Source organism: Kitasatospora sp. CB01950, assembly GCF_001905465.1.
Taxonomy (GTDB): domain Bacteria; phylum Actinomycetota; class Actinomycetes; order Streptomycetales; family Streptomycetaceae; genus Kitasatospora.
Window position 1 is genome coordinate 1 of sequence record NZ_LISX01000025.1, and the last position, 44065, is coordinate 44065.

41 protein-coding genes and 1 pseudogene are annotated in these 44065 nt (G+C 72.8%); 17 read left to right on the plus strand and 25 right to left on the minus strand.

Going from position 1 to position 44065, the window contains the following annotated elements; translation table 11 throughout:
• On the minus strand, positions 1-4632 hold a 4632-nt coding region (locus AMK19_RS33570), incomplete at its 3' end, for a DUF7507 domain-containing protein (protein WP_443135063.1).
• Between the two features lie 738 nt (positions 4633-5370).
• Here AMK19_RS33570 and AMK19_RS33575 point away from each other — a divergent pair.
• On the plus strand, positions 5371-5631 hold the full coding sequence (locus tag AMK19_RS33575) for a hypothetical protein (RefSeq protein WP_073819321.1): 261 nt from the start codon (positions 5371-5373) through the stop codon (positions 5629-5631).
• Between the two features lie 196 nt (positions 5632-5827).
• Here AMK19_RS33575 and AMK19_RS33580 read toward each other — a convergent pair whose 3' ends face one another.
• The 3 genes from AMK19_RS33580 to AMK19_RS33590 form a co-directional block, all read right to left on the minus strand.
• Positions 5828-7006 (minus strand): serine hydrolase domain-containing protein, encoded by a 1179-nt coding sequence (locus AMK19_RS33580; RefSeq protein ID WP_073819324.1) that lies wholly within the window; start codon positions 7004-7006, stop codon positions 5828-5830.
• Positions 7007-7136: 130 nt separating this feature from the next.
• The gene (locus AMK19_RS33585) at positions 7137-7466 is read right to left on the minus strand and encodes a hypothetical protein (protein ID WP_073819326.1); all 330 of its coding nucleotides are present in this window, start codon (positions 7464-7466) and stop codon (positions 7137-7139) included.
• Positions 7467-7584: 118 nt separating this feature from the next.
• Positions 7585-8160 (minus strand): TetR/AcrR family transcriptional regulator, encoded by a 576-nt coding sequence (locus AMK19_RS33590; protein WP_073819328.1) that lies wholly within the window; start codon positions 8158-8160, stop codon positions 7585-7587.
• Between the two features lie 117 nt (positions 8161-8277).
• On the opposite strand from AMK19_RS33590, the gene AMK19_RS33595 reads away from it, so the two are divergent.
• A complete protein-coding gene (locus AMK19_RS33595) occupies positions 8278-9684 on the plus strand; it encodes an amidase (RefSeq protein ID WP_073819330.1) in 1407 nt (468 codons plus the stop codon).
• 66 nt (positions 9685-9750) lie between these two features.
• On the opposite strand, the gene AMK19_RS33600 is transcribed toward AMK19_RS33595, so the two are convergent.
• The 4 genes from AMK19_RS33600 to AMK19_RS38390 all read right to left on the minus strand — a co-directional run bounded on the left by AMK19_RS33600 (position 9751) and on the right by AMK19_RS38390 (position 14129).
• The gene (locus tag AMK19_RS33600) at positions 9751-10164 is read right to left on the minus strand and encodes a hypothetical protein (RefSeq protein ID WP_073819332.1); all 414 of its coding nucleotides are present in this window, start codon (positions 10162-10164) and stop codon (positions 9751-9753) included.
• A gap of 98 nt (positions 10165-10262) precedes the next feature.
• Positions 10263-12224: a putative Ig domain-containing protein gene (locus tag AMK19_RS34855; RefSeq protein ID WP_083647581.1), complete on the minus strand. Its 1962-nt coding sequence runs from the start codon at positions 12222-12224 to the stop codon at positions 10263-10265.
• A 341-nt stretch (positions 12225-12565) separates the two neighbouring features.
• Positions 12566-13120 (minus strand): hypothetical protein, encoded by a 555-nt coding sequence (locus AMK19_RS33610; RefSeq protein ID WP_073819334.1) that lies wholly within the window; start codon positions 13118-13120, stop codon positions 12566-12568.
• Positions 13121-13259: 139 nt separating this feature from the next.
• Complete coding sequence (locus tag AMK19_RS38390; protein ID WP_143200555.1) at positions 13260-14129, minus strand: NUDIX domain-containing protein; 870 nt, start codon at positions 14127-14129, stop codon at positions 13260-13262.
• A 112-nt stretch (positions 14130-14241) separates the two neighbouring features.
• Here AMK19_RS38390 and AMK19_RS33620 point away from each other — a divergent pair, with 112 nt between their 5' ends.
• Positions 14242-15375: a helix-turn-helix transcriptional regulator gene (locus tag AMK19_RS33620; RefSeq protein WP_083647586.1), complete on the plus strand. Its 1134-nt coding sequence runs from the start codon at positions 14242-14244 to the stop codon at positions 15373-15375.
• Here AMK19_RS33620 and AMK19_RS33625 read toward each other — a convergent pair.
• Positions 15366-16340 (minus strand): SDR family oxidoreductase, encoded by a 975-nt coding sequence (locus tag AMK19_RS33625; RefSeq protein WP_073819336.1) that lies wholly within the window; start codon positions 16338-16340, stop codon positions 15366-15368. The genes AMK19_RS33620 and AMK19_RS33625 overlap by 10 nt on opposite strands.
• A gap of 265 nt (positions 16341-16605) precedes the next feature.
• Between AMK19_RS33625 and AMK19_RS33630 the strand changes: the two genes are divergently transcribed.
• Both AMK19_RS33630 and AMK19_RS33635 read left to right on the plus strand, forming a co-directional pair.
• Complete coding sequence (locus AMK19_RS33630; RefSeq protein WP_073819387.1) at positions 16606-18369, plus strand: oleate hydratase; 1764 nt, start codon at positions 16606-16608, stop codon at positions 18367-18369.
• Between the two features lie 199 nt (positions 18370-18568).
• Complete coding sequence (locus tag AMK19_RS33635; RefSeq protein WP_073819389.1) at positions 18569-19879, plus strand: MFS transporter; 1311 nt, start codon at positions 18569-18571, stop codon at positions 19877-19879.
• A gap of 232 nt (positions 19880-20111) precedes the next feature.
• On the opposite strand, the gene AMK19_RS33640 is transcribed toward AMK19_RS33635, so the two are convergent.
• Positions 20112-20909, minus strand: coding sequence for an MHYT domain-containing protein (locus tag AMK19_RS33640; protein ID WP_073819337.1), 798 nt, complete (start codon positions 20907-20909; stop codon positions 20112-20114).
• A gap of 179 nt (positions 20910-21088) precedes the next feature.
• Here AMK19_RS33640 and AMK19_RS33645 point away from each other — a divergent pair, with 179 nt between their 5' ends.
• Positions 21089-21481 (plus strand): NTP pyrophosphohydrolase, encoded by a 393-nt coding sequence (locus AMK19_RS33645; protein WP_073819391.1) that lies wholly within the window; start codon positions 21089-21091, stop codon positions 21479-21481.
• Positions 21482-21646: 165 nt separating this feature from the next.
• On the opposite strand, the gene AMK19_RS33650 is transcribed toward AMK19_RS33645, so the two are convergent.
• The 3 genes from AMK19_RS33650 to AMK19_RS33660 all read right to left on the minus strand — a co-directional run bounded on the left by AMK19_RS33650 (position 21647) and on the right by AMK19_RS33660 (position 22574).
• Positions 21647-21958, minus strand: a complete 312-nt coding sequence (locus AMK19_RS33650; RefSeq protein WP_073819339.1) for a hypothetical protein — start codon at positions 21956-21958, stop codon at positions 21647-21649.
• Positions 21955-22116, minus strand: coding sequence for a hypothetical protein (locus AMK19_RS36345; RefSeq protein ID WP_158071986.1), 162 nt, complete (start codon positions 22114-22116; stop codon positions 21955-21957). The genes AMK19_RS33650 and AMK19_RS36345 overlap by 4 nt, the downstream gene beginning before the upstream one ends.
• Before the next feature lie 164 nt (positions 22117-22280).
• Positions 22281-22574: a hypothetical protein gene (locus AMK19_RS33660; RefSeq protein ID WP_143200556.1), complete on the minus strand. Its 294-nt coding sequence runs from the start codon at positions 22572-22574 to the stop codon at positions 22281-22283.
• A gap of 478 nt (positions 22575-23052) precedes the next feature.
• On the opposite strand from AMK19_RS33660, the gene AMK19_RS33665 reads away from it, so the two are divergent.
• Positions 23053-25047 (plus strand): alkaline phosphatase family protein, encoded by a 1995-nt coding sequence (locus AMK19_RS33665; RefSeq protein ID WP_083647587.1) that lies wholly within the window; start codon positions 23053-23055, stop codon positions 25045-25047.
• A gap of 26 nt (positions 25048-25073) precedes the next feature.
• On the opposite strand, the gene AMK19_RS33670 is transcribed toward AMK19_RS33665, so the two are convergent.
• The 3 genes from AMK19_RS33670 to AMK19_RS37845 form a co-directional block, all read right to left on the minus strand.
• Positions 25074-25361, minus strand: coding sequence for a hypothetical protein (locus tag AMK19_RS33670; RefSeq protein ID WP_073819347.1), 288 nt, complete (start codon positions 25359-25361; stop codon positions 25074-25076).
• Between the two features lie 172 nt (positions 25362-25533).
• A complete protein-coding gene (locus AMK19_RS33675; protein ID WP_241844718.1) occupies positions 25534-26166 on the minus strand; it encodes a class I SAM-dependent methyltransferase in 633 nt (210 codons plus the stop codon).
• Positions 26167-26233: 67 nt separating this feature from the next.
• On the minus strand, positions 26234-27295 hold the full coding sequence (locus tag AMK19_RS37845; protein ID WP_241844719.1) for a glycoside hydrolase domain-containing protein: 1062 nt from the start codon (positions 27293-27295) through the stop codon (positions 26234-26236).
• 212 nt (positions 27296-27507) lie between these two features.
• Here AMK19_RS37845 and AMK19_RS33685 point away from each other — a divergent pair, with 212 nt between their 5' ends.
• Both AMK19_RS33685 and AMK19_RS33690 read left to right on the plus strand, forming a co-directional pair.
• Entirely contained in the window at positions 27508-27957 is a 450-nt protein-coding gene (locus AMK19_RS33685) for a BlaI/MecI/CopY family transcriptional regulator (protein ID WP_073819349.1), read from the plus strand.
• Positions 27958-27960: 3 nt separating this feature from the next.
• Positions 27961-28893 (plus strand): M56 family metallopeptidase, encoded by a 933-nt coding sequence (locus AMK19_RS33690; RefSeq protein WP_073819351.1) that lies wholly within the window; start codon positions 27961-27963, stop codon positions 28891-28893.
• A 162-nt stretch (positions 28894-29055) separates the two neighbouring features.
• Here the strand turns inward: AMK19_RS33690 and AMK19_RS33695 are convergent, their stop codons facing one another.
• The gene (locus tag AMK19_RS33695; RefSeq protein ID WP_073819353.1) at positions 29056-30618 is read right to left on the minus strand and encodes an LCP family protein; all 1563 of its coding nucleotides are present in this window, start codon (positions 30616-30618) and stop codon (positions 29056-29058) included.
• Positions 30611-30973 carry a DUF6542 domain-containing protein gene (locus AMK19_RS33700; protein ID WP_073819355.1) on the minus strand — a complete coding sequence of 121 codons (363 nt, stop codon included), beginning with the start codon at positions 30971-30973 and terminating at the stop codon, positions 30611-30613. The genes AMK19_RS33695 and AMK19_RS33700 overlap by 8 nt, the downstream gene beginning before the upstream one ends.
• Positions 30974-31544: 571 nt before the next feature.
• Here AMK19_RS33700 and AMK19_RS33705 point away from each other — a divergent pair.
• Complete coding sequence (locus tag AMK19_RS33705; RefSeq protein WP_073819357.1) at positions 31545-32216, plus strand: transglycosylase SLT domain-containing protein; 672 nt, start codon at positions 31545-31547, stop codon at positions 32214-32216.
• On the opposite strand, the gene AMK19_RS33710 is transcribed toward AMK19_RS33705, so the two are convergent.
• Together AMK19_RS33710 and AMK19_RS33715 are read right to left on the minus strand one after the other, a co-directional pair.
• Entirely contained in the window at positions 32206-33273 is a 1068-nt protein-coding gene (locus AMK19_RS33710; RefSeq protein ID WP_073819359.1) for a protein kinase, read from the minus strand. The genes AMK19_RS33705 and AMK19_RS33710 overlap by 11 nt on opposite strands.
• A gap of 60 nt (positions 33274-33333) precedes the next feature.
• On the minus strand, positions 33334-33792 hold the full coding sequence (locus AMK19_RS33715) for a MarR family winged helix-turn-helix transcriptional regulator (RefSeq protein WP_073819361.1): 459 nt from the start codon (positions 33790-33792) through the stop codon (positions 33334-33336).
• A gap of 161 nt (positions 33793-33953) precedes the next feature.
• On the opposite strand from AMK19_RS33715, the gene AMK19_RS33720 reads away from it, so the two are divergent.
• From AMK19_RS33720 to AMK19_RS33730, 3 genes are all read left to right on the plus strand, one after another.
• A complete protein-coding gene (locus AMK19_RS33720) occupies positions 33954-34532 on the plus strand; it encodes an EF-hand domain-containing protein (protein WP_073819363.1) in 579 nt (192 codons plus the stop codon).
• Between the two features lie 94 nt (positions 34533-34626).
• Positions 34627-35256: a Clp protease N-terminal domain-containing protein gene (locus tag AMK19_RS33725; RefSeq protein ID WP_083647585.1), complete on the plus strand. Its 630-nt coding sequence runs from the start codon at positions 34627-34629 to the stop codon at positions 35254-35256.
• A gap of 111 nt (positions 35257-35367) precedes the next feature.
• A complete protein-coding gene (locus AMK19_RS33730; protein ID WP_073819367.1) occupies positions 35368-36099 on the plus strand; it encodes a VIT1/CCC1 transporter family protein in 732 nt (243 codons plus the stop codon).
• Positions 36100-36221: 122 nt separating this feature from the next.
• Here the strand turns inward: AMK19_RS33730 and AMK19_RS33735 are convergent, their stop codons facing one another.
• Positions 36222-37319 carry a baeRF3 domain-containing protein gene (locus AMK19_RS33735; RefSeq protein ID WP_073819369.1) on the minus strand — a complete coding sequence of 366 codons (1098 nt, stop codon included), beginning with the start codon at positions 37317-37319 and terminating at the stop codon, positions 36222-36224.
• 136 nt (positions 37320-37455) lie between these two features.
• A complete protein-coding gene (locus tag AMK19_RS33740) occupies positions 37456-37965 on the minus strand; it encodes a ribosomal maturation YjgA family protein (protein WP_073819371.1) in 510 nt (169 codons plus the stop codon).
• Positions 37966-38060: 95 nt separating this feature from the next.
• On the opposite strand from AMK19_RS33740, the gene AMK19_RS33745 reads away from it, so the two are divergent.
• The gene (locus AMK19_RS33745; RefSeq protein ID WP_073819373.1) at positions 38061-38591 is read left to right on the plus strand and encodes a 2'-5' RNA ligase family protein; all 531 of its coding nucleotides are present in this window, start codon (positions 38061-38063) and stop codon (positions 38589-38591) included.
• 129 nt (positions 38592-38720) lie between these two features.
• The gene (locus AMK19_RS33750; RefSeq protein ID WP_073819376.1) at positions 38721-39497 is read left to right on the plus strand and encodes a methyltransferase domain-containing protein; all 777 of its coding nucleotides are present in this window, start codon (positions 38721-38723) and stop codon (positions 39495-39497) included.
• Between the two features lie 18 nt (positions 39498-39515).
• On the opposite strand, the gene AMK19_RS33755 is transcribed toward AMK19_RS33750, so the two are convergent.
• Positions 39516-39917 (minus strand): pyridoxamine 5'-phosphate oxidase family protein, encoded by a 402-nt coding sequence (locus tag AMK19_RS33755; RefSeq protein WP_073819377.1) that lies wholly within the window; start codon positions 39915-39917, stop codon positions 39516-39518.
• Between the two features lie 98 nt (positions 39918-40015).
• Here AMK19_RS33755 and AMK19_RS33760 point away from each other — a divergent pair, with 98 nt between their 5' ends.
• Positions 40016-41491, plus strand: coding sequence for a DUF2252 domain-containing protein (locus AMK19_RS33760; protein WP_443135064.1), 1476 nt, complete (start codon positions 40016-40018; stop codon positions 41489-41491).
• 4 nt (positions 41492-41495) lie between these two features.
• Here the strand turns inward: AMK19_RS33760 and AMK19_RS36350 are convergent, their stop codons facing one another.
• Entirely contained in the window at positions 41496-42383 is an 888-nt protein-coding gene (locus AMK19_RS36350) for a hypothetical protein (RefSeq protein ID WP_073819381.1), read from the minus strand.
• Between the two features lie 652 nt (positions 42384-43035).
• On the opposite strand from AMK19_RS36350, the pseudogene AMK19_RS33770 reads away from it, so the two are divergent.
• A pseudogene (locus AMK19_RS33770) lies at positions 43036-43647 on the plus strand (transposase); the annotation flags it as partial.
• Here the strand turns inward: AMK19_RS33770 and AMK19_RS33775 are convergent.
• Entirely contained in the window at positions 43648-43971 is a 324-nt protein-coding gene (locus tag AMK19_RS33775) for a hypothetical protein (protein ID WP_073819383.1), read from the minus strand.
• Between the last annotated feature and the right edge of the window lie 94 nt (positions 43972-44065).

The window sequence follows — 44065 nt, forward strand, 5'->3', positions numbered from 1 at the left end:
CACCACGTAACTGCCACGACACGTCGTGCTCGCACCCGGCTCCAGCGTCGTCGCCTCGCACGACACCTGCGCGACCCGGTCGTCACGGACGGACACGTCCGTCAGCACCGTCGAGCCGGTGTTCGTCACCGTGTAGATGTACGTCACCGTGTCACCAACGTGGAACGGACCCGCACCATCCACCGCCTTCTCAATGCTCAACGCGGCCTCACCGACAACCGGAACCGTCACCTCGCCGGGCGGGCTCTGAACGGGCCGACCTTCAGGATCCGTACCGCCCGCATGCGCGGTGTTCGTGACATGACCCGCCCGGACATCCGCGGCCGTCACCACATAACTGCCATGGCACACCGTGCTCGCACCCGGAGCCAGCGACGTCGAGTCACAGGCGACCGACGCGACGCGGTCGTCCACAACGGCCAAGTTGCTGATGACGGCCGTACCGGTGTTCGTGACGGTGTAGATGTAATCCACGGTGTCGCCCAGATGGAACGGACCCGCCCCGTCCGCCGCCTTCTCGACACTCAACGCGGCCTCACCGACAACAGGGACCGTGGCTTCGCCGGTCGGGCTCTGGACGGGCCGGCCCTCGGGGTCGGTGCCGTTCGCACGAGCGGTGTTCGTGACGTGACCCGCCTGCACATCGGCCGCAGTGACCACATAACTGCCGTGACACAAAGTGCTCTGACCAGGATTCAGCGTCGTCGCATCACAGACAACCGACGTGACGTGATCGTCCGCGACCGTCACGTTGTGAACGAGGGCAGTGCCCGTATTGGTGACGGTGTAGACGTAGTCGACGACCTCGCCCACCCGGAACGGACCCGCACCATTCGCAGCCTTCTCAATGCTCAACGCGGCCTCACCGACAACGGGGACCGTCACCTCGGCAGGCGGACTCTGCACCGATTGCCCCTGCGGATCAGTACCGCCCGCATGAGCCGTATTCGTCACATGACCCGCCTGCACATCGGCCGCAGTGACCACATAACTGCCGTGACACAAAGTGCTCTGACCGGGATTCAGCGTCGTCACGTCACACGTCACGGACGCGATGCGGTCGTCGCTCACCGTCAGGTCGTGCACCGCCGCCGTACCGGTGTTGATCACCGTGTACGTGTAGTTCACCGTGTCCCCCACCCGGAACGGGCCCGTGCTGTCCGCCACCTTCTCGATCGACAACGCAGCCTCGCCCAGCACCGGAACGGTCGCCTCACCAGGCGGACTGACGACCGTCTGGCCTTCCGGATCCGTGCCCTCGGCACGCGCCGTGTTGGTCACATGGCCCGCCTGCACATCCGCAGCCGTCACCACATAACTGCCGTGACACAAAGTGCTCTGCCCAGGATTCAGCGTCGTCGCCTCACACGTCACCGACACCACACGGTCGTCCGCGACCGCAAGGGCGTTGACCGCCGCCGTCCCCGTGTTCTTCACGGTGTACGTGTACGACACCCTGTCACCCACGTGGAACGGACCAGCCGCGTCCGCCGCCTTCGCGATGGTCAGCGCAGCCTCGCCCAGCACCGGCACAGTCGCCTCGCCGGGCGGACTCTGCACCGGCTGCCCCTCAGGGCCAGTAGCGTCCGCATGCGCCGTGTTCGTCACGTGCCCGGCCGTCACATCGGCAGCCGTGACGACGTAGCTGCCGCGGCAGAACGTGCTCTGCCCGGGGTTCAACGTCGTCACGTCGCACGTCACGGACGCGACACGGTCGTCCGCCACCGTCAGGTCGTGCACCGCCGCCGTCCCCGCATTGATCACGGTGTACGTGTAGGTGATGGTGTCGCCCAGGTGGAACGGGCCCGCGCTGTCGGCGACCTTCTCCAGGGTGAGCTGGGCATCCCCGGCGATCTCGATGGTGGCCTCGCCGGGCGGGCTCTGCACGGGATCGCCCTGCGGGTCGGTGCCGTTGGCGTGGGCGGTGTTGGTCACGTGCCCGGCCGCCACATCCGCCGCGGTGATGACGTAGCTGCCGTGGCAGAACGTGCTCTGCCCGGGGTTCAGCGCCGTCACGTCGCACGTCACGGACGCAATGCGGTCGTCGCTCACCGTCAGGTTGTGCACCGCCGCCGTACCGGTGTTGGTCACCGTGTACGTGTAGGGAACGGTGTCGCCGACGTGGAACGGGCCGGCACCGGCCGCGGCCTTCTGCAGGACCAGCCGGGCCTCGCCGACGACCGGGACGGTCGCTCCGCCGGGCGGGCTCTCGACCGTCTGGCCTTCGGGGTCCGTCCCTGCGGCGTGCGCCGTGTTGGTCACGTGCCCGGCCGTCACATCAGCGGCCGTGACGACGTAGCTGCCGTGGCAGGTCGTGCTCTGACCCGGATTCAGGGTGGTCGTGTCGCAGGTCACCGACGCGACATGGTCGTCCGACACGGTCAGGCTGTCGACCGCCGCCGTACCGGTGTTGGTCACCGTGTACGTGTATGAGACCACCTCACCCAGGTGGAACGGACCCGCACTGTCCGCCGCCTTCCCGATCGCCAACACCGCCTCGCCCACCACCGGCACGGTCACCGAGGCCGGCGGACTCTGCACCGGCTCGCCCTGCGGGTCGGTGCCGCTGGCGTGCGCCGTGTTGGTCACGTGACCGGCCGTCACATCAGCGGCCGTGATCACGTAACTGCCATGGCAGAGCATGCTCTGACCGGGGTCCAACGTGGTCCGGGAGCACGTGACCGACGCGACATGGTCGTCCGCCACCGTCAGGTCGTGCACCGCCGCCGTACCGGTGTTGGTCACCGTGTACGTGTACGACACGGCGTCCCCGACCCGGAACGGGCCCGCGCTGTCCGCGGCCTTCTGCAGGACCAACTGGGCCTCGCCGACGACGCGCAGGGACACTTCCTCCGGGGGGCTGACGACGCTCTCGCCCTCGGGGTTGGCGCCCACGGCTTCGGCGCGGTTGGTGAGGTGGCCGAGCGCCAGGTCGGCGTCGGTCACGACGTACGCGGCGTGGCAGACGGTGCTGTCACCGGGGTTGAGGACGGTGCTGTCGCAGGTGACGGCCGGTGAGTGGTCGTCGGCGACGAAGACGTCGTGGAGGACCGTCCCTCCCGTATTGGTCACCGTGTACGTGTAGTTGACGGTGTCACCGACACGGACGGGGCCCGCGGTGTCGGCCGCCTTGGAGAGCGCCACCGAGGACGGGCCCACCACCGGGACGGTGGCCTGGGTTTCGGGGGAGGTGACGGGTTGATCGTTGGAGACGCCGTGGGCGACGGCATGGTTGGTCACCTCACCGGCGTCGGCGTCGGCAGCGGTGACCACGTAGCTGCCGTGGCACCGGGTGCTGTCGCCGGGACTGCCCCGGGGGGCGAGGGTCGTGACGTCGCAGGTGATGCCGGCGACCTTGTCGTCGAGGACCCCGAGGTCGGTGATCTCGGTGCCGCCCGTGTTGCTCACGACATACGTGTAGGGGACGGTGTCGCCGACGTGGAACGGACCGGGGACGTCCACCTGCTTGACGACCTCAAGGCCCGGCGGCGTCACGAGGGGGACGGTCTCGGTCGACGGAGGCGACTCGACCGGGTCGCCGTCCGCCGTTCCGGCAGCCACCGCGGTGTTGACGACGCGGCCCGCCGCCACGTCCGCCGCGGTCACGGCGTAGGTGGCAGTGCAGGTGACGGTCTCACCGGGCTGCAGCACCGTCACCGGGCAGCTCACCGACCCGACCTTCGGATCGTTGACGCCCAGGTTGTCGACCGGGACGCTCCCGGAGTTCGTGACGACGAAGTCGTACGGGACCTGTGAGCCGACCGTCAGGTCCGCGGGCAGGGGCTGGTGGGCCTGCTTGACCAGGTTCAGTTCGGGCAGCGGCCGGTCGGTGCCGATCACCACGTTTCGGATCAGATGCACATCGGTGAACAGGCCCGTCGAGCCGGCGAAGCCGAACTTGTAGGTGGCAGGAACGGGCTGGGGCGCCGGGGCGCTGAGCACCTGGTGCGGACCCGTGCCGTCGTCGAAGTCGATGGTGACCGTCAGCACCGGCGCCGGCGCCGCCGTCAGGTGCACATGGACCCGGCGCCGGGACGGCTCCAGCAACGTCTGCGCCTCCGAAGGCGTCACACCGACCGGCAACGACGTCAGCGGACCCTGCAGCGTGCCCGGCAGGGTCGACGGCCAAGGGCCGGTGGTCGAGAAGTTGCCGGTAGTGGCGGTCAGAAAGCAGTAACCCTCGACGTCGTGCCCCGGGCCGCGGACGGTGACCATGTTGGGCCCCGGCGCCGGAATACGGAAGCCGGTCCCGGCCGGGGAACGGGTCGGACAGCCGTTCCCGCGGTGCTCCCAGTCGCCGAAATAGTTGCCGAGCACATCGAGACCGACACCGAGATAACCGCCGTCGACACCCGGCAGGATACTCAGACCGGGGTCGTCGTCGGGCAGCTTCTGCGCATAGCCCAGGCTGCCGCCGAACGCACCCGGGTGTTTCAACGAGACATCGCCGTTGACCAGGAAGAACGAGATGCCGTCGGCCGGCGTCACGGGCGTGGTGCTGCCGTACTGCCACTGGTCGAAGGTCACATCCAGACCGTTGCCCGCCGGCAGCGCCTGATCGAACAACACCGCCGCGTTCCGGTCGTTGCTGGAGTCGGTGAGCCGCAGGTAGCCGAACGGCGAGCTGTCCAACGGCGGCACCGGACCGACCTCCGGAACCGGACAACCCGTCAACCGACGCCCGTCCGGCGGGAGCGGAGTCGTGACAGGCCCCCCGGTGAGGCAGGCCGCGCCGACCGCGACGAACCTCGGATCCGCGGCCGCACCCGTGAAATCCTCCTGCAACAAGGGGGAACCAGCGGCCCTCACACGCTCCGGCACCACCGCCGCACGCTCGAAGGCAGGACCGGCAGCCTGGGCACCCAACGTGGCCGCCACACCCGCACCGACCACGCCGACAGCGGCTACGGCACTGATCAAGCGAGCCGCTCGGGATCTGAGCCGCAGCGGTCCACGGCGATGTCTCGTCATGCCCTTGACTATGCGCAGCCATCACCAAGCGCTATCAGTTTGTACTATCAACAGACCCACAGAACCGCCCGGACGCACGAACACGAGATGCCGCACCGGCCGCCGAACCCCTGACTTGGCGTCAGGCCCATCCACGGAGCCCTGATCTCCCATCAGGTCGAATGTCCGGCGGGACCCTGAGCAGGAACCGCCCGATCAGGAACCGCGAGCGGCCGACCACCCAAGGGGTGAACCTTCGGCCCAGCCTCCGCTGCCCCCCACAAGGGCACCTGACTCTCCGTGAGGACTATATGGCTGCATGGTCGCATTGCGGGCCTCGGTGGCACATGTCCTTCTGGTTGGTGGCAGGGCCGCCATCGTGCCCCGCCGCCACACCGAACTCCTCGAAGGGGATCATTCATGCGTGCTCTCAAGCGTGTCCTGGCCGTCGGCACCCTCACCGCCCCCCTCATGCTCGGCTGCGCCGGACTCGCCTCCGCAAACGAAGGCCCGGAAGCCCACTGGGGCAACACCTCGTTCGTCGCCGACGAGACCGGCGCCTGCTTCGCCCAGAGCTTCTCCGTCGTCAGCCCGAACGGGGTCGAGCACGGCAGCCACCTGATCTGTGCGGACAGCACCGGCGTCTCCGGCTTCTTCACCGACGCCGGAGCCAGCTGGTAGGAGCCCCGGCCCCGGGCGCCGGACGCCGGACCGACGCCCACCGTCCTCCGCTCAGCCCTCTGCCCCCCCACTCGTCGACCCGCGTGTCACGGCCGTTCCGGCCGGGCGACCGCGGGTCGATGCGCGTCCCGCCCGAGGCACGGATCGCCCCGGAGCAGGGAGCGCCCCGGGCAGGAAGGGCACCGGGCGGGGAACGTCAGCGGCACAGGGCCGCGTCGGCGGCGTCGGACGCCCGCTGCCGGACCTCCGGCGCCGAAGCCATGGTCACCGCGACGGTCGCCGCGCGGCCGTCCTCGGTGACGCCGCCCCGGGTGACGTAGCCGGGGACGGTGCCGCCGTGGCCCCAGGACAGGCCGCCGCAGGGCAGCGGGTGGCTCGCCAGGCCGAGGCCGTAGCGCGCGCCGGGGCCGAAGTGGTCGGCCGGGACGGTGGTCCGCATCTGGGCGAGCTGGGCCGGGGGCAGCAGCTGACCGCCGATCAGGGCGGCGAAGAAGCGGTTCAGGTCGCCGGTGGTGGAGATCATCGCGCCGGCGGCCCAGGCCCAGGACGGGTCCATCTCGGTGATGTCGAAGGGCTGCGCGCCGGGCTGCTCGGGCGGCAGGTAGCCGTGCGGGTGGCGCTCGCGGATGCCCGTGTCGCCCTGGGCGGGGAAGTAGGTGTGGCGCAGGCCGATCCGGTCGATCACGCGCTTGGTGATCTCCTCGCCGACGGGTCGTCCGGTGACCTTCTGGACGATCAGTCCGGCGATCAGGTAGCCGGTGCTGCTGTACTTCCAGCCCGCGCCGGGGGCGAAGTCCGGCGGGTGGGCGAGAGCGACGTCGAGCAGGTCGCGCGGTTCGACGTACTGATCGGTCCCGGAGAGGTCGAGGAAGGTGGTGTAGTCCGCCAACCCGCTGGTGTGCTGGAGGATTTGGCGGACGGTGATGTTCCGTCCGTCGATGCCGTCGCCGCGGATCAGGCCGGGCAGGTAGGTGTCGAGGGAGGCGTCCAGCTGCATCCGGCCTTCCGCCACCAGCTGGAGGACGACGACCGCGACGAAGGTCTTGGTGTTGCTGCCGATCCTGACCTGCCCGTCGGCGGGCACCTTCGCCCCGGTGGCCAGGTCGCCGACGCCCGCCGTGTAGCTGCGGGTCCGGCCGTCGCGTCCCTGGACGGCGGCCAGCACGCCGGGCAGGCCGTCGGCGGAGACCAGCGCGTCCAGGCGCTGCTGGACGACGTCCGTCGGCTTGGCCGCCCCGGCGACGTCCGCCGACTTGGCCTCGGCGGTGGCCGCCGGGGCGAGCCCGGCGAGCAGGAGGGCGCAGGCGGTGGCGAGCAGGGCACTGCGGCGGGCGCTGCGGCGGGCGCAACGGCGGTGCGGGGGTGGCGAGTTCATGCGGGCGTCTCCTCGGGCGGGGCCGGGTGGGCCGGGTGTTCCGGTCGGGCTCCAGAACACCACGGGCCGGTCGGGGCCGCCGTCGCCGTCGAGGAGGAGCGGTGGGCGTCCGGCTCGTCCTGACGATGTATCAGGAACCCTGATCCGTCTCCGAGTTCGGCAGGTCGATCTTGAACGGGGAGCCGTTGACGGTGGGGTTCCAGCCCCGGGCGAGGGCGGTCCGGATGCCGGTGGCGACCTCGCGCGGCAGGATCAGGTCGGCCGGGGTGGGGCGGGGGGAGAGCCGGGCGCGGCGGCCGGTCTCCACGACGAGGGTGGTGCCGGGGTGGGCGGCGTCCTCGGCGACCCAGCCGAGGGTGCCACCCTCGTAGTCACAGCAGAGGTGGCGTCGGGCGGCGTGCCAGCGGTACGCGGTGCCGTCGACGACGATGCGGCGGGCGCCTTTGCGGGCGAGGGTCATGCCGGTGTCCTTTCGCGGGGGTGCGGGTCCGGGGACAGTGTCCGGACGGCGGGTCCGGGGACAGTGTCCGGTCGGCGGCGCGCGGGTGTCACCGGTTTTTCCGGTGCGGCCGCGGCCCTCACTGCCAGAGGCGGGCGAGGTGGGCGTGCAGCAGGCGTTCGGCTTCTTCGGGGGCGCGGTGGCCGATCAGGACGTGCGCGGTGAGGCCGTCGGCGAGAGCGAGCAGGGTGCGGGCCTCGGCGGCGGGGTCGGGGAGGTCGCCGGCGTCGGCGATCAGCCGGGTGAGCAGGGTCTCCAGGTCGGTGTAGCTGCCCCGCAGGTCGTCGGCGAGGGCGGGGTTGACGGCGGCGGCGGCGAGGAAGGCGAGCCAGACCCGGGCCTGGGCGCGCTGGTGGGCCTGCAGCAGGGCGATCTCGTGGGCGAGGTGGCCGACGGTGCTGGCCGGGGACTGGGCGGGGGCGGCGAGCAGGCGGGTGCGGGCCCGTGCGGTGACCTGGTGGCCGACGTGGGCGAGAGCAAATCGGAGCATCTCGTCCTTGCTGCGGAAGCAGCGTTGGACGGCGCCCATGGAGACCTCGGCGCGGGCGGCGACGTCGCGGAGGCTGACGGCTTCCAGGCCCTGTTCGTCGATCAGGGCGCAGACGGCGTCGGCGATCCGGCGTCGGCGTTCCTCGTGGTCCACCTGCTTGGGCATCGGTTCGCGGCCTCCGGTGACGACTTTTATTCGATGCGAGTGTATCGGTTCCTGGGCTAGGGTGCGGTCCTGTTCCGATGCAGTCGCATCGGAAAAACGTTCAGGAGGACAGATCCCATGTGGAAGCTTTCCGCCGGCGCTCTCGCCGCCGCCGTCCGGGCCGGCGAGGTGTCCGCCGCCGAGTCGGTGGAGGCGCACCTCGACCGGATCGCCGCGGTGAACCCGCGGGTCAACGCCGTCACCCAGCTGTTCGCCGACCGGGCCCGCGCCGACGCCCGCCGGATCGATGCGCGGCGGGCCGCCGGTGAGGCGCTCGGCCCGCTGGCGGGTGTGCCGTTCACCGTCAAGGAGTGCATCCGGGTCGAGGGTTTCGCGACCACCTTCGGCACGCCGCGGTTCGCGGGCATGACGGCGCCGGCCGACGCGATCCCGGTGGCGCGGCTGCGCGCCGCGGGGGCGATCCCGATCGGCCACAGCAACATGCCGACGCTGATCCTGTCCGGGATGCACACCCGCAGCGAGCTGTACGGCGACACCCTCAACCCGTGGGACGCGGGGCTGACGCCCGGCGGCACCAGCGGCGGGGACGGGGTGGCGGTCGCGACCGGGATGGCCGCGCTCGGGCTGGGCGACGACTCGGGCGGCTCGGTCCGCATCCCGGCCGTGTTCTGCGGCGTCGCAGCGCTGAACCCGACCGCCGGCCGGTTCGCCGCCGACCAGCGCATGCTGGGCCCGGACGATCCCGGCCCGGCGTCCCAAGTCCTGGTCGCGGACGGCCCGTTGGCCCGCACGGTGGCGGATCTGCGGCTCGCGTACGAGTGCCTGGCGGGGCCCGATCCGCGCGATCCGCGGGCCGTGCCCGCACCGCTGTACGGCCGTCCGCTCGACGGCCCGCCGAAGGTCGCCGTGGTCGCCGACCCGGGCGGGCGCGGCGTTCACCCGACCGTCCGGGCTGCCGTGGAGCGGGCCGCGGGGGCGCTGGCCGAGGCGGGGTACGACGTCCGCGAGGTGGCCGACGTCCCGCGGTTCGACGAGGCGTACGACGCGTTCCACCGGCTGACCGTCGCCGAGTTCACGCCGTCCTGGCCGGTCGTACGGAAGATCCTCGGCGCGGGCGGCGAGCGTTTCATCGACTTCGCGATGCGCGCCACGCCGCAGGTGGACGCGGCCGGGCTGGTCAAGCTGATGGGCACCTGGATGAACATCCGCCGGGCCTGGGCGGAGTTCCTGGAGGAGTACCCGCTGCTGCTCGGCCCGGTGTTCACCGAACCGCCGGTGGAGCCGGGCCTGGAGTCGCGCGACCGGGCGGGCCGGGACCGGGTGACCTCCGCGATGCGGCTGTGCTCGGTGACGAGCTTCGTCGGCCTCCCGGCGGTGGCGGTGCCCACCGGGCCGGCGGCGGACGGCCTGCCGACCGGCGTCCAGATCGTGGGGCGGCCGTTCCGCGAGGACCTCTGCCTGGCCGCCGCCCAGCACCTGGAGGACCGGTTCGGCCTCCTCTCCCCCGTCGACCCGACGTTCTGACGTTCTGACGGGCTGACGGGCTGACGGGCTGACGGCCCGGGGCTCCACAGAAGAGGGCCCGGGCCGTCAGGGGGCGGCGATGTCCACCTCGACGGTGAAGTCCTGCTGCGCGGGCGGGCAGGGCCGGGCCTCGCCGCAGCTGGTGCGGTGGGCGGTCAGCCGGGCGGTTCCGGTGGTGCGGGCGGTGAAGGCGGTGGTGACGGTGCCGCAGCCGCCGCCGGGTCGGCAACTGGGGCCGGTGGTGGCGGTCGGCTGCCCGGTGGGGGCGAGCAGGACGGGGTCGGTGCTGGTGGCGGGCGACCAGTAGGTGCTGTGGAGTTCGGTGCGGACGGTGGTGCCGGGCGCGACGGTGATCCGGGTGCGGTCGGCGCTCTCGTTCAGCACCACGGACGCGGCGGTCGTGGTGGCGGCCGGGCCGCAGCCGCCGGCGAGCGCCGCGAGGGCGAGCAGGGCGGCGGCGAGGGCGTTCTTCGGTGGCATGGCGGGGCTCCGTCCCGTCGTCGGGGCAGCTGCGACGGCGCCGGGGCGGGCCCGTGGTGGGTCCGCCCCGGCGCCCCCGAGGGGGGTTTGGTGCCGCGTCAGGAGACGTTGAGCGCGGTGTCGTCGACGACGAAGCTGGTCTGCAGCGAGGCGTCCTCGGTGCCGGTGAACTTCAGGGTGACGCTCTGGCCCGCGTAGGCCGACAGGTCGAAGGACTTCTGGACGTACCCGGTGGCGGCGTTGGCGTTGGAGTAGGTCGCCAGGGTGGTCGAGTTGGCCTGGACGGTCAGCTTGTCGTAGGCGGTGGTGCCGGTCTCGGCGGTGTCGATGTGCAGCCAGAAGCTGAAGGTGGCCTTGCAGCCGGCCGGGATCGTGACGGTCTGGGAGACGGTGTCGGTGTGGGCGGAGCCGTAGCCGTCCATCCAGGCCTTCCAGGAGCCGCCGTGGGCGGCCTCGGAGGTGGAGTTGGAGACCACGCCGGCGCTGGCGGTCCAGGGCGCGGCGGTGCCGGTCTCGAAGCCGGCGTTGCCGAGCAGTTGGGCGGCGGTGCAGGTGCCGCCGCCGCTGCCGGCCTCGGTCCAGCCGAAGGAGGCGGTGCCGGCGGCGCCGGTGGTGTCGGTGGCGGTGACGGTGACCGAGGAGGTGCCGGCGGCGGTCGGGGTGCCGGAGATCAGGCCGGTGGAGGCGTTGATGCTCAGGCCGGCGGGCAGGCCGGTGGCCGCGTAGGTCAGAGTCTGGCCGGACGCCGAGTCGGTGGCCTTGATCTGCAGGCTCGCGGCGGTGCCGACGGTGCCGCTCTGGCTGCCGGGGTTGGTCACCGTGACGGTGTTGGTGGTGCCGCCGCCGTGGGTGAGGATGGCGTGCGTGATGGCGCAGGAGTTGGTGTCGTTGGACCAGCTGGCCTGCTCGGCGAAGGTGCCGTACGAGCCGAAGCCGACGTTGGCGGCGCCGCCGGCGGTGCCGGGCTGGAGCCAGGCGCACTCGTCGGAGTTCTCCTGGCCGTTGTACGAGCTGCCCGCGACCTGGTTGGTCCAGCCGCCGGCCGGGTTCTGGTCGGACATCATCTCGTGCCATTCGTGGCCCAGCGTCATGGTCCAACCGTCCAGCGTGCCGGGCGAGTTGACGAAGCCGACGCCGCAGGAGGAGCCCATGTCGATGTTGTACGGCTGGTTGGAGAACGCGATGTCTCCGTAGGAGGAGGTGACGGCGCCGCCGGTGAGGGTGGTGTCGCCGTTCCAGTCGTGCCAGGCGCAGTAACCCTGGGTCGGGCTCTGGTAGTTGTCCGGGTCGGTGCCCTTGGGGGACAGCACCACGTAGTAGGCGTCGCGGTTGGCGGCGGCGGTGGTGTTGCCGAAGTGGGCGGCCGCGTTGACGGCTTCGACGCCGAGCTGGTGGCCGGTGGCGGTGGACGGCTCGGCGCCCGCGTTGTCGTACCAGACGCCGGCGAGCACGCCGCCGCTCTGGTAGGGGACGAACGCGGCGTTCGACGGGCAACCGACCGCCCCGGAGGCGACGTTGGGGCCGTCGCACCACTGGGTGAGGTCGGCGGACCAGGTCTCGCCGTTGGTGCCGATGCCCTTGAACATGTTCTGCGCGGCCTGCGCGGCGCCCGCCGTGTCGTTGGAGAACGTCAGGTTGCCGTTGGCGTCGGTGCCCTGGGTGCCCCACTGGGTGCCGTAGAAGACCAGGTACACCTTGGAGTGGCCGCTCTGCACGCCGATGCCGTCGATGCCGCCGCCGTAGGACAGGGTCTGCTGGCCGGTGGCCGCGGCCTGCGGCTGGTGGGCGATGCGGTCCTGCTTCTGCTTGGCGTACTGCTTCATGCCCGGGAGGGTGCTGTTGGTGAGGGCCGGGCTGAACGGGTTGAACTCGTTGGAGATGCCGCCGGTTCCGGCGGGTCCGCGGTGGGCCTGGCCGGAGACCGCGGCGGCGGCCGGCTGGGGGGTGTCGGCGTGCGCGGGGGCCGCGGTGACGGCGAGTCCGGCGGCGGCGACCACGAGCGAGGCTGCGCCGGTGAGCGCCGCGAGCCTCGAACGTATGGCGGTGGGGGACATTCCCATGGGTGAGGGGCCTCTCTCCTCCGGCCGCCCGCACCTCGGTGGGGCGCGGCGCGGCCGATATTCCTGGGGCGGGCCAGAAGCAAAGCAGAGCGGCTGACGGGCAGTCAACGGATCGGGTTCAGGAGAAATTCAGGTTCCGATATCCGCGCAGGCCACAGTGGGTCTCCTGGCGGTCCGCCAACTCCTTAGGCCTTCAACAGTTTTCCATTTTCCATCCCTGTTCTTGGCAGTTCGGGTGGAATTCGGTACCGCCCCTTTGCGAGAGTTTGGAATTCGGGCGGAAAAGAGCCCGGCCGCCACTTCGGTGGCGGCCGGGCTCGTGTGCTGCGGGTGACGGGATGTCAGTTCTGCGGCGCCCGGGACTGGACCAGGGCGACGTAGCGGACGGTGAAGACCATCGGGACGACGAACCCGGCGATCTGCACCAGCAGGGAGGTGAGCGAGTGGCCGTGGCCGCCGTGGGCGAGCACGGCCAGGGCGGCGGCGGTGAGCGCGAAGGCGGCGGTCCACACGGTGGTGATGACGACGTTGACGCGGATGAACGGCTTGAGCGGCCAGATCTCGGGCGGGGTGCTGCGCTTGGCGATGCCGAGGGTGAAGGGCTTGCCGATCAGCAGCGAGGTGCCGGCGATCACGGCGAGGCAGGCGGAGGACAGCGTCGCGGACCAGTCGCGGACGCCGGAGTGCGGGTCGGAGAAGGCGATCGCGGCGAGCACGGCGAAGAACAGCGCGGAGCCGAGCTCGATGATCAGCGCGTCGTAGGCAGCTCCGGCCCTGCGTTGCTGGAGGATGACGGCCGCGGCGACGACCAGGCCGGCCAGGGCGGCCCACTGCCACTGGGCGGACGGGATCACCGCGAAGACGATCCAGGGCAGGAAGGTGCGCAGGTACGACATTTCGGTGTGGATTCCCCCTTGATGGATCGGCCCGTCGGGCCGGGCTGCCCGCAAGCCTATCCACGGAACGTCCTGCTCACACCAGCCTTCCACAGGCCGGATGGTGAAATCCGATCACCTGATGAACAGTCAGGGCCGGTCAGAGGTGCTCCAGGTAGTGCGCCAGGTAGGGCGGGGTCCGCAGGGCGGGTATCTCCGTGCGGGGCACCAGCCGGAGGGCCTGTCCCTCGCCGAGCACGAGGGCGCCGTCGGGTCCGTCGTAGACGGCGTGCAGCACGGCGGTGGTGTCGGCGAGCAGCGGGTGCCGCGGGGCGGTGAGCGGGCGCAGCGCGGTGACGCCGATGCCGGCCTCCTCGCGGATTTCGCGGGTGGCGCAGTCGTGGGCGCTCTCGTGGCCTTCGCGCCAGCCGCCGACGGGGGCCCAGTGGCCGGGCCAGGGGATGCCGGGGTGGTCGTCGCGGAGGTTGAGCAGCACCCGGTCGCGGGCGGGGGTGGTGACCAGGACGAGGACGCCTTCGAAGGCGTCGGGGCCGGTGTCGGGATGTTCGGCGTCCAGGGTGGTGCGGGCGCGGCGGGCGCGGTCGACGAGCATCAGGCGGCGGTGGTCGTGGGGGTGCATGCGGTGGCGCCAGCGCCAGAGGGTGTCGACGGCCCAGTCGGTGTGGGCGGCGGTGAGGCGGATGCGGTGCAGTTGTTCGTCGTCGAGGGTGCCGCCGTCGAAGATGTGGCCGGTGCGGGCGAGCGGGTGTTCGGGGGTGGGGGCGTGGTGGAGGACGGCCAACAGGCGGCGTCCGGTGGCGAGTTGTTCGGTGACGGGGTCGAGCCCGAGGTGGTGGCGGGTGGCGCGCAGGGCGGTCTGCCAGGGGGTTTCGCCGCGCTGGGTGGCAGCGGCGACGGGTTGCCAGCGGTCGGGACGGCGGGCGGAGCGCAGCTGGAAGGGGTGGCCGTGGCGGTCGGTGAAGTGGAGGGCGCCGTAGCTGGTGGTGAGGGCGATCGGGTGGCCGGTCATGGTGGTTCCCCCTGTCGGCGTGGGCCTGGTGCCGACCCTAGTGGCATGGCCGCGGAGGTTCATGGGGTTGTGCGAAGTGACCGCCGAGTCGCGGATCGGCGATGCTGGGCGCATGCGTGCCGCCCGTCTGATCCGCATGGCCCTGCTGCTGCAGTCGACCCCCGGCCTCACCGCCGCCGAACTGGCCGGGGAGTTGGGGGTGTCCGAACGGACCGTCATCCGCGACGTCCAGGCGCTCCAGGAGGCCGGTATCCCGGTCCGGTCGGAACGCGGCCGGGCCGGTGGCTACCGGCTCGCTCCGGGCCACCGCACCCGCCTCACCACGCTGCACCCGACCGAGGCCGAGACGCTCTACCTGTCCGGGCTGCCTTCCGCGCTGCGCGATCTCGGGCTCTCCGACGCGGCCGGCACCGCCCGGCTGAAGCTCTCCGCCACTCTGTTGCCCTCGCTGCGGGCGGCCGCCGAGTCCTCGGCCCGGCGTTTCCACCTGGACGCGCCTGCCTGGTTCCGCGAGCCGTCCACTCCCGAGCTGCTGCCGGAGCTGGCGCGCGCGCTCTGGGCGGACCGCGCGGTCGAGTTCGCCTACACGCGCCCCGGCCGCGAGCCCGGGGCGGCCCGCCGGGTGGAACCGTACGGGCTGGTCCTGAAGGCGGGCGTCTGGTACCTGGTGGGCCGGGTCCCGGGCGCTGCGGGCACGGCCTTCCGCACCTACCGTGCCGATCGGATCGCCGTACTGGACACGCCCGTTGACGGTGCGTTCACCCGTGACCCGTCCTTCGACCTGGCGGCGTACTGGCAGGAGCACAGCGCCCGGTTCGCCCTCTCGCTGCTGCGCGCCACCGTCACGGTGCGGCTCACCCCGGCGGGCGCGCGTCGCCTGCCGGAGGTCACCGACCGGGCCGCGGCCGGGCGGGCGCTGGCCGCCGCCTCGCTTCCGGATGCGGTCGGCCGGGTCACCCTCGAACTGGCCGTGGAGTCCGAGGAGATCGCGTTCGCCGAGCTGGCCTCGCTCGGCGCGGACGCCGAGGTGCTGGCCCCGCCCGCGCTCCGCGCCCGCCTCGCGCGGCATGCCCGGGCCTTCGCCGCGCTCTACAGCGAGGCGGGCCCGGACGACGAGGCAGGCCCGGACGGCGGGGCAGGCCCGGACGACGGGGCGCGGCCGGACGACGGGGCGCGGCCGGACGACGGGGCCGCCGGCGCTCCGGGCCGGCGTCCGGACGGCGGCCCCGCCGGGCGTCAGCGGTAGTCGTCCGCCGAGACCGGTTCGCCCTGTTCGCCGCGCTCGCCCATCGCGTCGAAGTACGCCCAGGCGTCCGGCGTGCTGCCGTCCACGTCCGTGACGCCGTAGACCCGGGCGAGTTCGGCGCTGGACGTCGACTTCCGGTTCCACCGTTCGGCCCGCAGCGGGTCCGCGGCCAGCGCGGCCACCCCGCGCGCGAGGTACTGCGGCGATTCCGCGATCGCGAAGGTCGGTTCGACGGAGACGACGTCCCGCCAGTTCTCCTCCGTCACGCCGAAGTGCGTCAGCATCTGCTCGGAGCGCAGGAAGCCCGGCGTCACGCACACCGCCGCGCCGCCGTACTCCGCCAGTTCCTCGCCCAGCCCGAAGGCCATCCGGATCGGGGCGTTCTTCGCCAGGTCGTAGTAGAGGTTCTCGCGGTACCGGCGGTTGGTCGCCGCGGTGCCGTCGGTGACTTCCACCAGCAACGGTGCGGCCGACCGCACCAGCAGTGGCAGGCCGAGCGCCGCCGTGATCACGTGCGAGCGCACGCCCAGTTCCAGCATCCGCAGGCCGTCGGCGAGCGGCGTCTCCCAGCTCTTCTTCCCGAAGATCGACTCGACCGTCAGGCGCTCGCCGCCCCACAGGTCGTTGACCAGGACGTCGAGATGCCCGTGTTCCTCCTCGATCCGTCCGAACAGCGCCCGCACCTGTCCCTCGTCCAGGTGGTCGGTGGGCACCGCGATCCCCACTCCGCCGGCCGCCGTCACGAGTTCCCCCGTCTCCTCGATCGTCTCGCTCGCCCGTCCCACCTCGCTCACCCGCTCGCGGGTCGTCCGTCCGGTCACGTAGACCGTCGCCCCGGCCCTGCCCAACTCCACCGCCAGCGCCCGTCCCGCGCCCCGGGTCGCGCCCGCGACCAGGGCGATCCGGCCCGACAGGGGGCGGGCGGGGAGGTTGTCGCGGGACGGGACATCGTTCGTGTTCTCCATGCCTTCAACGATCGCCGCCAAAGGTGACAGAACGCGTCACCATTTATCCCTTTACAACACGACCACGATTTCGACACCACCGGTTCGGGACACGGAGGGCCGAGATCCCCCTCCCCGGCCGACCGCGCTCGGGCCCATCAACGGGGCAATTCACCCGAACGTCGCAATGCGGGCACCCCGCCGTGCGTGCGGATGTAAGGACGGGTTGGGTGGAACCGAGGCCGACGATCTTGGTCGGTCCGTGCAACGGATGGGAGTGGCGTCGATGTACTACAGCAGCGGCAACTACGAGGCGTTCGCACGGCCCCGCAAGCCCGCAGGGGTGGACGACAAGCGGGCGTGGTTCGTGGGCTCGGGGCTGGCGTCGCTGGCGGGCGCGGCGTTCCTGGTCCGCGACGGGCAGCTGGCCGGCGAGCGGATCACGATCCTGGAGCAGCAGGGCATCCCGGGCGGTGCGCTGGACGGCCTCGAGGAGCCGGAGCGCGGGTTCGTGGTGCGCGGCGGCCGCGAGATGGAGAACCACTTCGAGTGCCTGTGGGACCTGTTCCGTTCGGTCCCGTCGATGGAGATCGAGGGGGCCAGCGTCCTCGACGAGTTCTACTGGCTGAACAAGGACGACCCGAACTTCTCCCTCCAGCGCGTCACCCACCGGCAGGGCCGGGACGCGGAGACCAACGGCCTGTTCGCGCTGAGCGACCGGGCGCAGCGCGACCTGATGAAGGTCTTCATGGCGACGCGCGAGGAGATGGAGGGCCGGCGGATCGACGAGGTGTTCGGCGAGGACTTCCTGGCGTCGAACTTCTGGCTGTACTGGCGCACCATGTTCGCCTTCGAGCAGTGGCACTCGGCGCTGGAGATGAAGCTCTACCTGCACCGTTTCGTCCACCACATCGGCGGGCTGCCGGACTTCTCGGCGCTGAAGTTCACCAAGTACAACCAGTACGAGTCGCTGGTGCTGCCGCTGGTGGCGTACCTGCGGGGGCAGGGCGTGGTGTTCCAGTACGGCACCACGGTCACCGACGTCGACTTCTCGCTGGAGGACGGCCGCAAGCAGGCGACGGCGCTGCACTGGGTCCGCGACGGGGAGCCGGGCGGGGTCCGGTTGACCGCGGACGACCTGCTGTTCACCACCATCGGCTCGCTGACCGAGAATTCCGACAACGGCGACCAGCACACCCCGGCGAAGCTGAACGAGGGCCCGGCGCCGGCCTGGGACCTGTGGCGGCGGATCGCCGCGAAGCACCCGGACTTCGGCCGCCCGGACGTGTTCGGCTCGCACGTCCCGCAGACCAAGTGGGAGTCGGCGACGGTGACCACGCTGGACCGCCGCATCCCGGAGTACATCCAGAAGGTGTGCAAGCGCGACCCGTTCTCGGGCGGCGTGGTGACGGGCGGCATCGTCACCGTCCGCGACTCGTCGTGGCTGCTGAGCTGGACGGTGAACCGGCAGCCGCACTTCAAGAAGCAGCCGAAGGACCAGATCGTGGTCTGGCTGTACTCGCTGTTCGTGGACGTGCCGGGCGACTACGTGAAGAAGCCGATGCAGGAGTGCACGGGCGAGGAGATCACCCGCGAGTGGCTGTACCACCTGGGCGTGCCGGTGGGGCAGATCGACGCCCTGGCGGCGGACGCGGCCAGGTGCGTGCCGGTGATGATGCCGTACGTGACGTCGTTCTTCATGCCGCGCACGGCCGGTGACCGCCCGGACGTGGTGCCGCCGGGGGCGGTGAACTTCGCCTTCATCGGGCAGTTCGCGGAGACCACCCGGGACTGCATCTTCACCACCGAGTACTCGGTGCGCACCGGCATGGAGGCGGTGTACCGGCTGCTGGGCGTGGAGCGCGGCGTGCCGGAGGTGTTCGCGTCGACGTACGACGTGCGGGCGCTGCTGAATGCGACGAGCCGGTTGCGCGACGGCAAGCCGGTGGCCCTGCCCGGCCCGCACGTGCTGCGCAAGCGGCTGAACGCGCGGCTGGAGACCTCGGAGATCGGCGAACTGCTGGGCGAGTACAACTTGCTTCCGGAGTAGGCCTGTTGGACGCCCCGGACCGCCTGCGGTCCGGGGCGTTCGCCTGCGGCGGGCCGGTCCCGGTCGGCCCCCTACCGTCCGGGGGGCGGTCGACGCCACCCATTTTCCTCTCGACATCAAGCATCTTGATATCGAGAGACTTCTGCGGCAGAGTGCTCCCGGCACGAATGACGGCTGACGGCGGGACGGGGTGGAGACGGTGGCGAGGGAGCGCGGGGCCGGGCTGTGGGGGCAGTTGCGGGAGCCTCCGGGCGGGGCGGCGGGGCGGACCATGCTGGTGGTGGTGTTCGCGGACCGGACGGGCTCGGGGGTGTGGGCGGCGGCCTGCGTGCTGTACTTCACCGAGGTGGGGCGGCTGACGGCCGGTCAGGTCGGGCTGCTGCTCGGCGTCGCCTCGGTGGCGGGGATCGCCGGCTCGCCGCTCGCGGGGCGGCTGGCCGCGTCGCTGGGGTGCCGGCCGGTGCTGATCGGGTGTCATCTGCTGCGGGCGGTGGCGCTGGCGGCGGTGCTCTGCTGTTCCTCGTTCGGCGCGCTGCTGGGGCTGGTGGCCGCGTCCGCGCTGGGCGACCGGGCGGCGCGGGCGATGGAGATGCTGTTCGCCACCGACGTGGCGGGCGACCGGCGTTCGGTGTACCGGGCGCTGTCGCGGACGGCGATGAACGCCGGGTACGCGGCGGGCGCGGGCCTGGCGGCGATCGGGCTGGCGGTCGGGACGCCGGCCGCGTTCCGGGCGCTGCTGCTCGCGGACGTGCTCTCCTTCCTGCTGGCGGCCGTCCTGGTGGCGGGCATCCGGGAGCCGGGCCACCAGGGCCGGGTGGTCGCCGGGTCCGGACGGCAGGCACCGGAGGCCGGCCCGGCGGAGCGGCCGAGTCCGTGGCGGGACGGCGGCTACCTGCGGTTCGTCGCACTGGACTGCGCGCTGACCGTCGACGACGCGATCCTGAACGTCGGCCTGCCGCTGTGGCTGATCCACGCCACCCGCGCGCCGCACGCCCTGGTCCCGGCGTTCCTGGCGATCAACACGGTGCTGGTGGTGGCCGCGCAGCTGCGCGTCTCGGCCCGGGTCCGCACGCCCCGCCAGGCGGTGCGCGCGGTGCCGATGTACGGCTTCGCGGTGCTGGGCTGCTGCGCGGCGGCGGCCGCGGCGCACGGGCCGGGGCCGGTGCTCGCCTCGGTGTTCCTGCTGGTGGCGGCGGTGCTGACGACCTTCGCCGAGCTGCTGCGTTCGGTGGTGTCCTGGGAGTTGTCGGTGGCGTTGGCGCCGGAGCGGGCCCGCCCGGAGTACCTCGGGGTGGCGGGGATGGCCCAGTCCACCGAGAAGGCGGCGGGCCCGCTGCTGCTGACGGGCGCGGTGCTGTCGACCGGCCCGCTGGGCTGGCTCGGCCTGGGCGTGGCGACCACCGTCGCGGCGTACGCGCAACGGCACTTCGCCGCGTCCCGGCTCGCCGCAGCGGCGGCCGCGACGCCCGCGAGCACCGGGCTGCCCGCCCCCGCGGCCACTTCGGGCTGAGCTCCACCGCGGTCGCCGCCACGGTCCCGAACAGCTCGCCGACGGTGGCGAGCGCGGCGGCGGACAGGTCGGTGTCGAGGTGGGCGGCGGTGGACCAGTGGGTGGTGGCGCTGCGTCCGTCGAGCAGTTGTCCGCGATGGCGGTCTTCCGGCGGATCCTGACATCCGCGCGGGGCCGGAAACGCCGAACGCCGCCCGGGGAGGGCGGCGTTCGGGGGTGGTGCGTGGGGCGGTCAGCGGCGTTCCTGGCCGAACAGGTCGACGCGGATCGGTTCGACGGCCGGGCCGGTGCCAGGTTCGGGGTCCTGCGGGGAGAAGGCGATCGCCAGGCCGGCCACGGCGAGCACCACGACGATGCCGACGGCGATCGGCAGGGCGAACTGCGAGGCGGGGACGCCGGTGCCGCCGGCCCGGCCGTCCAGGGCGACGCTGACGGCGGCCATGCCGGTGTAGTGCATGGCGACCACGGCGACGCCGGCGATCAGCGCGGCGCCGAGCGCGGCCGTCAGGCCCTTGATGTGCAGCGTCATCCAGAGCGCGGCGGTGGCGGCGGCGATCGCGATCGCCACGGAGGCGACGACCAGCAGGGTGTCGTAGGAGACCTCGCCCTGGACCTGCATGGCGGCCATGCCGAGGTAGTGCATCACCGCGACGCCGCAGCCGGTCACCACGCCGCTGGTCAGCAGGGTGGCGTTGCTGCGGCCCCGGTAGCCGACCCAGCCGATGCCGAGGCCGACCACGACGACGGCGACCAGCAGGCTCAGCAGCGTCAGCGGAATGTCGTACACCAGGGTGGAGGCATCCACCATGAATCCGAGCATCGCGATGAAGTGCATCGACCAGATTCCGCACCCGAATGCGCCGGCGGCCAGCGCCAGCCAGCCGGCCCGCCGGTTCGGCGGCAGCGTCATGGCCCGGGCCGTGCACCGCAGTCCGATGGCCGCGCCGATGCAGGCGATGGCGTACGCGACGACCGGGTTCACCCACCCGTACTGGAATCCGTCGAGATGGGCCATGGTGCCGTGGTTCATGAGAGGGGGGTCCGATCGAAAAACGAAATGGTCGTGCGAGATTGCCGCACAGACAATACCGTCTCGCGGTTACTGGTCCGTACCTGCCGGTGAATTACCCATTTACGCTGCCTTTCCCTCGCCCGCACGGAGTCTCCATCTTCGTTCGATCCGCTTGTGGCGTGGCAGTCTTGACGACCATGGAGAACGACTTCGACGACCGGTTGTCGCCGCTGCTGATCGTGGACGGCGCGAACGTGGTCGGCTCGGTCCCGGACGGGTGGTGGCGCGACCGGCGCGGCGCGGCGGAGCGGCTGCGGGACGCGCTGGTGGCGGTCGCCGGGGCGGGACTTCCGGAGCTGCCGGGCCCGCTGACGGTGGTTCTGGTGGTGGAGGGCGCGGCGCGCGGGGTGGAGTCGGTGCCCGGGGTGCGGGTGGAGTCCGCCGCCGGCAGCGGCGACGACCGGATCGTCGAGCTGGTCGCCGCGGAGGGGTCGTCGCGGCGCTGCCTGGTGGTCACCGCCGACCGCGGCCTGCGCGAGCGGGTCGTCGCACTGGGCGCCGCTCCCCTGGGCCCGCGCACCGTCCGCTGATCGTCCTTCGGGGGGCGGCCGCGGGGGGGCGATTCGCAGGTGCGCGACGTCGGGCCCTCGTCCTCCTGGCGGCACGCCCGGGCGCAGTTCCGCCCGGTCCCCCGTCACCGGCACGGTCGTCCAGGGACCGACGCCCCCACCGGCACCGGCCCGGGCGCAGCGGGATCAGGCCAGGCGGCTGCGGGCCCCGGTGGGGCGGGTGCGGCCGCGAGCAGGCCGGGCCGGGCGGGTGGGGCGGCGGTCGGCGCGGGGCTGGTCGCGGGCAGGCCGGCCGGCGAGCGCGGCCTTGAGCGCGCGGACGGCCAACAGGACGGCGACGGCGGCGAGTTCGGTGGGTTCGGCGGCGCCGCGGCGGGCGGCCGCGTGCTGGCAGACCGAGCACCAGACGGCGCTGGCCCGGCCGCCGTCCGGGTAGCGCAGTGCGGGCGGCACCAGGTAGTGGCAGCCGCAGCTCTGACAGACGAACACCAGCCTCATTGGTGGACCACCCCCAGGCCCGCGCACACCGTGCACGGCGACCAGAAGGTGCGCCGCACGGGCTCCTGCCATCCCTGCCCGTCGGTCTCCACGGAGTGCTCGGTCTTCTCCGTGCCGCGTGCCCCGGCGCAGCCCGGGCAGGTCTGCTGCTCTGTCATCGGCCACCTCCAGAGCACAGACCGTAGCGTGTCGACCCCGGTGAGCGACAGCGGTTCGGCGTCGGACCACTCGGACGTGAAGCGCCGGCCGCGCACCCATCGCGTGCGCCGTGCGCGTCCCGCGCCTGCTCCGCGCCGCCCGCGCGCCCCCTGTTGACCCGCCGTCAGCCGGTCGGCCAGTCCGCCGGGGACGCCTCGACGTCGTTGCCCCGCACCCACACCGTGGAGACCCCGAGCAGTCGGCGCATCACCGCGAAGCCGCCTTCCCACCCGCCGGGCAGGCGCAGCCGCCCGCTGCGGACCGTGCCTTCGCTGAACCGGGTGTCGCCGCTCTCCAGGACGCCGGTCCAGCCGGGCAGGCCGAGTTCGGGGACGTTTCCGGTCAGTTCGACCTGGACGGGGATCTCCAGTCCGTCGGCCAGCAGCAGGGCGGGGCCCCGGTACACGGGTGTGCTCATGCGTAGAGCCTGCTGGACCTGCCGGTATCTACGCAAATCCCGCATTGTCGGTGGTTCCGGTCACCCCTCCCGCGATACACCCGCACCCGTGCCGACGGTCCGTCAGTTCGGCGACGGCCAGGCGCGTCCGGGCTCCTCGTTGCGCTCGCGGCGGGCGGCGATCACCCGCCATGACCGACTCGAACCCGGGTACGTCACCGGCCCGTCCCGGTGTCAGGTGGAGGCACAGCGGGCACCGGCCTCCGTCGGCGGCCGGGCGGATCTCGTGGCCGCCCCACCTCGGGAGCGCCCGAGCGCACGGTGGACGGGCGCGTCGACCGGGTCCCCCGCTGCGGACCCCGGCCGTGTGCCGGTGGGCGCGGACAGTCGTGGAGTTGAGCAGGCTGCCGAACGGCGGTTACATGGAAGTGCATGGCCGAATGGGTGAACTTTCTCCTGCCCCGGAATGCCCGAGGTCCGCGCCGGGGTGGCGGCGGGCATGCGCCGGTTGCCAGGAAGCGGTGAAGAGGTGTCCGGCAGTATCTGCGGTGAGGTCCGGTACGCGATCGTCCGCGCCCGGGACAGGTGGCACGCGCAGCTCGTCCATGCCTGTACCGGGTGGGCGGACCGGGGCTCCCGTCGGTGTGGTGACCGCTGGCCGTACTCGTGGCTCTGCCATGCGGCTTACCGGGTGGCCGGTCGGGTCTGCCGCGTATTCGCCTTGGCCCTCTACGGGGTCCTCACGGTGGTGGCGTGTCTCGTCCGGTACGTCTTCTGGATTCCGTGCCGCCTCTTCGGCGGTCCGAAGGTGCCGGACGGAAAGATCAAACACGTCTTCGTACTCGTCATGGAGAACCGTTCGTTCGACCACATGCTCGGCCTCTCCACCGGCACAGTCGACGCCGAACTCGGTTTCCGGCCGGGCGTCGGAGTCGACGCGGTGACCGGACTGCGGACCACCGTCGACGGGCCGTCGACGAGCGACACCAACCGGGGCTTCCGGGTGCGCCCCGGCGCGCCGTTGGTCATGCCTGTCGACCCACCGCACGAGTTCTGCGACGTCCAGCTGCAGCTTGCCTCGGTACCGATCACGGGAACGCCGCACGGCGACAAGTGCCACTGCACCGGCAGCTACCCCCCGCTCACCATGAACGGGTTCGTCGACAGCTACGCCAACCAGGTCAAGGCCGAGAACAACGCAGCCGCACTGCGGGACCTGGGGGCGGTGATGGCGTGTTTCACCAGCGACCAGGTGCCCGTGATCAGCGCGCTCGCCCGCGAGTTCGCCGTGTGCGACAGCTGGTTCTCGGCCCTGCCGGGGCCGACGTGGCCGAACCGACTCTTCCTGCACGCGGCGACCTCCGGCGGGCTGGACCGGAGCCCGGACGTCGCGGAGACGGTCGGCTCGGAGGTCGACGGCTACAAGTTCGAGAACGGCACGATCTATGACGCGCTCGACAGCAAGGGGTACGACTGGCGGGTCTACCACGGCGATGCCCTGCCGCAGATCGGTGCGCTCGCCGGCATGAACCGGTACGTCATGGCGGCCCACTTCCACGGCGTGGACGAGCTCGCCGCCGACCTGCAGAACCCCGACTTCTCCGCCGCGTACGTCTTCGTCGAACCCAACTACGGCCATGAGATCACCCACGGCCAGAGCTTCCAGTGCGGCAACAGCCAACATCCGATCGACGACGTGACCCGCGGCGAGGCCCTGATCAAGTACGTCTACGAGTCGCTTCGACAGTCACCGCACTGGGAGTCGAGTCTGCTGGTCATCACCTACGACGAGCACGGCGGTTTCTACGACCACGTGGCACCGCCGTCCGCAGTCCCGCCCGGCGACGTCTGCGACCCCGCCAACAACCGTCACGGCTTCCGGTTCGATCGACTCGGGGTCCGCGTCCCGGCTGTCGTCGTCTCGCCCTGGATCCCCGCCGTCCGGCCGGGCGGGCCGGACGACCGGAACTGCAACCTCGTCGACCACACCCGCTACGACCACGGATCGCTGCTGGCGACGGTCGAACGCCTCTACGGCCTGCCGAGCCTGACCGCACGCGATGCCGAAGCCGCCGACTTCGGCCACCTGCTGTCCGCAGCCACACCACGCGATGCCCCGCTGACCCTCCCCGTTCCGCACCCGCCCGAGCTGACCTGTGGTGATGACCGGCAGGTCGGGCTCGCGGCGGCCGCCGAGACCGCCGGCCGGCCCCTCACTCCCACGCTACGGGGCTTCGTTCAGGTCGCGGCACTCCACGACGCCCGTCTGCACCCCGCCGAACGCGAGCGGATCGCCGAGCAGGTGGGCCGGTTCCGCACGGTCGGGGAAGCCCACGCCTACCTGGCTCAGGTCACCTCGCAGCTGGGCACCCTCGGCGTCCGGACGGACATCGCCGCACCACCGCTCCCCCCACCGGCCGCCGCGGCCCCCCGTCGGCGCCGACGGCGAAAGGGGCAGCGCAACGGCCTCGGCCACCCCGACATCGAGCGGTGAGGCGACCGCCGGCCAACCCCTCGCGCTCAGCGACCGCCGAGGCGGCGGTCCAGTTCCTCCAGGTAGCTGTCGCCGTAGGCGTCGGCGAGGTCGTCCAGGTCGATCATCGGGGGAATGTCGATCACCGGTTGACGCTCGATCAGGAACGCCACGGTCTCGTGCACCACCCGGCTCTCCTCGCCCTCCGGGAGCCCGGTCCGGTCGAACACGGTGTCGGTGACCCGGATCCGGGTGGCGGCCTGGGCCGCGCCCTCCTCGACCTGGACCAGGTATTCGCGGTCGCCCAGGGGCTCCACCCGGATGTCAACTGCCATGGCGCAGGCCGTCCTTCCCTCGGTGCTCGGCCGTCAGGGGCCGTGCCGGTCAGTGGGTCCCGACGCCGCGCGGCCGACCCGCCGGGCGCCGGGCGTCTCCACCTTACGACCTGCTCACGTCTTCTCCGACCAGGTCCCGCTCACCCTGTCGCCAGGGGGCCGCGCCTGACGGTCACCCGGCGTGCAGCGCGAGGTAGGTCCAGCTGACGCCGGCCCTGGCGTGCGGGTCCTCGCGGTGGGCGAGGTGCAGCGGCGCCAGCCCGTTCGCGCGGGCGAGGGCGACGGTCTCGGGCGCGTCGACCGGGAACATCCGGCGGCCGGGCGGCACGGGGCCGTGGCGCAGCGAGAGGACGATCCGGCCGTCGTCGGCGAGCAGCCGGGCGACGGTGGCCATGGCGGCGGCGCGCTGGTCGGGGTCGAGGTGCATCCAGACGGCGGTGAGCAGGATCAGCTCGTACCGGTCGGCGCGGGCGGTGAGGACGGGCAGCTGCGGGAGGGCGTCGTCGACCCAGTCGACGGGGTGGTGGGCGTGCCGGGCGCGGCCGAGTGCGCGCATCGCGGCGGTGGGTTCGGCGGCGGTGACGCGGTGCCCGGCGGCGGCGAGCGCGGCGGCGTCGCGTCCGCTGCCGGCGCCGATGTCGAGCACGGCGGCGGGCCGGGTCGGGAACAGGTGGAGCATCTCGCGGTGGACCTCCGCGAAGCTCACGCTCTCGTACTGTTCGACCAGGCCTTCGGCGGCGTCGGCGTACCCGGCGGTGCTGTGCATGGCCAGCAGGCCGCCGGGGTCGGTGGTGTCAGGGTTCATGACGGCACGTTAGTGCACGGCGCAATCGCCAACTCCCCTGCCTCCGAAGGCCGTCCGCCGAGGGCTGTCAGCCGACGACGGCGACGGGCGCGTCCCAGGCGTTGCGGTCCACGGTGAGCGGGGCGCCGCCGTAGCTCTCCTTCTGGTTGACCTGGTACTGGTGGGCGCGGCGGTGGCCGGTCCACAAGCCGGCGTCGAACGGGAAGCTGCCGGTGGTGTCGGCGGCGCCGTCGTAGCGGGCGTACCAGAGGGCGTCGGGCAGGTCGGGGGTGTTCTGGCCGGCGGCTCGGGCGATGCCGGCGGCGCTGGACGAGGCGAAGCCGTAGAACCCGGCCCAGTAGCCGGAGTTGTGCACGGCGCGGTTCCAGGACCGGGTGTAGGCGAGGACGGCGGCGGCGCAGCCGGTGTCGGTGGTGTCGTAGGCCTCGACGTCGAGGTAGAGGGTGCTGCCGGTGCGCATGCCGAGGGCGGCGGCCTTGGCGACGGCGTCGTTGCCGTCGCTGCTGCCGAGGGCGGTGGCGGTGTCGGCGGTGAGCTTCTCGGGGCTGTTGCCGGTCTGGCACGGGGGCTGGGCGCCGACGTACAGCGGGACGAGCTTCCAGCCGGCGGTGCTGACCGAGCCGACCCAGCCGGGGGTGAGCTGGGGTTGGGCGCAGCCGCGGTTCCGGCCGCCGATGTAGACGGCGGCGGCGCCGTACGGGGAGGCGCCGCGCCAGGCGTTCATGGTGGCGAGCGGGGGTGCGGTGCAGGTGTCGAAGGCGAGTCCGGTGAAGGTCGCGGGTGCGGTGCCGGGCTTGGCCGCGGGCGCGGCGGCGGAGGCGGAGACGGGGGCGCTTGCCGGGGCCGGGGCGGAGCCGGACGCGGACGGGGCGGCCGAGGTGGACGGGGTGGCCGATCCGGAGGCGGAGGCGGACGGCGAGGGCGAGGGCGACTCGGCGGGCGCGGTGTCCGTCCCGGCGGGGGCGCTCGCGGCGGGTGCGGCGGCGGTCGGGGCGGGGTGGTGGCGCTCGGTGGTGGCGGCGAGGGCGGCGGCGCCGCTGCCGATCGCGAGGACGGCGGCGGCGGAAAGCAGGGCGGCGCGGCGTCCGCGGGGGCGGCGGGCGGTGCTGCGGGCGCGGCGGTGCGACACGGGTCTCTCCAGGGCGGAACAGGGCCGAACAGGGCGGAACGGGAGGTGGGGGTCGCGGCGGGGGGGGGATCGCCGCGTGGCGCACACCGTAACCGATGGCCGGTAAACGCTTTCCCAACCCGCCGGCCCGTCCGCCCGCGCCCTAGGATGGGCGTGAACAGTCCGAACAGTCCGAGTCGAGCGCGGGGCAGCCGCGGCGGAGGGAGTCTCCGATGGAGTTGGCGGGCCTCGATCCGGAGAGCGGCGAGTCCGGGGACGGCGAGGAGGGCGGCCGTCGGCGTCGCGGTCAGGGCGAGCTGGCGACCGAGGTGCTCACGGTGCTGCACGGCGCGCCGGGGCCGGTGACGGCGTCCTGGGTGCAGGAGCAGCTGGGCGGCGAGTTGGCGTACACCACGGTGATGACGATCCTGTCGCGGCTGCTGGCGAAGCAGGTGGTGTCGCGCAGCCGGGCGGGCCGGGCGTACGTGTGGTCGGCGGCGTCGGACGCGGCGGGGCTGACGGCGCGCCGCATGCGCCGTCTGCTGGACACCGAGCCGGACCGGGACGCGGTGCTGGCGAGTTTCGTGACGGCGTTGACGCCGGAGGACGAGCAGTTGCTGCGGTCGCTGCTGAATGCGACGGATCCGCCGCAGGACGGCGCGGGCCGGTCTGGCGGGCGCTGATCGATGGGGTTCTTCGTCTTCCTTCCGCTGGTGCTGCCGTTGACGTCGTGGCCGATCGCGCGGCTGGCGGAGCACCATCTGCATCCCCGCAGCGCGGTGCGGCTGTTGAGCTGGATCGGCGTGTCGATGGCGGTGTGCAGCACGTTGGCGCTGGGTCTGCTGTTCGTGGTGGGCACCGCGCAGATTCCGGGCAACCCGCTGCCGGACAGCTGGTCGGATCCGGAGATCCGTACGGCGGTGCCGTTCCACGAGGAGGTGGGCACGGCCGCGGTCGTCGGTCTGGTGACGGTGTTGACGGCGTGTTCGCGCTCGTTGCGCCGTCACCTGCGGATCCGGGCGCGGGCGTTGCGGGCGCTGTCGGCGATGCCGCTGGATTCGGACCTGGTGGTGCTGCCGGACCCGGAGCCGTACGCGTACGCGGTGCCGGGTGCGCCGGGCCGGGTGGTGGTGTCGACGGCGATGATGGACAGCCTGGACGTGGACGAGCAGCGGGCGCTGTTGGCGCACGAGCGCTCGCACCTGGCGAACCGGCACCACCGGTTCCTGCTGGCCGCGCAGTTGGCGAGTTGCGTGAACCCGTTCCTGCGTCCGTTGCAGAAGGCGGTCGGGTACGCGACGGAGCGCTGGGCGGACGAGGAGGCGGCGGGGTCAGTGGGCGACCGGCGGCTGACGGCCCGGGCGGTGGCCCGGGCGGCGCTGGTGACGCGTTCCGCGGGCCCTGCGCCGTCGTTCGCGGCGTTCGCGGCGCCGGGCCCGGTGCCGCGCCGGGTGACGGCCCTGCTCAGTCCGGCACTGCGCGAGTCGTGGCCGCCGCCGGCGAGTCCGGCGGGTCTGGCGGCGATGGTCGCGGCGGCGGGGACGGCCGCTTCGGCGGTGTTCGCGCTGAACGCGGCGGTGGCACTGCTGCTGCTGGTGAAGGCCGCCACGCCCTGGTAGGGCCGGCCCGGAACGCCGGAAGGCCCGCCCCGGACTCCTGGCGTTCCAGGAGTCCGGGGCGGGCCTTCCGGCGTCTCGGCACGACGGCCCGGACCTGCGGGTCGCCGCACCTGTCGCATGGTCGACTCTTCGTCGGCACGGGCGCGTTGGCGCCCCTTCCGGTCAGTCCACGCAGGGCACTCCCCCGGCCTTCACCGGCGGGCCCTGCATCTGGAGGCTCGCGGAGGGGCTGGGGTCGGTGGCGGGTGCGCCGGGTGCGGTGTACTCGGTGCCGAGGGTGATCTGCACGTGGCCGGCGGGGACGGTGCTCGCGGCGGTGGCGGTGGCGCCGTAGCGGGTGGCGATCTGCTCGGCGGCGTCCTTGGCCCCGGCGCCGTACTTGACGGTGGTGGCCTTGGGGCGGGTGTCGGAGTTGGTGGCCTTCCCGGCCTTGTAGCCGAGCGCGACGAGTGCCTTGGACTCGTCGCCGGCCGCGCCGGTGACCGGGGAGCCGTTCAGCACGTCGACGGTGGTGTCGGCGGCGTTCGCGGGCGGCGCGGCGTCGGGCGCGTCGGTGCCGGCGGCGGGCGCGGGCGCCGCGGGGGCCGCCTGCCCGAACAGCTGCTTGACGATGCGCCGCAGCTTGACCGGGTCGACCTGGTTGACCTCCTGGCCGCCGATGTTCGCGAACTTGTCGATCGGCAGGGTGTTGAACTCGACGTTTCCGCCGGTCAGGTTGGGCGCCTGCTGGGCGAAGTCGAGGATCTGCCAGTCGTCGTCTATCACCACGTCCTTCTTGACCACGTCGAGCAGCGACTGGAGCTTGCCGAGGTCGTCCAGCACGCCCTGCTGCTTGAGCTTGTACTCGACGGAGGCGATGAAGGCCTGCTGGCGGTGGGTGCGGTCGAGGTCGCCGTTGGTGAGGTTGTGCCGCTGGCGGACGAAGGAGAGCGCCTGGGCAGCGTTCAACTGGCTCTCTCCGGCGGGCAGTTGCAGGCCGGTGCCGCCGCCGGGCTTGATCACGTTGCCCTTGCTGTCGGTGACCCGGGAGACGATCGGGTCGTTGACGGGCTTGTTCAGGCAGACGGTGATCGGCTGGAGCGCCTTGGCGATGTCGTAGAAGCCGAGCAGGTTGACCTCGGCGAAGTGGTCGATCGGGATGTCGAGCAGCTTCTGCACGGTCTGGATGGTGGCGGAGCGCCCGGCCTCCCGGCTCTGGTGCTCCAGGTCGGCGCCCTTGACGCCCTTGGCGCGCAGCTTCTGCTCGGCGGCGTCCTTGGCGAACCCGTACGCCTCCTTGACCTTGTGCATCTTGCCGTCCGCGCCGTACGTCTGCACCCAGTCGTCGCGCGGGATCGACACCGCCTGCACCTTTCCGCTGGGCGGGATGTGCAGCACGATCAGCGAGTTGGTGTTGTAGCCGCCGATCTCGCTGGAGCCGGCGTGCAGTTCGTCCTGGACGAACTCCTTGGGCAGGTCGTTGCCGTCCATGTCCTTTCGGCTGTCGAGGCCGATCAGCAGGATGTTGAGCGACTTGTCGAGGTGCTTGGGGGCGTTCTTCTTCGCCTCGTCCAGGGCGTGCGAGCGGGTGACGCCGTTCAGGTCGTTGACGGTGTACCAGGCGAAGCCGCTGACGGCGAGGACGGCGAGCGAGACGCCGCAGGCGACGGTGCGGCCGGCGATCACCAGCGGGGCGGGGCGGGACGGCCGGGCGCCGCCGCGTCGGGGGGTGCGCTGCTCAGCCATGGTGGGCCTTCCGGGTGCGGCGGGTACGGACGGCGACGGCGAGCAGCGCCGCGACGAGGGCGACGACCATCGGCCAGAACTGGCCGCTGACCAGCTTCAGGCCCTGGGTGGCGAGTCCAGCGCCCTGGTAGCGGTCTCCGCGCGCCAGGTAGTCGACGGCGCACGCGACTGTCAGCGTCACCACGGGCGCGCCGCTGACGATCCACCACCAGCCGCGCCGGCCGGCGACCAGTGCGGCCATCGCCGCGCCGAGCACCGCGCACGCGGCGTACAGCCAGCCGAGTCCGCCGCCGAAGATCTCGTCGGCGAGCGCCCCGAGCACCGGCAGGCCGAGCGCGGGCAGCGCGGCGGGCATCCGGTTCGGGCCCGCCTCCTCCGTCGCCCTACGCCGGTCGGTACGGCGCGCGGCCTGGCGTCCTTCGGCCGGGCGGCGCTGCTCCGGGGCCCGTCGCCCGGGCTCGCGGTAAGCGCTTTCCGGTTGCCGCTCGGACGAACGGGAAGCGCTTTCCGGTCGCCGTCCGGCACGTGGGCCGGGGACGGAGCGGCCGTCCGGTCCGGGGTGCTGCACCGGCGCCTGCTGCCCGGTCTCGTCCCGCCACAGCGGCGTTCCGCCGCGCGAGCCCGCTGGCCTTCGCCCCGTCATCGTCACCCCTCGTCCACTGCCGCGCCGCCGGCGCGTGGTCCGGCCGGTTCGGCCTGACAGACGCGCACCGGACGCCCTTCGGTTCCTCTACACCTGTGTAGAGGTTCGAGCGAAGCATACAAATCCCGAAAGGGTACGTAAGCTCACCCCAGGTCGTCACGGCGGGCCGCCCGTCGGGGCGACATCCGGCAGAACGCGGCAGGCCGTCGGCAGGACACGGCCGCCGGTCGGCGGCGGCTCGGCGACCGGACGAGAGCGGACCCGGACAGAAGGAGGCCCGGCGGTGGCGGAACGCGGCGCGAAATGGCCGTGGGTGGTGGTGGTCCTGGGAGTCCTCGCCATCTGGGCGTTCCAGCCCGGCGACGACTCCGCTCCTGCTCCGGCCGGGGCCCCTCCGGCGGGCGCCGCCTCGGCGCCGGCCTCCGGCTCGCCCGCGCCCGACTCCTCGTCCTCGCCGCGCGCTTCGGGCGACTACACCCCGCCGCACTTCGTCCCGGAGGTGCGCAGGTACGCCGCCGAGGCCGGGATCGACCCGCAGCTGCTGATGGCGATCCTGTTCAACGAGTCGTACAAGCCGCACGGGCCGGACGTCGAGCGGGCCTGGCAGAAGATGAAGCCGGAGGCCTCGTTCGGCGTCGCCAACATGCACCGCGCCGCGTACGAGGAGTGCCGCCGGGGCCGGCCGTTCGCCGACCGGCCGTGGGAGGACCTGCCGGACGATCCGGCGCTGGCGGTGCGGGCGGCCGCCTGGCACCTGCACGACCTGGGGGCGCAGCTGCCCGCGAAGTGGTCGGGTTCGTACAACCGGAACGAGTTGATGGCGCTCGGCTACAACACGGGCGCGGGCAACATGCTGGCGTTCGCGCGGGGCGCGAACCCGGGCCCGGAGGCGCGGTCGTACCTGGACCGGCTGCACGACAACTGGGCGAAGTCGGGCGAGCTGGTCAAGGCCTGACGCCGGGCCGGCGTTCGGCACGCTCGATTTCGGCGCGCGGGTAGGGCGTCAGTTTGCTCTCCCTCAGCAGGCGGCGGTGGAAGTCGTCCAGGACGACGGCGGTCGGGGCGTGCCGGTCGAGCAGGGTGGCGACGGGTCGGGGCACGTCGGCGGGGCGGTGTCCGTCGAGCCGGCGGCGCAGGTGTCCGGTGGGGTCGGTGTCGTCGCGGTGGGGGGCTGGCAGGTGGTGTCGGAGCAGGTGGGCGGCGGTGTAGTGGCGGTCGTAGCCGCGGTGGTCGGCGGCGAAGCGGCGCTCGGCGGGGGTGAGGTCGAAGCGGGCGCTGAGGGCGAGTCCGAAGTCGGCGAAGGCGATCAGCCGGCCGTCGGTGAGGATGTTCCTGAAGTGCGCGTCGAAGTGCAGGAAGCCGCGCCCTTCCATGAACCGGGCGCCGCGGGCGAGTTCCTCGGCGGCCCACAGGTGCGGGGCGCCGGTACGGTCGGGGTGGTGGTGCAGCCAGTCGGCGAGGGTGTGCGGGAGGTGTTCGAGGAAGAGCACCAGGCTGTGCGAGGCCCGGCCGAGCGCCTCCAGTCGGCGGCGCACGGCCGGGTGTCCGTCCCAGTGCGCGACGGCGCCGTCGACTCCGCCGAAGGCGTCCATAAAACCGGTCGGCGGGGTGTCGGGCAGCACCCGCCAGTGGTACATCAACGGGAAGCCCGGGTAGGTCCGGTCGAGCACCCAGTGGGTGGTGAGGGCGTGGGCGGCGAGTTCGCGCCAGGCGCCGAAGCCGGCGGAACCGATGCCGTACTGGTAGAAGCCTGGGAGCTCGAACAGGTTGGCGGTGCTGCGGAGGTGGGCGGGCTCCAGTTCCAGGTCGGTGAGCGGCACCCGTTTGACGAACACCCTGGTTCCGTCGATCTCCAGCGTTCCGGCCCGCCCGCCGACGCCGGCGGGCCCGGACTCCCCTTCCGTGTGCAGGAGTTGGCGCAGCTGCCGGTCGCCGAGCAGGGCGAGCGCGGCGCCCGCCCGCCGGTGGGCCCGGATTCGCGCGCCGGTCCCCCGGTCCTCGGCCTGCCCCATCGACGACTCCCTCCTCCGGCACCCCGATCCGGTCGAGCGTACAAGGGCCTTGCGGCGGGGTCAGTGGTGCCAGGCCTGTCCGCCGGTGTTGTGGATGAACCGCTGGAGGACCTTCATCGTGGTCAGGTACTCCTCGTCGGAGATGCCGGCGTGCCGCTCCTCCCGCAGCTCGTCCTGCCGGGCGTCCGCCACGGCGAAGAACTCCCGTCCCTTGTCCGTCAGTTCGAGCCGGGCGTCGGCGTCCTGGGTGATCCAGCCGTGTTCGAGCGCGCCGTCGATCTCGATGGCCAGGCCGGCCTGGCCGGTGTCGAGGTAGCCGCGCAGGACGGCGGAGACCTCGTCGCGGGTGCGCGGAGTGTCGGCGTGGGCGACCTGGTTGAGCACCCACCACTGCGGCTGGGTGAGGCCGAGTTCGCCGAGCGCGCCGCGGATGCGGGCGACGACGGCCTTGGAGGCCGCCCAACTCCAGTAGCCGATGGGCTGCTTGATCAGTTCGGCGTCGCTGTGCGAGTACTCCATGGTCGGGCCCTCCCGGTCGTGTCGATCACTTCGGTGCGACCGAGCCTAGAAATTGAAGTCCGCTTGAGGTCAAGCCCGTTGCTCGCCGGGCGCCCGTCGCGATCACGCACCGCTCCTCTAAGCTGACTGTCCGTCAATTTCCTTGCCATGGAAGGACAGCGATGTCCGAGGACCTGCTCATCGCCAAGATCAGTCACGGTTTCGACCACCTCGACGCGGACGGCGACGGCCTGCTGACCGAGCGGGACCATGTGCTGATGGGCCACTCGGTGGCGCGTTCGCTGGGCCGCCCGTCGGGGTCGCCGCAGGAGCAGCGGATCGTGGACGCGTATCTGGCGATCTGGCGCGAGGTGCACCTGCCGCGGCTGCCCGCCGGGGTGCAGGCGATCGGGCGGGCGCAGTTCCTGGAGTCGACGGCGGCGCTGGCGGACGATCCGGCGGCGGCGGAGGCGGTGCTCGGCGGGCTGGCCCGGGCGTTCCTGGCGGTCGCGGACGCGGACGGCAACGGGGTGGTGGACGCGGACGAGTTCTTCCTGTTCCAGCGCGGTCATTTCCCGCAACTGCGGCGGATAGACGCGGACACCGCGTTCGCGCACCTGGACCGGGACGGCGACGGCGCACTGTCCCCCGAGGAGTTCGTCGGCGCGATCGTGGAGTACTGGAGCAGCAGCGATCCGCAGGCGCCGGGGAACTGGTGGACCGGCAGCCCGCAGGGCAATCCGGACCCGACCACGCTCTGACGCCCGATCTCCCAATGGCAGGTGCCGGGGCCGCTGTTGACTGTTCATCAGGTCGGTTTGACCGGCGCGGCGGGCCTCGGGCAGCCTGGTGGACATGACAGATCTGGATCTTGCCGGGTGGGTGGCCAGGGTCGATGCCGAGACGGCCGGGGCCGGGGAGGTCGAGCGGATCGCGCACGCGCACCGGCTGGCACGGGAGTTGGCCGAGCTGGGGCACCGGCTGGTGGAGCACTACCTCGCGGCGGGCCCGGCGGGCGCGGCGGCCGAGGCCCGCTACGAGGAGGCCCAGGCGGCGGAGGACGAGGTGGACGCGCTGCTGGACGCCGCGCAGCAGCGGGCCCTGCGGCTGGGCCACCGCGAGACCAACACCGTCCACCTGCTGCTGGCGCTGACGGCGGTGGACAGCGCGGCGCCGGCGGTGCTCGCGGGCCTGGGGGTCGCGCGGGAGGTGTGGGAGGCGGCGCTCGTGCAGGCCTGGGAGGGCCATGCGTGGCGGGAGTTCCCGGTGCCGCGCGGCGAGTTCCCGCCGTACTCCTCGGTCGCGTCCGGGGTGCGCGACCGGCTGGCCGGCTCGTCGAGCCCGGCGGGCCTGTTGACGGAGCGGCTGCTGCTGGCGGTGCTGGGCGCGGACCACGAGGGCCCGGGCCGGGTCGCGCTGCACGTGCTGGGCCTGACCACCCAGCAGGTGCGCCGCGAGCTCACCCGCCGCCTGGCCGCGGCCTGAGCCTCCGCCCGGGTCCGGCCGCCCGAGCTGCCACCCGGCCCCGTCCGCCGTCCGGCGACGCGCCCTCCGCCGTCCCGCCATTGCCGTGCGGCGGCGGGCAGACTGGAGGGCATGACCGCTTCTCAGGGGCCGGGTGGCCCGATCGAGCACGGCGAGGCGCACAGCGGGGCGTTGGGCAGCCGGTTGAACTGGCTGCGGGCGGCGGTGCTGGGCGCGAACGACGGCGTGGTGTCGACGGCGGGCCTGGTGGTCGGTGTGGCGGGTGCGAACGCCACCTCGACGGAGCTGCTGACGGCGGGCCTGGCGGGCCTGCTGGCGGGTTCGCTGTCGATGGCGGCGGGCGAGTACGTGTCGGTGAGCACCCAGCGGGACGCCGAGCAGGCGGCGCTGGCGCTGGAGCGGCGGGAGCTGCACCTGACGCCGGAGGCGGAGCTCGCGGAGCTGGCGGGCCTGTACGAGGCGAAGGGCCTGGACGCGGACCTGGCGCACCAGGTGGCGGTGCAGCTCACCGCGCACGATGCGCTGGCCGCCCACGCGGAGACCGAACTCGGCATCGACCCGGACGAGTTGACCGATCCGTGGCATGCCGCGTGGGCCTCGTTCGCGGCGTTCACGGTGGGTGCGACGCTGCCGCTGCTGGCGATCGTGCTGCCGTCCCCGGCGCACCGGGTGTGGATCACGGTGGTGGCGGTGCTGGCGGCGCTGGTGGTGACGGGCTGGGCGAGCGCCCGGCTGGGCGGTGCGGATCCGCGCCGGGCGGTGCTGCGCAACGTGCTGGGCGGCGGCATCGCGATGGGCGTCACGTACGCGGTCGGCACGATCCTCGGCGCGTCCACGGGCTGAGTTCCGCGGGCCGAGCTCCACGGGCACACGTCCACGGGCTGATGTCCACCGGCCTCGCCCTCCGGGCTGCGCACGCGTCGGGGCCCGTGCCGCGAGGGTGCGGCACGGGCCCCGACGGGTGGTCAGTAGCGCAGGTCGGCGGCGATCCGGCCGGCGTCGGAAAGGGTGCCGTCGGGGACGAAGGAGACCTTGGCACCGGCGTCGAGGGCGCGTTCGATGACTTCGTCGACGATGTCCTCGCGGGCGCCGGGTTCGTCGGCGGAGGCGGGCACCAGGTGGTCGCCGTCGTCGCGGACGGTGGTGCGGAAGTTCTCCTCGACGACCAGCAGGGCGGTCCGGCCCTCGCCGACGGTCTGCCACACCTCGTCCAGGCCGGCCGCGAAGGCCTTGCGGCCGCGGGCCTTGTCGAGCTGGGCGAGTGCGGCGGAGATCTCCTGGTCGGCGTGGGCGCGGACGGCGGGTTCGACGACCTTCCGGACGGTCTCGGCGTTCGCCTGGGCGAGGCCGCCGTGCGGGACCTGGGCGGTGGACTCCTTGGCGATCGGTCCGACGGCGTCCAGCAGGGCGAGCGCGGGGGCGTCGCCGAACACGTACAGCGGGCGGGGGTCGGCGGCGAGCACCTTGCCGATCTCGGTGTCGGCCTGCCGCAGGAAGGTCTTGGTCTCCTCGTCGCGGAAGGTGCTGGGGGTGTCGCCGATCTGCTCCTGGCGTTCCGGGTCGGGGTTGTCGTACTCGCGGATCAGCGGGAAGCCGTAGTCGGTCTCCTCGGTGACGCGTTCCTGGTTTCCGCCCCACAGCACCACCCGGTCGGCGGCGATGGCGAGCACCCAGTGCGGGCGTTCGGCGATCTGGGCGGCGACCAGGTTGCGGGTCAGGAAGGTGTCGGAGAGGACCACCCGGGCGGGGGCGGTACGGCCGAGTGACCACACCTGGTGCTCGCCGGGTGCGGCGAGGATCGCCAGGCCGTCCTCGGCGTGCACCAGGTCGACCTCGGTGAGGGCCCGGTCGAGCTGCCCCAGCACGTCGATCCGGACGGCGCGGTCGACCGCGGGGTCGTTCTGGACCCTCTCCTTCGCCTCGGCCACCAGGTTGCGCAGCCGGACCGGGTCCTGGGCGTTGTCCGGCTCGCGCCGGTGCGTGGGCATCAGGATCGACACCGCCGGGTACGGGCGCGGCCGGCGCAGCTCGGCGAGGACGGCGGGGCTGAGGGCGGGGTGCATGGAGACCCTTTCCGAAGGCGGTTCGGCCTTCTGTGCGTGGACGCGCGAAGCCTGGTTCTACTCCCGAATGTCCCAAATGTACTCATCTGCCCTGCCGTGCGCCGGGGCGCTCGCCCGCCCGACACGCCGTGTTCGGCTACCGCCTGTCACCTGCGCGCCGCCCGCTCCCGCTCTGCCGGGCGAGACCGCCGCCTCGCCCGCTCCCGGCCCGCCGGGCGAGGTGGCGGGCGGCGAGGTGGGCCGCGGTGGCGGTCAGTGCGCCGAGGGTGTAGCCGAGCAGGTCGGAGGCGTCGAAGGTGGTGCCGAGGGCGAGCCGGGCCAGCCGGCTGCGGGCGGCGAGCGTCTCGGGGACGCCGGTGAGCTGGAACGCTTCGACGGCCCAGCTTGCGGCGAGTGCGGCGGCGCCGGCGGTCCACGGCCGCAGGCGGGGTGCGGCGGCCATCAGCAGGGTGTGCAGCAGCGTGGTGTAGAGCGCGCCGCCGAGCAGTGCCCCGGCGGCGGGCGGCAGCAGGCCGGGGCCGACCAGGCCCAGTACCAGGACGGCCGCGGCGGCGAGCAGCCACCCGGCCCGTCCGGCCGGCTCCGGCCGACGCCCCGTCAGGCGGGGTGCGGCGGCGGGGGGCTGGTGCGGGTCACCGGTTCGCATCCGGACAGCCCATCACACGGCCCGGTCGCGGTGTCGGGCGGGGCGGGCCCCGGGCGCCCGGCAGGATCGGCCGGACGGACCCCTAGGGTGGGGGCATGCGGACCATCGAGTTGACCTGCGACCCGGCGTTGGACCGGGCGGTGCGGTCGGTGTGGCGGCAGTTGGCCGACGGCGGGGTCGACTCGCTGGCGGACAATCCGCACCCGGCGCACCGGCCGCACCTGACGCTGGCGGCGTGCGGGGCGATCGGGCCGGAGCAGGAGCTGATGCTCGGTGAACTCCTTTCCGGCGCATTGCCGTTGGAGGTGCGGTTCACCGGCCTGCTGTCCTTCGCGGCGCGCAGTCGGCGGCGGGTGCTGGCCTGGGGCGTGGTGCCGAGCCCGGAGTTGGTGGATCTGCACCGCGAGGTGTGGCGGGTGCTGTCCGCCGCTCCGGATGCCAATCCGCTGTACCTGCCGGGCCGTTGGATGCCGCATCTGGGCCTGACCCGGCGGGTCGAGCCGGCCGGTCTCGCGCGGGCCCACGAACTGCTCGGCCGTCACCCGGACGTGGCGGGAACCCTGGACGCGGCGCGCACGTTCGACTCCGGGACGCAGCTCACCGTCCCGTTCCCGCAGGGTCGTTGAGGGCCGCTTCCGCCCAGGCTCGAAGCACGCCGACGCTCCCCGTCGGACACCCTGACCTCCCCGGCGTACGCCCCTTGCCCTGGTGAAAGGCGCTTCCCTGGCGCGGTCGGGTTTGATTGACTTCCGGTCATGACCTCCCGTGTGTTCGAGACCGTGCCGCCCGACCCGATCGCCTACTTGGATCGACTGGCCGTCTCGGATCCGGGTCTCGACTACAAGGCGATGATGCTCCGGGCGCTGGCCGCCGAGCGCGGTCATACCGTGGTGGACCTGGGGTGCGGCCCGGCCACCGATCTGGCGGTGCTGGCCGAGGCGGTCGGCGCGGAGGGCACCGTGTACGGGGTGGACCACGACCGGGAGGCGGCGGACGCGGCCACCGACCGGACGGCGCACCTGTTCCAGGTGGCGGTGCACCTCGCCGATGTGCACGATCTGCCGTTGCCGGACGCGAGTTGCGACCGGGCCCGGACCGACCGGGTGCTGCAGCACGTCGCGGATCCGGCGCTGGCGCTGCGCGAGGCGCGCCGGGTGCTGCGTCCGGGCGGTCTGCTGGTGCTGGGCGAGCCGGACTGGGGCACGCTGACGATCGACCACCCGGAGCCGTCGCTGACCTCCGCGTACACCCGGTACGTCACCGACCATGCGGTGCGCAACGCCCGGATCGGCAGTCAGCTGCCCCGGTTGGCGGCGGAGGCCGGGTTCGAGGTGGTCGACGTGCAGCCGATCACGCCGGTCTTCCGGGAGGTGGGCGCCGCCGACCGGGTGCTCGGTCTGCAGCGTGTCACCGGCCGGGCCGTCGCGGCCGGTTACCTCTCCCCCGCCGACGCGGACCGCTGGCTGGCCCACCTCGCCACCGGCCCGTTCCTGGCCACCGTCACCTTCCACGTGGTGACCGCGCGGGCCTGACGCCGCGCGCTCGCCCGCTCAGGCGCGGCCGAGGGCCCGGTCGACGGTGATCTCGATGACCACCCGCTCGGGGTTCTCGCGCGGCTGCCGGTAGCGCTCGGCGTAGCGGCGTTCGGCGTCGGCGACGGACGCGGCGTCCTGGCGGATCACGGCGCGCCCTTCGAGGGTGGCCCAACGGGCCCGGTCGACCTGGCAGATGGCGACCCGCTGCCCGGCCTCGCCGGCGGCCAGCACGTTCTGGACCTTGCGGCTCTCCCGGCTGCTGATGACCCGGGCGATGCCGGTGGCGGGGTCGAAGGTGGAGCCGACGGGGACGACGTGCGGGGTGCCGTCGGGGCGCAGCGTGGTGAGGGTGCACAGCTGGTACTCGCGCCAGAACGCGAGGTAGGCCGGGTCGAGGTGGTGGATGTCGTGTGCCATGTCGGCATGGTACGGCCGGGTCCCGGGCGGTCCGGCGCGGGCCCGCCCGGTGGGGTGTGCGGCGGGCCGGGTAGCGTCACCGCTGGTGGGGGCGGTCCCTGCCGGGTGTGGCGTGCTGGTGGAGGGGGTCCGGGGTGTCGACGGTGGGGGTCCGGGAGGGCGGGCGACTGCCGTTCGCCGCGCGGGAGTTCGCGGTGGACGGGTTCGGCGGTGCGGGGGCGGCGGAGGGTCCGAAGCGGCGCGGGAAGCTGTTGCGGGAGCGGGTGCCGTTGGAGTCGCATGCCCGGTTGGCGCTGTCGGCGGCGCGGCCGGAGGTGGTGGCGGCGGTGGAGTCGGCGAACGCGGGCCGGTTGTCGCACCTGGTGCCGCTGCGGGTGGGGCGGATGGCGGCGTCGCCGTTCGCGTTCCTGCGCGGTTCGGCGGGTCTGATGGCGCACGATCTGGCGACGACGCCGGTGAGCGGCATCGCGGCGCAGGTGTGCGGGGACGCGCACGCGGCCAACTTCGGCCTGTACGGGGATGCCAGGGGCCGGTTGGCGCTGGATCTGAATGACTTCGACGAGACGGTCGCCGGCCCGTGGGAGTGGGATCTGAAGCGGCTGGTGGCGAGCCTGGTGCTGGCGGGCCGGCAGCTGGGGGCGGACGAACCCGCGTGCCGTCGGGCGGCGTTCGACGCGGCGGCGACGTACCGGCGGACCGTGCGGCGGTTGGCGAAGCTGCCCGCGCTGGACGCGTGGAACGCCTGGGACGCCATCGCGGAGCACCAGTTGGTGGAGTTCGCGGGTGCGCACGAGTTGACCGAGGTGCTGGCGGCGGTGTCGGCGAAGGCGCTGCGCAACACCGGCGCGAAGTTCGCGGCGCGTTCCACCGTCCGTACGGAGGACGGGGGTTGGCGGTTCGCTCCGGCGCCGCCGATCCTGTCGGAGGTGACGGACCGTCAGGCCCGGTTGGTGGCTGATTCGTTGGCGTCGTACCGGCACACGGTGCCGGTGGAGCTGCATCCGCTGCTGGACCGGTTCCGGGTGCAGGACGTGGCGTTCCGGGTGGTGGGCACGGGCAGTGTCGGCACCCGCTCGTACGTGGTGCTGCTGACGGACCGACGGGACGGTCCGCTGGTGCTCCAGGTGAAGGAGGCCCGCCCGTCGGTGCTGCTGCCGCACCTGGTGCGGGCCGGGTTCCCGATGCCGGCGGAGGGCGGCCACGAGGGCCGCCGGGTGGTGCTCGGGCAGAAACGCATGCAGGTGGGATCGGACCCGCTGATGGGCTGGACCACCGTCGACGGACTCCCTTACCAGGTACGGCAGTTCCGCAACCGCAAGGGCAGTGTGGACCCCGCCTCGCTGACTCCCGCCCAGCTCGACGACTACGGCCGTCTCACCGCGGCGCTGCTCGCCCGCGCGCACGCCCACACCGCCGACGCGGCGCTGCTCGCCGGCTACTGCGGCAAGGACGACCGCCTCGACGACGCCCTGGCCGCGTTCGCCGTCGCCTACGCCGACCGTTCCGAGGCCGACCACGCCGCGCTGCTCACCGCGATCCGCTCCGGCCGGCTCCCGTGCGAGCCGCCGGCCTGACCGTTCACGCCTCCGGCAGCCGCCAGTCGTACGGGATGAGGTCCTCCGCCCAGCGGTCCGTCTCGGCGAGGGCGCCGATGGCTTCGGGGGTGCGCAGCAGGGTGCGGTGGCGGAGCAGGTCGCGGCGTTCGGCGGGGGTGAGGGCGCGTTCCTCCGGGCTGAGGTTGAGGGGGCGTTCGGCGGGGAGGGCGGGGTCGCCGTCGATCGGGCGGTCTCCCGTGACGTTGAGCCGGTCGCCGTGCGGGGTCCGGTAGTCGAGGCGGAACTCGGTGCCCCAGCCCGAGTTGTAGCCCCAGCCGTGCGAGCGGTCGTGGACCGGGCGGGCGCGGCGGCGGAACGTCCAGTACAGCAGGAAGCGGTCGGCGACCCCGGCCTCGGCGTGCCGTCGGCCGGCCCGGATTCTCACTCCCGCGCGGACGTAGAGGAGTTGGCCCAGCATCAGGCCGGGCCAGAACACCTCGGTGATCTCCATCGGCGCGTCCGGGTCGTCGCTCTGCTCCACCTCGACGATCTCGTGCAGGAACGGGTCGAACGGGCCGGTTCCGTCGAAGGGCGTCATGCCGAGGCCGGCGAAGAACGCGCGGTACCCGGCGACCGGCAGGCCCAGCCACGGCTGCACGCCGCCGCCGTCGGCGCGCGGCGGCTGGTACCCGTACAGCAGGATGTCGCTCACCCGGTTCAGCGCGTACAGCTCCCGGTCCAGGAATCGGCCGACGGGCTCGGACTCGTCCTCCCACCACCGGGTGGCGTGCTCCCCCGCCCTTGCGAGGGTACTGCGGTAGCCGCCGCGGGCACCCTCCAGCCAGCGGTCGAGCGCGTTGCGGGTCGACCGCTCGCCCTCGCACTCCATCAGTGATTCGTACAGTTCGCGCGCTTCCACCCCGTTGTTCACGACGCGCAGCGTAGGGGCCTCAACTGCCTTGCCGCCACGGCATTTCGTGGCCCGGGGAAGTGCGCCGGCCCTGCCCGGACGTCCTCGGCCATGGCGGGTCCGATGAGGACCACCGGGGAGTCCGCCGACGGACCCGACGTGGAACCGGACCGGCACGACGATGTCGATACCACCGCTTCGGGCCGGCGTCACGCGGGCCCCGACCGCCTGCTGGGCACGTTGGCAGGCCGGGCGCGGGGTCGGGGCGCTGCGAGCACGTACGGAGCCCGGCACCGAGGCCCTGGTGCATGCCGGTATCCGCGCCGATCACCGCTGGTGGCAGCTGATCGACGGGCGCGAGGCCTACGTAGCCCGCCTGGTGCGGGACCTGCGCATGAACATCGCCCCGTCGTCCGCCGGCTGCGGCCCCGGAACCGGGCCGTCTGCTGGACCGAGCAGGGGGCCGGATTCGCCATGGCCGCAGGCGTGTTGGCCGCGCTCGCCTGCGCGGGGGGGCGCCCAGTGCTCTGACCGACAACGTTCGCCGGATTGGTGGTGGCAGTGCCTGAACCGGTTGGAGGTGGCCGACATCCGATCCGGTGTGGGGAGGCGTGGTGGCGGAGCCTGTCAAGGTGCGGAGACTGACTGATCGGGAGGGTCAGCAGTTACAGCGGAGCACGTCCTGGACCGCTTCCCGGACCGCACGTTCGCCTTCGACGAGTTCGGGCCACTCGGCATCCGCCCCACCGGGGGCAGCGGCTGGGCCGAGCAGGGTAGGCCGAACCGGCTGCCGGCGACCTACAAGCGCACCCACAGCGTCACCTACTTCCACGGCTGCTACTCGGTCGGCGACGACACCCTGTGAGGCGTGAACCGGCGCCGCAAGGGCACCGCGAACACCCTGGCCGCGCTCAGGTCGATCCGGACCGCACGTCCGGACGGCGCCCCGGTCTACGTGATCCTGGACAACCTCTCCGTCCACAACGGCAAGAAGGTCCTGCGCTGGGCGAAGAACAACAACGTCCACCTGTGCTTCACCCCGACCAACACCTCCTGGGCGAACCCGATCGAGGCGCACTTCGGCCCGCTGAGACAGTTCACGCTCGCCAACTCCAACCACCCGAACCACACGGTCCAGACTCGGGAGCTGCACGCCTACCTGCGCTGGCGCAACACCAACGCACGCCACCCCGACGTCCTCGCGGCCCAACGCCGTGAACGTGCCCGCATCCGCAGCGAGAAAGGCATCCGCTGGGGCGGCCGACCGGTGGCCGCCACGGCCTGACTACGGCGACGCCCGCAAGGCCGCCCCAGCGGAGGCGACATCAAGGTCGATCACGACCTCCTCGCCCTCCCAGCGGCCACGCTCCGAGATCGCCAGGCCGACAAAGGCCAGTTCCGCGGCCCGGTCCCGCAGCATGTACTCCTCATGGGACTCAGGAACGCGCCCGCCCAACTCGTCACGCTCCCAGGCGTCCACCGCGGCCTCGGCCACGGCCCGGGGCAGCCGCATCGTGACCCGGCCGACCTGGGCGGCGACATGCTCCCCGATCGCCGCCAGCACCTTCGAGTCATCCCGATACCGGGCGTACTGCTCCTGATCCACCACGGGGCGAGGCTACCCAAGTCCGCCGGCCCTGTCCCGGCTGACTAACCCGGCGAACCTTGTCGGTCACAGCACTACTGAACTTGGATTCGTGATG

What these genes read in the sequence shown, in the direction of transcription:
- AMK19_RS33720 (WP_073819363.1), top strand. Translation starts at nt 33,954, where the DNA reads ATGTCCGAGGACCTGCTCATCGCCAAGATCAGTCACGGTTTCGACCAC.
- AMK19_RS33580 (WP_073819324.1), bottom strand. Translation starts at nt 7,006, where the DNA reads ATGAACTCGCCACCCCCGCACCGCCGTTGCGCCCGCCGCAGCGCCCGC.
- AMK19_RS33590 (WP_073819328.1), bottom strand. Translation starts at nt 8,160, where the DNA reads ATGCCCAAGCAGGTGGACCACGAGGAACGCCGACGCCGGATCGCCGAC.
- AMK19_RS33595 (WP_073819330.1), top strand. Translation starts at nt 8,278, where the DNA reads ATGTGGAAGCTTTCCGCCGGCGCTCTCGCCGCCGCCGTCCGGGCCGGC.
- AMK19_RS33700 (WP_073819355.1), bottom strand. Translation starts at nt 30,973, where the DNA reads ATGCCCGCCGCGCTGCCCGCGCTCGGCCTGCCGGTGCTCGGGGCGCTC.
- AMK19_RS33660 (WP_143200556.1), bottom strand. Translation starts at nt 22,574, where the DNA reads ATGAGCACACCCGTGTACCGGGGCCCCGCCCTGCTGCTGGCCGACGGA.
- AMK19_RS33665 (WP_083647587.1), top strand. Translation starts at nt 23,053, where the DNA reads ATGCGCCGGTTGCCAGGAAGCGGTGAAGAGGTGTCCGGCAGTATCTGC.
- AMK19_RS33640 (WP_073819337.1), bottom strand. Translation starts at nt 20,909, where the DNA reads ATGAACCACGGCACCATGGCCCATCTCGACGGATTCCAGTACGGGTGG.
- AMK19_RS33650 (WP_073819339.1), bottom strand. Translation starts at nt 21,958, where the DNA reads ATGAGGCTGGTGTTCGTCTGTCAGAGCTGCGGCTGCCACTACCTGGTG.
- AMK19_RS33600 (WP_073819332.1), bottom strand. Translation starts at nt 10,164, where the DNA reads ATGCCACCGAAGAACGCCCTCGCCGCCGCCCTGCTCGCCCTCGCGGCG.
- AMK19_RS33620 (WP_083647586.1), top strand. Translation starts at nt 14,242, where the DNA reads ATGCGTGCCGCCCGTCTGATCCGCATGGCCCTGCTGCTGCAGTCGACC.
- AMK19_RS33685 (WP_073819349.1), top strand. Translation starts at nt 27,508, where the DNA reads ATGGAGTTGGCGGGCCTCGATCCGGAGAGCGGCGAGTCCGGGGACGGC.
- AMK19_RS33645 (WP_073819391.1), top strand. Translation starts at nt 21,089, where the DNA reads ATGGAGAACGACTTCGACGACCGGTTGTCGCCGCTGCTGATCGTGGAC.
- AMK19_RS34855 (WP_083647581.1), bottom strand. Translation starts at nt 12,224, where the DNA reads ATGGGAATGTCCCCCACCGCCATACGTTCGAGGCTCGCGGCGCTCACC.
- AMK19_RS33755 (WP_073819377.1), bottom strand. Translation starts at nt 39,917, where the DNA reads ATGGCACACGACATCCACCACCTCGACCCGGCCTACCTCGCGTTCTGG.
- AMK19_RS33740 (WP_073819371.1), bottom strand. Translation starts at nt 37,965, where the DNA reads ATGCGAACCGGTGACCCGCACCAGCCCCCCGCCGCCGCACCCCGCCTG.
- AMK19_RS33735 (WP_073819369.1), bottom strand. Translation starts at nt 37,319, where the DNA reads ATGCACCCCGCCCTCAGCCCCGCCGTCCTCGCCGAGCTGCGCCGGCCG.
- AMK19_RS33575 (WP_073819321.1), top strand. Translation starts at nt 5,371, where the DNA reads ATGCGTGCTCTCAAGCGTGTCCTGGCCGTCGGCACCCTCACCGCCCCC.
- AMK19_RS33725 (WP_083647585.1), top strand. Translation starts at nt 34,627, where the DNA reads ATGACAGATCTGGATCTTGCCGGGTGGGTGGCCAGGGTCGATGCCGAG.
- AMK19_RS33630 (WP_073819387.1), top strand. Translation starts at nt 16,606, where the DNA reads ATGTACTACAGCAGCGGCAACTACGAGGCGTTCGCACGGCCCCGCAAG.
- AMK19_RS33585 (WP_073819326.1), bottom strand. Translation starts at nt 7,466, where the DNA reads ATGACCCTCGCCCGCAAAGGCGCCCGCCGCATCGTCGTCGACGGCACC.
- AMK19_RS33695 (WP_073819353.1), bottom strand. Translation starts at nt 30,618, where the DNA reads ATGGCTGAGCAGCGCACCCCCCGACGCGGCGGCGCCCGGCCGTCCCGC.
- AMK19_RS33690 (WP_073819351.1), top strand. Translation starts at nt 27,961, where the DNA reads ATGGGGTTCTTCGTCTTCCTTCCGCTGGTGCTGCCGTTGACGTCGTGG.
- AMK19_RS33710 (WP_073819359.1), bottom strand. Translation starts at nt 33,273, where the DNA reads ATGGGGCAGGCCGAGGACCGGGGGACCGGCGCGCGAATCCGGGCCCAC.
- AMK19_RS33670 (WP_073819347.1), bottom strand. Translation starts at nt 25,361, where the DNA reads ATGGCAGTTGACATCCGGGTGGAGCCCCTGGGCGACCGCGAATACCTG.
- AMK19_RS33745 (WP_073819373.1), top strand. Translation starts at nt 38,061, where the DNA reads ATGCGGACCATCGAGTTGACCTGCGACCCGGCGTTGGACCGGGCGGTG.
- AMK19_RS33675 (WP_241844718.1), bottom strand. Translation starts at nt 26,166, where the DNA reads ATGAACCCTGACACCACCGACCCCGGCGGCCTGCTGGCCATGCACAGC.
- AMK19_RS33730 (WP_073819367.1), top strand. Translation starts at nt 35,368, where the DNA reads ATGACCGCTTCTCAGGGGCCGGGTGGCCCGATCGAGCACGGCGAGGCG.
- AMK19_RS33750 (WP_073819376.1), top strand. Translation starts at nt 38,721, where the DNA reads ATGACCTCCCGTGTGTTCGAGACCGTGCCGCCCGACCCGATCGCCTAC.
- AMK19_RS36345 (WP_158071986.1), bottom strand. Translation starts at nt 22,116, where the DNA reads ATGACAGAGCAGCAGACCTGCCCGGGCTGCGCCGGGGCACGCGGCACG.
- AMK19_RS33625 (WP_073819336.1), bottom strand. Translation starts at nt 16,340, where the DNA reads ATGGAGAACACGAACGATGTCCCGTCCCGCGACAACCTCCCCGCCCGC.
- AMK19_RS33610 (WP_073819334.1), bottom strand. Translation starts at nt 13,120, where the DNA reads ATGTCGTACCTGCGCACCTTCCTGCCCTGGATCGTCTTCGCGGTGATC.
- AMK19_RS33715 (WP_073819361.1), bottom strand. Translation starts at nt 33,792, where the DNA reads ATGGAGTACTCGCACAGCGACGCCGAACTGATCAAGCAGCCCATCGGC.
- AMK19_RS38390 (WP_143200555.1), bottom strand. Translation starts at nt 14,129, where the DNA reads ATGACCGGCCACCCGATCGCCCTCACCACCAGCTACGGCGCCCTCCAC.